Annotated in this window: 49 protein-coding genes and 2 pseudogenes (2 of these 51 only partly in view); 28 read left to right on the forward strand and 23 right to left on the reverse strand. The window is 72.2% G+C overall.

Features of this window, described 5'->3' with window-relative positions; genetic code table 11:
* The 6 genes from AB0C26_RS09300 to AB0C26_RS09325 all read left to right on the forward strand — a co-directional run.
* Window positions 1-1508, forward strand: partial view of a galactose oxidase early set domain-containing protein gene (locus tag AB0C26_RS09300; RefSeq protein WP_360244242.1) — the 3' portion only. The gene continues 445 nt to the left of window position 1, outside the view; only the last 1508 of its 1953 coding nucleotides appear in the window; its start codon lies off the left edge, out of view; the stop codon is at window positions 1506-1508.
* Entirely contained in the window at window positions 1490-2518 is a 1029-nt protein-coding gene (locus AB0C26_RS09305) for a glycoside hydrolase family 6 protein (protein WP_360244245.1), read from the forward strand. The genes AB0C26_RS09300 and AB0C26_RS09305 overlap by 19 nt, the downstream gene beginning before the upstream one ends.
* A gap of 4 nt (window positions 2519-2522) precedes the next feature.
* Window positions 2523-3161: a 4'-phosphopantetheinyl transferase superfamily protein gene (locus AB0C26_RS09310; RefSeq protein ID WP_360244248.1), complete on the forward strand. Its 639-nt coding sequence runs from the start codon at window positions 2523-2525 to the stop codon at window positions 3159-3161.
* Window positions 3158-4120 carry a zinc-binding dehydrogenase gene (locus tag AB0C26_RS09315; protein ID WP_360244251.1) on the forward strand — a complete coding sequence of 321 codons (963 nt, stop codon included), beginning with the start codon at window positions 3158-3160 and terminating at the stop codon, window positions 4118-4120. The genes AB0C26_RS09310 and AB0C26_RS09315 overlap by 4 nt, the downstream gene beginning before the upstream one ends.
* Before the next feature lie 90 nt (window positions 4121-4210).
* Complete coding sequence (locus tag AB0C26_RS09320; protein WP_360244254.1) at window positions 4211-4525, forward strand: hypothetical protein; 315 nt, start codon at window positions 4211-4213, stop codon at window positions 4523-4525.
* Window positions 4526-4621: 96 nt separating this feature from the next.
* Window positions 4622-5260 (forward strand): SDR family oxidoreductase, encoded by a 639-nt coding sequence (locus AB0C26_RS09325; RefSeq protein WP_360244257.1) that lies wholly within the window; start codon window positions 4622-4624, stop codon window positions 5258-5260.
* A gap of 1 nt (window position 5261) precedes the next feature.
* Here AB0C26_RS09325 and AB0C26_RS09330 read toward each other — a convergent pair whose 3' ends face one another.
* From AB0C26_RS09330 to AB0C26_RS09345, 4 genes are all read right to left on the reverse strand, one after another.
* Entirely contained in the window at window positions 5262-7268 is a 2007-nt protein-coding gene (locus tag AB0C26_RS09330) for a hypothetical protein (RefSeq protein WP_360244260.1), read from the reverse strand.
* A gap of 117 nt (window positions 7269-7385) precedes the next feature.
* Window positions 7386-8069 carry a zf-HC2 domain-containing protein gene (locus AB0C26_RS09335; protein WP_360244263.1) on the reverse strand — a complete coding sequence of 228 codons (684 nt, stop codon included), beginning with the start codon at window positions 8067-8069 and terminating at the stop codon, window positions 7386-7388.
* On the reverse strand, window positions 8066-8491 hold the full coding sequence (locus tag AB0C26_RS09340; protein WP_360244266.1) for a sigma factor-like helix-turn-helix DNA-binding protein: 426 nt from the start codon (window positions 8489-8491) through the stop codon (window positions 8066-8068). Before AB0C26_RS09340 ends, AB0C26_RS09335 begins: the two co-directional genes overlap by 4 nt.
* Window positions 8488-10206: a YncE family protein gene (locus AB0C26_RS09345; RefSeq protein ID WP_360244269.1), complete on the reverse strand. Its 1719-nt coding sequence runs from the start codon at window positions 10204-10206 to the stop codon at window positions 8488-8490. The genes AB0C26_RS09340 and AB0C26_RS09345 overlap by 4 nt, the downstream gene beginning before the upstream one ends.
* 103 nt (window positions 10207-10309) lie before the next feature.
* Here AB0C26_RS09345 and AB0C26_RS09350 point away from each other — a divergent pair, with 103 nt between their 5' ends.
* Complete coding sequence (locus tag AB0C26_RS09350) at window positions 10310-10594, forward strand: hypothetical protein (protein ID WP_360244272.1); 285 nt, start codon at window positions 10310-10312, stop codon at window positions 10592-10594.
* Here the strand turns inward: AB0C26_RS09350 and AB0C26_RS09355 are convergent.
* Complete coding sequence (locus AB0C26_RS09355; RefSeq protein ID WP_360244275.1) at window positions 10591-11076, reverse strand: TspO/MBR family protein; 486 nt, start codon at window positions 11074-11076, stop codon at window positions 10591-10593. The two genes, AB0C26_RS09350 and AB0C26_RS09355, sit on opposite strands and share 4 nt — an antisense overlap.
* A 227-nt stretch (window positions 11077-11303) precedes the next feature.
* Between AB0C26_RS09355 and AB0C26_RS09360 the strand changes: the two genes are divergently transcribed.
* The 6 genes from AB0C26_RS09360 to AB0C26_RS09385 are packed head-to-tail and all read left to right on the forward strand — an operon-like array spanning window position 11304 to window position 18227.
* Entirely contained in the window at window positions 11304-12008 is a 705-nt protein-coding gene (locus tag AB0C26_RS09360; protein WP_360244278.1) for a trypsin-like peptidase domain-containing protein, read from the forward strand.
* Between the two features lie 15 nt (window positions 12009-12023).
* Window positions 12024-13025 (forward strand): MoxR family ATPase, encoded by a 1002-nt coding sequence (locus AB0C26_RS09365; protein WP_360244281.1) that lies wholly within the window; start codon window positions 12024-12026, stop codon window positions 13023-13025.
* Window positions 13026-13028: 3 nt separating this feature from the next.
* Entirely contained in the window at window positions 13029-13910 is an 882-nt protein-coding gene (locus AB0C26_RS09370; RefSeq protein ID WP_360244284.1) for a DUF58 domain-containing protein, read from the forward strand.
* Entirely contained in the window at window positions 13907-14875 is a 969-nt protein-coding gene (locus AB0C26_RS09375; RefSeq protein WP_360244287.1) for a VWA domain-containing protein, read from the forward strand. Before AB0C26_RS09370 ends, AB0C26_RS09375 begins: the two co-directional genes overlap by 4 nt.
* Entirely contained in the window at window positions 14875-15930 is a 1056-nt protein-coding gene (locus AB0C26_RS09380; protein WP_360244290.1) for a VWA domain-containing protein, read from the forward strand. Before AB0C26_RS09375 ends, AB0C26_RS09380 begins: the two co-directional genes overlap by 1 nt.
* 50 nt (window positions 15931-15980) lie before the next feature.
* Window positions 15981-18227, forward strand: coding sequence for an EAL domain-containing protein (locus tag AB0C26_RS09385; RefSeq protein WP_360244293.1), 2247 nt, complete (start codon window positions 15981-15983; stop codon window positions 18225-18227).
* Window positions 18228-18379: 152 nt separating this feature from the next.
* Here the strand turns inward: AB0C26_RS09385 and AB0C26_RS09390 are convergent, their stop codons facing one another.
* Both AB0C26_RS09390 and AB0C26_RS09395 read right to left on the reverse strand, forming a co-directional pair.
* Window positions 18380-19171, reverse strand: a complete 792-nt coding sequence (locus AB0C26_RS09390) for a metalloregulator ArsR/SmtB family transcription factor (protein WP_360244296.1) — start codon at window positions 19169-19171, stop codon at window positions 18380-18382.
* Window positions 19172-19204: 33 nt separating this feature from the next.
* Window positions 19205-20062: an NAD(P)H-binding protein gene (locus AB0C26_RS09395; RefSeq protein WP_360244299.1), complete on the reverse strand. Its 858-nt coding sequence runs from the start codon at window positions 20060-20062 to the stop codon at window positions 19205-19207.
* Window positions 20063-20132: 70 nt separating this feature from the next.
* Here AB0C26_RS09395 and AB0C26_RS09400 point away from each other — a divergent pair, with 70 nt between their 5' ends.
* Window positions 20133-20984: a LysR family transcriptional regulator gene (locus AB0C26_RS09400; RefSeq protein WP_360244302.1), complete on the forward strand. Its 852-nt coding sequence runs from the start codon at window positions 20133-20135 to the stop codon at window positions 20982-20984.
* Here the strand turns inward: AB0C26_RS09400 and AB0C26_RS09405 are convergent.
* From AB0C26_RS09405 to AB0C26_RS09420, 4 genes are read right to left on the reverse strand one after another with little or no spacing between them, the layout of a single operon-like run.
* Window positions 20970-22274, reverse strand: a complete 1305-nt coding sequence (locus tag AB0C26_RS09405) for an FtsX-like permease family protein (RefSeq protein WP_360244305.1) — start codon at window positions 22272-22274, stop codon at window positions 20970-20972. The genes AB0C26_RS09400 and AB0C26_RS09405 overlap by 15 nt on opposite strands.
* A complete protein-coding gene (locus AB0C26_RS09410; protein ID WP_360244308.1) occupies window positions 22275-22979 on the reverse strand; it encodes an ABC transporter ATP-binding protein in 705 nt (234 codons plus the stop codon). It abuts the gene before it with no gap.
* Window positions 22976-25756: a LuxR C-terminal-related transcriptional regulator gene (locus AB0C26_RS09415; RefSeq protein WP_360244311.1), complete on the reverse strand. Its 2781-nt coding sequence runs from the start codon at window positions 25754-25756 to the stop codon at window positions 22976-22978. Before AB0C26_RS09415 ends, AB0C26_RS09410 begins: the two co-directional genes overlap by 4 nt.
* A 10-nt stretch (window positions 25757-25766) precedes the next feature.
* Window positions 25767-28367, reverse strand: a complete 2601-nt coding sequence (locus AB0C26_RS09420; RefSeq protein ID WP_360244314.1) for a LuxR C-terminal-related transcriptional regulator — start codon at window positions 28365-28367, stop codon at window positions 25767-25769.
* Between the two features lie 133 nt (window positions 28368-28500).
* Here AB0C26_RS09420 and AB0C26_RS09425 point away from each other — a divergent pair, with 133 nt between their 5' ends.
* Entirely contained in the window at window positions 28501-29640 is a 1140-nt protein-coding gene (locus AB0C26_RS09425; protein WP_360244317.1) for a helix-turn-helix domain-containing protein, read from the forward strand.
* Here AB0C26_RS09425 and AB0C26_RS09430 read toward each other — a convergent pair.
* Window positions 29612-30322, reverse strand: a complete 711-nt coding sequence (locus tag AB0C26_RS09430) for a hypothetical protein (RefSeq protein ID WP_360244320.1) — start codon at window positions 30320-30322, stop codon at window positions 29612-29614. The genes AB0C26_RS09425 and AB0C26_RS09430 overlap by 29 nt on opposite strands.
* 25 nt (window positions 30323-30347) lie before the next feature.
* Window positions 30348-31391: an L-dopachrome tautomerase-related protein gene (locus AB0C26_RS09435; RefSeq protein ID WP_360244323.1), complete on the reverse strand. Its 1044-nt coding sequence runs from the start codon at window positions 31389-31391 to the stop codon at window positions 30348-30350.
* Window positions 31392-31527: 136 nt separating this feature from the next.
* Here AB0C26_RS09435 and AB0C26_RS09440 point away from each other — a divergent pair, with 136 nt between their 5' ends.
* The 5 genes and pseudogenes from AB0C26_RS09440 to AB0C26_RS09460 form a co-directional block, all read left to right on the forward strand.
* Window positions 31528-32487 carry a zinc-binding alcohol dehydrogenase family protein gene (locus tag AB0C26_RS09440; RefSeq protein WP_360244326.1) on the forward strand — a complete coding sequence of 320 codons (960 nt, stop codon included), beginning with the start codon at window positions 31528-31530 and terminating at the stop codon, window positions 32485-32487.
* Between the two features lie 165 nt (window positions 32488-32652).
* Complete coding sequence (locus AB0C26_RS09445) at window positions 32653-33075, forward strand: hypothetical protein (RefSeq protein WP_360244329.1); 423 nt, start codon at window positions 32653-32655, stop codon at window positions 33073-33075.
* Window positions 33076-33086: 11 nt separating this feature from the next.
* Complete coding sequence (locus tag AB0C26_RS09450; protein ID WP_360244332.1) at window positions 33087-33590, forward strand: hypothetical protein; 504 nt, start codon at window positions 33087-33089, stop codon at window positions 33588-33590.
* Window positions 33591-33712: 122 nt separating this feature from the next.
* Window positions 33713-33949, forward strand: a pseudogene (locus tag AB0C26_RS09455) (transposase); the annotation flags it as partial.
* Window positions 33935-34624: pseudogene (locus AB0C26_RS09460) on the forward strand (IS5 family transposase); the annotation flags it as partial. The pseudogenes AB0C26_RS09455 and AB0C26_RS09460, both read left to right, overlap by 15 nt.
* Window positions 34625-34814: 190 nt before the next feature.
* On the opposite strand, the gene AB0C26_RS09465 reads toward AB0C26_RS09460, so the two are convergent.
* From AB0C26_RS09465 to AB0C26_RS09480, 4 genes are all read right to left on the reverse strand, one after another.
* Window positions 34815-35339, reverse strand: coding sequence for a YbhB/YbcL family Raf kinase inhibitor-like protein (locus tag AB0C26_RS09465; RefSeq protein ID WP_360244335.1), 525 nt, complete (start codon window positions 35337-35339; stop codon window positions 34815-34817).
* Between the two features lie 9 nt (window positions 35340-35348).
* On the reverse strand, window positions 35349-36482 hold the full coding sequence (locus tag AB0C26_RS09470) for a glycosyltransferase 87 family protein (protein WP_360244338.1): 1134 nt from the start codon (window positions 36480-36482) through the stop codon (window positions 35349-35351).
* On the reverse strand, window positions 36479-37855 hold the full coding sequence (mptB, locus tag AB0C26_RS09475) for a polyprenol phosphomannose-dependent alpha 1,6 mannosyltransferase MptB (RefSeq protein WP_360244341.1): 1377 nt from the start codon (window positions 37853-37855) through the stop codon (window positions 36479-36481). Before mptB ends, AB0C26_RS09470 begins: the two co-directional genes overlap by 4 nt.
* A gap of 140 nt (window positions 37856-37995) precedes the next feature.
* Window positions 37996-39132 carry a type III PLP-dependent enzyme gene (locus AB0C26_RS09480; protein WP_360244344.1) on the reverse strand — a complete coding sequence of 379 codons (1137 nt, stop codon included), beginning with the start codon at window positions 39130-39132 and terminating at the stop codon, window positions 37996-37998.
* Window positions 39133-39206: 74 nt separating this feature from the next.
* Between AB0C26_RS09480 and AB0C26_RS09485 the strand changes: the two genes are divergently transcribed.
* Window positions 39207-40154, forward strand: a complete 948-nt coding sequence (locus AB0C26_RS09485; RefSeq protein ID WP_360244347.1) for a helix-turn-helix domain-containing protein — start codon at window positions 39207-39209, stop codon at window positions 40152-40154.
* A gap of 52 nt (window positions 40155-40206) precedes the next feature.
* Here AB0C26_RS09485 and AB0C26_RS09490 read toward each other — a convergent pair whose 3' ends face one another.
* From AB0C26_RS09490 to AB0C26_RS09500, 3 genes are all read right to left on the reverse strand, one after another.
* Window positions 40207-43704 carry a S8 family serine peptidase gene (locus tag AB0C26_RS09490; RefSeq protein ID WP_360244350.1) on the reverse strand — a complete coding sequence of 1166 codons (3498 nt, stop codon included), beginning with the start codon at window positions 43702-43704 and terminating at the stop codon, window positions 40207-40209.
* A gap of 114 nt (window positions 43705-43818) precedes the next feature.
* Entirely contained in the window at window positions 43819-44517 is a 699-nt protein-coding gene (locus tag AB0C26_RS09495) for a hypothetical protein (RefSeq protein WP_360244353.1), read from the reverse strand.
* On the reverse strand, window positions 44510-45079 hold the full coding sequence (locus tag AB0C26_RS09500) for an RNA polymerase sigma factor (RefSeq protein WP_360244356.1): 570 nt from the start codon (window positions 45077-45079) through the stop codon (window positions 44510-44512). The genes AB0C26_RS09495 and AB0C26_RS09500 overlap by 8 nt, the downstream gene beginning before the upstream one ends.
* 93 nt (window positions 45080-45172) lie before the next feature.
* Here AB0C26_RS09500 and AB0C26_RS09505 point away from each other — a divergent pair, with 93 nt between their 5' ends.
* The 5 genes from AB0C26_RS09505 (at window position 45173) to AB0C26_RS09525 (ending at window position 53439) form a co-directional block, all read left to right on the forward strand.
* Complete coding sequence (locus AB0C26_RS09505) at window positions 45173-46375, forward strand: hypothetical protein (protein WP_360244359.1); 1203 nt, start codon at window positions 45173-45175, stop codon at window positions 46373-46375.
* Between the two features lie 240 nt (window positions 46376-46615).
* A complete protein-coding gene (locus AB0C26_RS09510; RefSeq protein ID WP_360244362.1) occupies window positions 46616-47629 on the forward strand; it encodes a polysaccharide deacetylase family protein in 1014 nt (337 codons plus the stop codon).
* Window positions 47630-47715: 86 nt separating this feature from the next.
* Window positions 47716-48015 (forward strand): hypothetical protein, encoded by a 300-nt coding sequence (locus AB0C26_RS09515; protein ID WP_360244365.1) that lies wholly within the window; start codon window positions 47716-47718, stop codon window positions 48013-48015.
* A 98-nt stretch (window positions 48016-48113) separates the two neighbouring features.
* Complete coding sequence (locus tag AB0C26_RS09520; RefSeq protein ID WP_360244367.1) at window positions 48114-48887, forward strand: hypothetical protein; 774 nt, start codon at window positions 48114-48116, stop codon at window positions 48885-48887.
* A gap of 139 nt (window positions 48888-49026) precedes the next feature.
* Entirely contained in the window at window positions 49027-53439 is a 4413-nt protein-coding gene (locus AB0C26_RS09525) for a fibronectin type III domain-containing protein (protein ID WP_360244370.1), read from the forward strand.
* A 58-nt stretch (window positions 53440-53497) separates the two neighbouring features.
* On the opposite strand, the gene AB0C26_RS09530 is transcribed toward AB0C26_RS09525, so the two are convergent.
* Window positions 53498-54379, reverse strand: a complete 882-nt coding sequence (locus tag AB0C26_RS09530) for a carbon-nitrogen hydrolase family protein (protein WP_360244373.1) — start codon at window positions 54377-54379, stop codon at window positions 53498-53500.
* Window positions 54380-54731: 352 nt separating this feature from the next.
* Here AB0C26_RS09530 and AB0C26_RS09535 point away from each other — a divergent pair, with 352 nt between their 5' ends.
* Both AB0C26_RS09535 and AB0C26_RS09540 read left to right on the forward strand, forming a co-directional pair.
* On the forward strand, window positions 54732-55460 hold the full coding sequence (locus tag AB0C26_RS09535) for a hypothetical protein (RefSeq protein ID WP_360244376.1): 729 nt from the start codon (window positions 54732-54734) through the stop codon (window positions 55458-55460).
* Window positions 55461-55470: 10 nt separating this feature from the next.
* Entirely contained in the window at window positions 55471-55827 is a 357-nt protein-coding gene (locus tag AB0C26_RS09540; protein WP_360244379.1) for a VOC family protein, read from the forward strand.
* A 4-nt stretch (window positions 55828-55831) separates the two neighbouring features.
* Here the strand turns inward: AB0C26_RS09540 and AB0C26_RS09545 are convergent, their stop codons facing one another.
* Entirely contained in the window at window positions 55832-56659 is an 828-nt protein-coding gene (locus AB0C26_RS09545; RefSeq protein WP_360244382.1) for a serine protease, read from the reverse strand.
* A gap of 75 nt (window positions 56660-56734) precedes the next feature.
* Window positions 56735-57671: the 3' portion of an L-lactate permease gene (locus AB0C26_RS09550; protein WP_360244385.1), read on the reverse strand. The gene runs 719 nt beyond the window's last position; 937 of the gene's 1656 nt are visible here — the last part of the coding sequence; its start codon lies beyond the right edge, outside the window; it ends in the stop codon at window positions 56735-56737.

Consider the following 57671-nt stretch of genomic DNA (forward strand, 5'->3'; position numbering starts at 1 on the left):
ACATCACGCACGCCGCCGGCGTGATGAAGTTGAAGAACGAGTCGCCGAACGGCGGGCCGCGCACCTTCCGCAAGGGAACGACGCTGCTCAGCGCCGACAACACGAGATATCGGACACGCGCCGACGTGGTGCTGAATCCGGCGACGGCCATGAAGCACGGCGATCAAACCATGATCCACGCTTCCGAGGTCGAGGTCTGGGTCGACGCGGAGAAGCCCGGGGACGGGCCGATCGTCCGCAAGCCGGCTCAATACCGGGTGGAGGGGCTGACCGGCGACGACCAGCGCAACATCTACGGCCTGGCCGACAAGATCACCCGGGAGAAGCAGGAGTACGGCGGTGACAAGACCGCGTACGAATTCGACCCCACCACCGAGCGGTACGTGCGCGTCGGCGACATGGTCAAGCACCGCTGGTACCCGACCCTGACCGAGATGCCGGACGGCAACGTCCTCGCCGTCTCCGGCCTCGATGAGTTCGGCCGGCTGCTGCCCGGCGACAACGAGCGCTACCTGGTCGACCGCCGGCAGTGGGAGGCCACCCCCGGGCTCAAGCGCCAGTTCCCCACCTACCCGGCCTTCCACATCATGGACGACGGACGGCTCTTCTACTCCGGGTCCAACTCGGGCTACGGCTCCGACAAGATCGGCCGTACGCCGGGAATCTGGGATTTGACCGATAATTCCTTCACCCCGACGCCCGGCCTGCGGAATCCCCGGATGACCGAGACCAGCTCGTCCGTGCTGTTGCCGCCGGCGCAGGAGCAGAAGGTGATGATCTTCGGCGGGGGCGCGGTCGGCGAGTCGCCGGTCTCCACCGCGCGCACCGACATCATCGACCTGAACGCGCCCCGTCCGGCCTACCGGCCCGGGCCCGACCTGCCCAAACCGGTGCGCTACCTGAACGCCGTGATCCTGCCCGACGACGGCGTCTTCACCACCGGCGGCTCGTCGGGCTACCGCGGCGGGCCGTACCGGGGCGAGGCGCGCTCCGACCTGTTCAACTCGCAGATCTACCGGCCGCGGGCGAACCGGTTCGAGAAGGCGGCCGACTCCACGGTCGGCCGCAACTACCACTCCGAGGCCATCCTGCTCCCGGACGGCCGGGTGATCACCCTGGGCAGCGACCCGCTGTACGACGAGACCGGGCGCAACCCCGGCTCGTTCGAGAAGCGCATCGAGGTCTACAGCCCGCCGTACCTGTTCAAGAAGGGCGACCGCCCGACCATCACGAGCGGTCCGCGGGAGGTCTCGCACGGCTCGGTCATCCACTTCCCCACCCCCGACGCGGGGCGTGCCGTCTCGGCCCGGCTGATCCGGCCGAGCGCGGTCACCCACGTGCTCGACGTCGACCAGCGCTCGGTGGCGCTGCCGCTGCTCCGCCGGCCGCACGGGGTCACCTTGACCTTCCCCAAGCGCGACGGCGTGATGCCGTCCGGCTGGTACATGCTGTTCCTCGTCGACGACCGGGGTGTGCCGTCGGTGGGCCGGTGGGTGAGGGTCCGGTGAAGCGCCGCTACCTCCTGCTGACGGCCGCCGCGCTGGTCGCCGCCGGCATCGCCGCTCCGGTCGCCATAAGCGCCAGCGAGAAGAAGGAGACGCCGGCGCCCCCCGAAGAGGCCTGGGACGGCCGTCTCACCGGCCAAGGACTCTACGTCGATCCCAACGGCGCCGCCGCCGATCAGGTCCGCGCGTGGGAGGCGGCCGGCCGCACGAGGGACGCCGCGATCATGCGGCGCATCGCCGACCGGCCGACGGCGACCTGGTTCGCCGACGAGTCGACCGGAAATGCGGCGCGGGCCCGGCAGCTCGTCACCGACGCCGGCCGGGCCGGCAAGCTGCCGATCCTCACGCTGTACCACATCCCGAACCGGGACTGCTCCGGTCATTCGGCGGGCGGCGCGGCCACCGCGGTCGCCTATCGCCGGTGGGTCGACGCGCTGGCCGCGGCGATCCGCGGGCATCGCTCGGTGGTGGTGCTGGAGCCCGACGCGGTCGCGCAGACCGTGCGCGGCTGCCTCGACGCCAAGGCCGCGACCGAACGGTTCGCGCTGCTCACGCACGCCGTGACGGTGCTGCGGGCCAACCCGGGCACGCTGGTCTATGTGGACGCGGGCAACCCGACGTGGATCCGCAAGCCGGCCCAGATGGCCGCCGCCCTGCGCCGGGCCGGCATCCAGCGGGCCAGCGGCTTCGCCCTCAACGTGGCCAACTTCGAACGGACCGCCGACAACGTCCGGTACGGCACGGCACTGTCCCGCCAGCTCGGCGGCACCCACTTCGTCGTCGACACCAGCCGCAACGGCAACGGCCCGGCCACGGTGGGCGCGGGCGACCGCCACTGGTGCAACCCGCCCGGCCGCAAGCTGGGCGAGGCGCCGACGACCCGCACCGGGCTCACGCTCGTCGACGCGTACCTGTGGGTGAAGAGACCGGGCGAGTCCGACGGCGCCTGCTCCCCCGGCGCCCCGCCGGCCGGACAGTGGTGGCCCGAATACGCGCTGACGCTGGCATCATGACGGCGTGACGCTGATCGACCTCGTGCCGCCGGAAGTGGTGATCGTCGAGGCCTTCGGCGACCTCCCCGGCGAAGAACCGTTCCCCGGTGAGGAACAACTGATCGCGCGGGCCACCGAGGGGCGGCGCCGCGAGTTCATCACCGGCCGTCGCAGCGCCCGCGAGGCGCTGCGACGGCTCGGCTTCCCGCCGGCGCCCATCCTGACCGGCCCGCGACGGCAGCCGCTGTGGCCGGCCGGGGTGGTCGGCAGCATCACGCACTGCGCCGGCTACCGGGCGGCGGCGGTGGCCCGGGCCGGTGACATCGCGTCGGTGGGCATCGACGGCGAGCCGCACGCGGCGCTGCCACCCGAAGTCGTTCCGGGCGTCACGCTGCCCGCCGAACGCGAGATGCTGGCCGGGCTCGGCGGCGACCTCCACTGGGACCGGCTGCTGTTCAGCGCCAAGGAGTCCATCTACAAGGCGTGGTTCCCGCTGACCGAGCGCTGGCTCGGCTTCGACGAGTGCGTCCTGACCATCGACCCGGCCGCGCGGACGTTCACCGGCCGGCCGCTCGTCGACTCCCCGCTCCCCGAGTTCCACGGCCGCTTCACGGTCGAGCACGACCTGGTCCTGACCGCGGTGACGGTAGGGTCGCGGCCGTGATCGCGGTGCAGTGCTCGCGTTTCGGCGGGCCCGAAGTCCTGGAACTGGCCGACGTGGCCGAGCCGGTGGCCGGCGCGGGGCAGCTGCTGGTCGAGGTCAGCGCGGCCGGGCTGAACTTCGCCGACACCGGCCGGATCGCCGGGAGCTACCAGCCCACGCCCGCGCTGCCGTTCGTGCCGGGAACCGAGGTGATCGGGCGCACCGGCGACGGCCGGCGGGTCATGGCGACCACATTCGACGGTGGCGGCTTCGCCGAGCGCGCGGTCGTGGCCGCGGCCGACGCCGTCGACGTGCCCGACGGGGTCGGTGACGCCGAGGCACTGGCGCTGCTGGTGCAGGGCCTGACCGCCTGGCACGTGCTGCGCAACAGCGCCCGCCTCGCGCCCGGCGAGACCGTCGTCGTCAACGCCGCGGCCGGCGGGGTCGGTTCGCTCGCCGTCCAGCTCGCCCGGCACTTCGGCGCCGGCCGCGTCATCGGCACGGCCTCCACCCAGGCCAAACGCGATCTGGTGGTCGCGCTGGCAGCGGACGTCGCGGTTCCTTCAGACGCTTGCGGGTACGCCGAGAGGGTCGTCGAAGCCAACGGCGGCCGCCCCGTGGACGTCGTGCTCGACTCGGTCGGCGGCCGGGTGTTCAGCGCCGGGCTCGACGCGCTCGGGAACTTCGGCCGGCTCGTGACCTTCGGCAACGCGTCACGGGAGGGCCGCCCGCCGGTCGACCCGGGCGTGCTGGCCGACCGGAACCTGGCGGTCGCCGGCTTCTGGCTGCGGCCGGCGCTGACCGTGCCCGGCGCCTACCGCGAGCCGCTGGCCGAGATGCTCGGCCTCGTGGCGGCCGGCCGGCTCCGGCCGCTCGTCGAGGCCACCTATCCGATGACCGACGTGCGCCGGGCCGTCGACGACCTGCTCGCCCGCCGCACCACCGGCAAGATCACGGTGAGGCCGCCCGGCGGGCGTTGACGAGCCGGGCCGGCCGCCCTCGGGACGGGCTGATCCGGCGCTCCACCCGCCGTCGCGTTTTGCGCTGGTCTGTCGGGGAATTCCGACGTCATGCAGCCGAACAGTCCGACCGAACCCCTTCCCATCGCCCGGGTGAACGTGGGCATGACCGTCGTCGACGCGACCGGCGACGAGGTCGGCTCCGTGACCGCCGTCCAGATGCCGGGCACCGACGTACGGCCCGACACGGTGGCCGGAGTAGCCGAGAGCCTGGTCGCCACGGGCTACCTGCGTATCGACGGCACCGGCCTGCTCTCCAACGACGTGTACGCGGGCGGCGACCAGATCGCCGACAGCGTCGAGGGCGAGCCGGCCGTGGTCAACCTGCGCGTGCCGCGCGACGAACTCCACCGCGCGGCGAGCTGAGCCGCCTCGGCGGCGCCTACGCGCTCCAGGGCGGCGCGCTCCCCCTGGATCGTTCGACGACGTCGCCGAGGCCCTACCGCGGGTACCGTGTCAGGAATGCGCGTTCTTGTGGTGGGTGGGCACGGAAAGGTGGCGCGGCTTCTGCTGCCGCTGCTCGACGAGGCGACTGCGGTCTTCCGGAACGCCGAACACACGGCCGAGGTGGCCGCGACCGGCGCGGAACCGGTGGTCTTCGACATGGAACAGGCGAGCGTCGAGGAGATGGCGGCCCTGTTCGAGGGCCACGACGCGATCGTCTGGTCGGCCGGGGCCGGCGGCGGAAACCCGGAGCGGACGTACGCGGTGGACCGCGACGCGGCGATCCGGTCGATGGACGCGGCGACCCGCGGCGGGGTGAACCGCTATGTGATGGTGTCGTACTTCGGGGCGGGCCCCGAGCACGGGGTGCCGCCGGAGAACGGCTTCTACGCCTACGCCGAGGCGAAGGCGGCGGCCGACGCCCACCTGCGCGAGTCGAAGCTGAACTGGACGATCCTGGGGCCGAGCGCGTTGACCGACGCCCCCGGAACGGGCCGCATCGAGACGGCCGAGCAGGGCTCCACGTCGGGTTCGGTGTCCCGCGCCGACGTGGCGGCGGTGGTGGCCGAGGTGCTGGGCGAGCCGTCCACCTACGGGCGCACCATCAACTTCAACAACGGCGCGACCCCGATTCCCGAGGCCGTACGCCTTCTGTAACTCACCACTCCCCATCAACCGCCGGATCACTCCACCACCGCGGATCGGTCCGCGGCGCCGGCCCAGTCCGATCCTCATCCAGCTTCGCAACGGTCGTGGCCGGCTGCGCGCCGGGCCGGCCGTGGGCCGGCGGCTCGGTGGCCCGGCTGTGGGACAGCGGCTCGACGGGCCGGCTGTGGGCCGGCGGCGCGGCGGGCGTGGCCTGGTACGGCGGCATGGTGGGCCGGCTCTGGTAGGGCGGCACCATCGCCTCGGCGCGGACTGCCGGCGCGGGCTGGCCCTGATACGGCGGGACGAGGGGCCGGGCCTGGTAGGGCGGCACCATCGCCTCGCCACGAACCGTCGGCGCGGGCCCGCCCTGGTAGGGCGCCACGATCATCTCGGCATGGGCGGTCGGCGCGGGCCCACCCTGGTACGGCGGCACCACCGTCTCATCATGGGCGGTCGGCGCGGGCTCTTCTTGATACGGCGACACGGCAGGCCCTGCCTGATACGGCGGAACCATCGCCTCGGCCCGAACCGACCGAGCGGGGCCACCCTGATACGGCGGCACCATCGCCTCAGCCTGGGCCGGCCGCGCGGAACCACCCTGATACGGCGGCACCATCGCCTCAGCCTGGGCCGGCCGCGCGGAGCCGCCCTGATACGGCGGCTCCGACGCCTGGGCGTGAGCCGTTGCCGTGGGGAGAGCGGAGAAGTGCGGGTAGCCGGACTCCGGATGGCCGGACTGCATATAGGCGGGCTTCGGATAGTCGGACTGCGCATGCTGGGCCTGGCCGTACTGGGGCTGGCCATGCTGGGGCTGGGCGTACTGAGGCTGGCCGTGCTGGGGCTGGGCGTACTGAGGCTGGCCGTGCTGGGGCTGCCAGTACTGAGGCTGGCCGTGCTGGGGCTGGCCGTACTGGGACTGGGCGTATTGGGGCTGCGAGTGCTGCGGGTACTGCGGCCGCTGGTAGCTGGACTGGGGGTAAGCGGGGACGGCCGCGGCGGAGGGGACGGCGGCGGCTCGGTAGGCCGGTTCGATGGGGTGAGCGCGGTTGGGCGGGCGCCAGATCGGCGGGGCGCCCCACCAGATGACCTTTTCGCCCAGGGGGCGTACCCAGGCCGGGATCTCGGGGGCGGGCAGCGCCGCCCGGACCCGCTGGGCCAGGGCCGGCTGGGCGCTCTCCTCCGGCTTGGCCGTGACGTGGGTGGCCGGGGCCGTTGCCAGCACCACGGCCGCCGTGACCGTGGCGACGCCCGCGATGACGGCGGGGAGCAGCCACCCCTCGCGGACGGTGTCGCCCAGGAACGCCATCGCCACCACCGAGGGGGCGCAGACCTCGGCCGTCCAGTGGATGGCCGTGACCGGGCCCACGTCGCCGTGCTGGAGGGCGTGCGCGTAGAGCATCATGCCGGTGGCCGCGAACGTCAGCAGGGCCAGTGTGAGCGGTTCGGTGACGATCGCCAGGGCCGTCTGGCCGGTGCTCAGGCCCTCGGGGACCGGCAGGGAGCGGCCGATCAGGGCGGCGCCGCCCAGTGACAGGCCGGCGAAGGCGGCGATCAGGCCGCCGGGGGCCTGCACCTTGGCCGCGCCCCAGCCGACCAGCACCATCACCATCGCGGCGGCGCAGAGCGCGAAGCGCAGTTCGTCGCTGGTGTGCACGTCGTCCTGCGGGCCGGCCGACAGGGCCAGGAAGCTCAGCGAGGCGATCGTGACGACGACCGCCGCCGCGTCGCGTTTGCGCAGGCGGCAGTCGAGGGCGAAGCGGGCCACGAGGACGGTGATGGCGAGCGAGCCGGCCAGGATGGATTCGACGACGTACACGGCCAGCTCGCGCAGGGCGATCATGGCGCCGATCCAGGCCAGGATGTCGAAGAGAAGGCCCAGCATGTAGAGCGGGTGGGCCATGGTGCGGACCGTGCCGACGCTGCGGCGGGCGCCGACGGCCTGGAGGATGGAGGCGGTCGCGTAGCAGAGGGATCCGAACACGGTGATGCCGAGAGCGAACCACCCTGCTGTGGTCATCCGAACCACCCCCGCCAGAAGGTGACGCTATCGAGAAAGTGACGCTACGCGACCGTCCAATTACGCTCTGATGATATGCGTCCAACTAGACAAGCGCGATAGCTGGGCCAAGACCAACTACAGGTCAACCTCGACCAAGGGCCGGCCCGCGTACGTCTCGACCTCCACCGACGCCACGTCGGCCGGAGCGATCAGGGCGCTGCCCTCGACGCTGGTCTCCGGCTCCGACACGAGCCAGCTGCCGGCGAGTTGCCGGGCCCCGTCCTGGCCGACGACATAGAGACGGCACTGCTCACCAGCGGGGACGCCGCCGACGGAGGCGCTGAGCCGCACCCAGCCGGCCGCGGGCCGGACGGTGACGTTCATGCTGACCCCGGTCGCGGCGTTGGTCGCGGCGCCGGAGACCGGCGGGGCGGCGGAGGCGGGCGCCGGCGACTGGGTGGCCGCCACGGCCGCGGGCGCGGTGCTGCGGCCGGCCCAGGCCCCGCCGCCGAGCGCGGCCACCGCGACCAGCGCGGCGGCGAGGGTCCACACGAGACGGCGGCCTTTGTCGCGGCGGTCGCCCTCCGCCCGTACCTCCGCAAGCGTCCGTTGCAGCAGCGCATCGCCGCCCTGGGGTGGCCCGTCGAGGAAGGCCTCGGGCGGCACCTCGCCCAGCAGTTCCTCCGTGGCCCGCAGCTCGGCCACCTCGCGCCGGCAGTCCGCGCAGCTCTCGACGTGCGCGTGGACCGCCGCCCACTCGTCGTCGTCGAGGACGCCGAGGGCGTACGCGCCGAGCTGATCGGTCTCGTGCCCGGTCACGCGGTCACCCCGCGCAGCCGGCGCAGCGCCTGGTAGCCGCGCACCTTGACCGTCTCGGCGGGCACACCGAGCGTGGCCGCCGCCTCCTTGAGGTCGCGGCCCTGGAAGTAGAGCGCGTTCAGCACCTCGCGCTCCTCGGCGGGAAGGGCCTCGACGGCCCGCAGCATCGCGATCGACCCGGTGGCGGGCACGACGGCCTGGGTGCGCGTGCGGAGACGGGCCACGGCCAGATCTCGTACGGCCTCGAAAAGCTCCGCCCTGGTGTCGGTGAAAGCGGCACGCACCAGCGTCTCCTGAACGACTTCGGCCCCCTGGGTGTGGTCGCCGAGCAGCCTGGACGCGTACGCCAGGAGGGCGGCGCCGTGCTCGGTGAAGAGCCGCCGCACTAGCACTTCGCCGGCGGCACGGTCGCGCCGGCTCACTCCCCCACCCGCAGCACCGTGATGGTGTGGTCCTTGCCGTTGGAGACGTACGCGAAGCGGCCGTCGGGGGCGACCGTGATGCTGCGCGGGCTGCCGCCGACCTTGACCGTGGCGGTCGCCACGCCGGTGGTCGTGTTCAGCACGGAGACCGTGTTGTCACCCTCGTTCACCACGTACGCGTGCCGGCCGTCGGCCGAGACGCCGACACTCTGCGGCTCGCGGCCCACCTGGTACGGCCCGCTGCGCCGCAGCGTGTTGGCGTCGATGAGGTCGGCGGTGTTCGCCTCGTAGCCGGCCACCAGCACCACCCGGCCGTCCGGGGAGACGGCGATGCTGTGCGGTGCGCGGCTGACCGGAATGGTGGTGACCAGCTTGTTCGCCCGCATGTCGATGACCGAGACCAGGTTGGACTCGTGGTTGGCCGAGAACGCGCGGCCCAGGTCGGCCGAGAAGCCGACCGCGTGCGGGTTGGGCGGCAGAGTGATGTTGCCGGTGCGCTCCAGGCTGCCGGCCTTGAAGATCTCGACCCGGCCCTCGCTGTGGATCGGCACCCACAGGTTGCCGTCGGGGCCGACCGACAGGGTGTACGGCTGCAGGCCTGTCTGGAGGTAACGCACGACCTTCTTGGTACGCGCGTCGACCACCGCCACGCCGCTGCCGGTGCGCTTGTCGTTCTCGTACATCGAGACGAAGACGAGGCGGCCGTCGCGGGAGGTGGTGGCGAACCGGGGGTTGTTCCGCAGGGTCACCGAGGTCACCTTGCGGCTCGGCACGTCCATGATCGAGAGAACGTGCGAGTTCTGGTTGGCCACGTAGACCGTGCGGCTGTCGGGCGAGATGGCCAGGCCCTCGGGTTCGGTACCGACCCGGACGGTGCCGGCGACAGTGGGCGCGGCCAGGCTCTTCACCCGCGCGCCGAGCGGCACCCGGGTGACCTGCGGCGCGAGCGAACCGGCGGGGCCGATCTCCTCGTTGGCCTCCGGCGCGGTCGGCTCGGCGGCCACGTTCCGGCCCGGTGAGGTGTCGTTGAGCAGGGCCATGGCGACACCGGCGCCGCCGAGGACGACCAGCGTGGTGAGGATCGCGACGAGCACCGTCGTGCCGATCTGGCGGCGCGGGGGCGGTGGCGGCGGGGGCAGCACTGTCACCCGGGCCGGGCCGTAGCCGCCGTAGCCGGACACCCCGTCGTACGTCCGCAGGCCGTCGGCCTCGGCCGGCACCCGTTCGAGGGGAACCGTGGCCGCGACCTGACCGGTGACGCGGACCTCGGCCCAGCCGGCCGGGCCGCGCACGGTCACCGAGCCGTCGAGCCAGTCGGACCGGGGCAGCCACATGATCCGCAGCTGGCGGTCGGTGAGCATCGCCCGCAGGCCGGGACCGGAGACGGTCACGGTGGCGCCGGCGACCGCGAGCGGCGGCCCCTCGACCCGGACGTCGGCCACCAGGCGCGGCGTCTCGGCCGCGACCACACCGAAGTCGACCCGCTCGGGGTCGAGACGCACGGCCGTCTGCTCCAGGGCGGTGGCCGCGGCGGCGGAGACGCTGCGGCTGTCGTCGTCCATCATCCGCTGCAGGGCCAGCCGGGCGGCGGAGGCGGTCTCGAGGTCGGCGCCCCAGGCGAGCCGGGCCAGAGTCTCCACGCCGGACAGCCTGGTCTCCCGGATCGGGCTCCCGATCTCGGCCAGTGCACTCGGTGGCAACTGATCTTCACTCATAGTGTCCCCGCGATCATCATGCTGTGACGATGGCGCCTTTTGGAAGACACGGAGCGAAGTTGGCACCTGTTTCGATATCCGTCGCGGCCGCTGAGATCCGCCGGTGGCTCTCACCGTCGCTTCTCTGACCGGCCACATCGAGCGCGATCTCGACGCCGATCTGGCCCGCTTCCTCCCCTCCCCGGACGGCATCGTCGAGCTCGAGGAGGAGGTCATCGAGGCCGGCACCCGGTTCGCCGGCCTCGGCGTCTTCGTCTGGCACATGGTCCGCTACCGGGCCGTCCGCAACGGCACCCTGTCCCGGGACGAGGTCAAGGCCGACTTCCGCGCCCTGGCCCAGGACGGCGCGGTAGCCGAGGGCGTGGGGCTGCTCGCCTCGATGCGCTAGTTGAGTTGCCAGATGGCCAGGTTGAGGGCGCTGGCGTACGTCACCCAGGCCCAATACGGGAGCAGGAGCAGGGCGGCGCCCCGGTGGACCTTCCAGAAGGTGACTACCGTGGCGCCGATCAGGAGCCACAGGACGGCGATGTCGGCGAAGGCCAGGCCGTACTGGCCGGCGCCGAAGAACAGCGGGGTCCAGATCGCATTGAGCACCAGCTGGGCGGTGTAGAGCCAGAGCGGCCGGGTGAAGCCCGCCCGCTGCCAGACCAGCCAGCCGGCCAGGGCGATCATCACGTAGAGCACCGTCCAGACCGGGCCGAACAGCCACGACGGCGGGGCCCAGGCGGGCTGCTGCAAGCTGTTGTACTCGGTGGACGTGCCGGCGACGCCCAGGCCGCCGATGGCGGCGGCGACGAAGACGGCGAACCCGAAGACGAGCAGGGCGATCCAGCGGTGGGTGGCGCGCGGGCTTCGGGCGGCGTACGTCATAAGACCGGAATGCCCGCGTCCCGGCAGGTGAAACGCCTTAGGAAAAGCGGCGCAAGCTCTTAGCGGATTTTGAGAATCCGCTCTTAGAGTCGAGGGATGCTCACTGTTGCGGGTGCGACGTGATGGAAGTCCTGCCGCCCGGCACTGATCAGACGCCGCGGGAAACGCCGAAGCCGCGACGTTCGACGGGGCGCAGAGTTCTGGTCGGCGCGGTCGCGGTCTGGGCCGTGGCGATCACCGCGGTCGTGCTCTTCCGGTCCTCTCCGGAGCCCGCCGCGACGCCCCGGCCGTCCGCGTCGCCGTCGGCCTCTCCGGGGCCGTTGACAGTCACCGAGGTCTATCAGGCGCTGCGTCCCTCGGTCGTGCTGATCAAGGCCAGCGGCGGCGGCGAGGGCGCCGACAGCGGCACCGGATTCATCATCAACGCGGACGGCACGATCCTCACCGCTCACCACGTGATCGAGGGCGCCAAGAACATCCAGATCTCGTACGCCGACGGCAGCGAGACGACCGCACAGGTCGCGAGCTCGAGCCCCGCGCAGGACATCGCCACCCTCACCCCGGCCAAGCTGCCCGAGACGGTGGTGCCGGCGGTGCTCGGCGGCGGCTCGGCGGTCGGCGACGACGTGGTGGCCATCGGCAACCCGCTCGGCCTGACCGCGACCACCACCAGCGGCGTCGTCTCCGGCCTCGAGCGCACGCTCGCCCGCGACCGGGGCGGCGACATCGCCGGGCTCATCCAGTTCGATGCCGCGGTCAACCCGGGCAGCTCGGGCGGCCCGCTGATCAACACGCAGGGCCAGGTCGTCGGCGTCGTGGTGGCGCTGGCCAACCCGACGGACGCCGGCACCTTCATCGGCATCGGCTTCGCCGTGCCCATCGGGGCCGCTCTCGGCGGCGGCGAGGGCGACGGACAGGCACCGCCCCTCTGAGAAAAAGGACGGACTATGAGCCCCTACAACTGGACCGACGCTCCGGCGGCCTCGGCCGGGCCGATCGAGAAGGTGCTCTACGAGGTCAAGAAGACCATCGTGGGGCAGGACGTCCTGCTCGAACGGCTCATCGTGGCCCTGCTCGCACGCGGGCACATTCTGGTCGAGGGCGTGCCCGGTCTGGCCAAGACGCTGGCCGTGAAATCGCTCGCGGAGGCGATCGGCGGCGAGTTCCACCGGGTGCAGTTCACGCCCGACCTGGTGCCGGCCGACATCGTCGGCACCCGCGTCTACCACCAGCCGACCGGCGAGTTCCAGGTGCAGCTCGGCCCGGTCTTCACCAACCTGCTGCTGGCCGACGAGATCAACCGGGCGCCGGCCAAGGTGCAGTCGGCGCTGCTCGAGGTCATGCAGGAACGCCAGGTCACGATCGGCCGCGAGACCCACAAGGTGCCCCACCCGTTCCTGGTCATGGCCACCCAGAACCCGATCGAGACCGAGGGCACCTATCCGCTGCCCGAGGCCCAGGTCGACCGCTTCATGATGAAGGTGCTGGTCGGCTACCCGAGCCCGACCGAGGAGTTCGTGGTGGTCGAGCGGGCGCTGACCAAGGCCGCGGTCATCCAGAAGATCATCGACCCCGACACGCTGGTCGAGCTTCAAGAGCAGACCGACCGGGTGTACGTCGACCCGTCCCTCATCGAGTTCGCGGTGAACCTGGCCCACGCGAGCCGGGACCCGGCCCGGATCGGCCTGACCGACCTGGCCCGGTACGTGACCTTCGGGGCCAGCCCTCGGTCGTCGATCAGCCTGGTCCTCGCGGCGCGGGCGCTGGCCTTCGTCCGGGGGCGCGAGTACGTCGTACCGGAAGATCTGACCGACCTTGCCCTCGATGTCATGCGACACCGCATGGTGCTGTCTTACGAGGCGCTGTCGGATGAGGTCACGCCCGATCTGATCCTGTCGAAGATCCTGGCCAACGTGGCGATCCCGGAGCCCGCCGGGCGAGGCCGCTGACGCATGACCACCCCTTCGGACAGGTTGCTGCGGCGCCTGGAGTGGCGGCTCGGCCGCCGCCTCGACGGGCGGCTGCAGGGCGCGTACCGCACGGTGTGGCACGGCACCGGCATCGACTTCACCGACCTGCGCGCCTACACCGCCGAGGACGACGTCCGGCACATCGACTGGAACGTCACGGCGCGGCTCGACGAGCCGTACATCAGGCAGTACACCGAGGACCGCGAGCTGACCGCCTGGCTGGTGGTGGACCGGTCGGCCTCGATGCGCTTCGGCCGCGGCGAGGGCAAGGAGTCCGTCGCCGCCGAACTGGCGGTCGCGCTGGCCCGGCTCGTTTCCCAGGGTGGGAACCGGGTCGGTGCGATCCTGTTCGACAACGACTCGCACCAGGTGATCCCACCGCGGCCCGGCCGTGATCAGATCTTGCGGATCACGAGAGCCCTGCTGGCTCCTGCACCGAAATCCTCGGCTATTACGGATTTGTCTGAAATGTTTCGGATGGCGGCGGCCACCACCTCCCGGCGCCGGAGCCTGGTGTTCGTGATGTCGGACTTCATCGGCGAACCCGGCTGGGACCGGTCGCTGGCGATGCTGACCCACCGGCACGAGGTGGTCGTGATCAGGGTGGTCGACCCGTCGGAACTGGATCTGCCGGACGTGGGCGTGATCCTGGTCGAGGACGCCGAGACCGGCGAGCAACTGCTCGTCGACACGAGCGATCCGCTGCTGCGCGGGCGCCTGGCCGAGCAGGTCGGTGCTCGCGAGGACGCGGTGGCCGAGGGCATGCGCAAGGCGGGGGTGGCGGCGCACCGGGTCACCACCGACCAGGACATGCTGGCCGCGCTCGTCGAGATGGTCCGCACGTCCGGACGGGGGCGCCGGTGAGCTTCCTCCATCCCCTGCTGTTGATCGTCGCCCTGGTCGTCACGGCGGCGGCGGTCCACGGCTACCTCTGGCTTCAACGGCGCCGCAGCTCGGCGCTGGCCGCGGCGGGCTTCGCGTCGCTGGTGTCCCGCGGGTCCGCGGTGCGCCGCCATCTCCCGTACGGCCTGATCCTCCTGGCCCTGCCGGTCCTGCTGGTGGGACTGGCCCGGCCGCAGGCCGAGCTGACTGTGCCGCGCGTGTCCGGGACCGTCCTGCTCGCCTTCGACGTCTCGAACAGCATGCGGGCGACCGACGTCAGCCCGTCGCGGCTGGCGGCGGCGCAGCAGGCGGCCACGGAGTTCGTCGAGGACCAGCCGGACACGGTCGACGTGGGTGTGCTCGTCTTCGGTGAGCAGGCCCTGCTCACCCAGGCGCCGACCGACGACCACGGCGCGGCGGTGTCCGCCATCGGGCGGCTCTCGGCCAGTGGCGGCACGTCGCTCGGGCAGGCGATCCTGGTCGGGCTCGGCACGATCACCGGCAAGCCGGTCGCCCTGCCCGAGGACGGCGCGCCGGCGCCCGAGCTCGGCTACTGGCCGTCGGCGACGATCGTGGTCTTCTCGGACGGGCAGGAGACGGGCGGCCCCGACGTCGAGGCGGCGGCCGAGTTGGCGGCCGCGGCCGGGGTACGCGTCCAGACCGTCGGCGTGGGCACGGCCCGGGGCGCGACCGTCGAAGTCGACGGCTATCAGTTGGGCACCCAGCTCGACGAGCGGACCCTCACCACGATCTCGCAGGTCACCGGCGGCGCCTACCACCCGGCGGGCGACGCCGCGGCGGTGTCCGACACGACGAAATCGATCGACCTGCGGCTGACCGCCAAGAAGGAGCCGGTCGAGCTGACCGCGCCGTTCGCCGGCGCCGCCCTGCTGCTGCTCATGCTCGGCGCGCTGCTGGGCACCCGCTGGCACGGAAGGATCGTCTGATGTCGTTCAGCTGGCCGTGGGCGCTGCTCGCGCTGCTGACCGTGCCGCTGCTGCTGGCGGCCCGCTGGTGGCTGAACCGGCGCCGCAAGCGCACCGCCGTCACCGTCTCCAGCGTCGCGGTGATCCGGGCCGCGCTTCCCGGGCGGACGTCCTGGAAGCGCCGCATCCCGGTCTGGCTCTTCCTGGCCGGTTTCCTGCCGCTGGCCGTCAGCCTGGCCCGCCCGCAGGCGACCGTGTCGGTGCCGTCCAACAGCACCTCGATCCTGCTGGCCATCGACGTCTCCGGCTCGATGTGCTCGACCGACGTGGAACCCAACCGGTTCACCGTGGCGACCGACGCGGCGCGCGAGTTCATCAAGGCCCAGCAGGACGGCACCCGGATCGGGCTGGTCGCCTTCTCGGGCATCGCGGGCCTGCTGGTCGCGCCGACCACCGACAAGGACTCCCTGCTCGACGCGATCGGCACCCTGCGCACGGCCCGTGGCACGGCGATCGGCCAGGCCATTCTGACCTCGATCGACGCCATCGCCGAGACGAACCCGAACGTGGCCAAGACGGGCGCCGACCTGCCACCGTCGGAGAACACCGGCGACTACGAGCCGGACACCATCGTGGTGCTGACGGACGGCTCGAACACGACCGGCGTCGACCCGGTGACGGCAGCCGAGCAGGCGGCGGCGCGCAAAGTACGCGTCTACACGATCGGCTTCGGTACGACCACGCCCGCCCCGATGGTCTGCACGGCCGACCAGATCGGCGGCGACTCCCCCTTCGGCGGCGGCCGGTTCGGCGGCGGCGGCCGGGGTACCGGCCGCAATCAGGAGATCGACGAGGACGCCCTGACCCAGGTCGCGGACGTGACCGGCGCCAAGTACTTCCGGGCCGAGGACGCGGATCAACTGGTGGACGTGCTGACCGACCTGCCGCGCGAATTCAACCTGCGCGAGCAGAAGGTCGAGGCGACGGTCTGGTTCGTGCTGGCCGGCGCCGTGCTGGTCTTCGCCGGGGTGGGGCTTTCGCTCTGGTGGAACCGGGCACCCCGGCCGAAGGAATAGAGACTCCAGCCGAGTGCTCACCTCGGCCCCGGGCCTGTCGATGAACAGGCGTGCCCGACCGTCCGCCCCTCTTCGCCGATCGCGCGTTCCAGGCCGTCACGGCATTGCTGATCGTCAATGTCGCCGCGTTTCTGGTCCAGGAGGGCACCGGACCGCTGTGGCCGGCGCCGGTGAACTGGCTCCTGGTGATCGCGGTCATCGTTCCGGCCCTCGTGCTGTGCCGGCGGGTGCAGACCGATCCGGGCTCCGCCCCGGTGGTGCGCCGCTACTGGCGCACGGTCGAGGTCGGCATCTCCCTCTTCGTCGGCGTCACCGGGTTGCGCGTTCTCGCCGAAGCCGGCGTGGCCGGCTGGCTGCTGCCGGCTTCGGTGGTCCTGCACATTCTGGGCGGCGTCGTGCTGACCTGGCCGCTGATCGGCCTGCCGTTCAGCGCCCGCGACCGCACCCGCATGGTCGGCGTCTGGCTCGATCTGGGCACGCTGTCGGCCGCCGCCGGGCTGCTGGTCTGGCACTTCGCCGCGTCCGCCCTGTTCGCCGACGGCCGGGTCACCGTGCCCCGGGTCCTCGCCGCGGCCACCATCATGGGCGCCGGCCTGAACGGCGTCTACCTGGCGGCCAAGGTGGTGCTGGCCGGTGTCGACTCGTTCGCCCGGCGCGGGCTGTACTGGATCGGCGCGTCGGCCTTGATCGGTGGGCTCGGCTCGGCGATCAGCTTCCTCCATCCGCACCAGCCCGACGGCAACCTGCTGCTCCTGGTGCTGCCGTTCGCGGCGTTCGCCGCCGCCACCGGCGCCCGGACGCAGGTGGTGGACACCGCGGCCGGCGCCCGGTCCCGGCGGGCCCCGCGCGGCTACAGCCTGATGCCGTACCTGGCCGTCGCGGCGGTCGACGCCCTGGTCCTGCTGCACAACGTCCGCGGCACCGGGGACGGGTTGCTGATCGACGGCGTCGCGGTCACACTGACCGCGCTGGTGGTCGTCCGCCAGCTGATCGCCTTCCGGCAGAACGACGCCCTGCTGGCCCGGATCGGTTACGAGGCCTCGCACGACATGCTGACCGGCCTGGCCAACCGGGCGCTGTTCGGCGAACGGGTCACCGCCGCGGTGACCCGTTCCGGCCCGGACGAGCCGTTCAGCGTCGTGCTGATCGACCTCGACGACTTCAAGACCGTCAACGACACCCTCGGGCACGCCACCGGCGACGCGCTGCTGGTGCACGTGGCCGAGCGGATGCGGGCCAACGTCCGGCCGGTCGACACGGTCGCCCGGCTCGGCGGCGACGAGTTCGCCATCCTCTTCGAGGGCGCCGCGGGCAAGGACGTGGAGCGGATGCTCGTGCGGATCGCGGCCGCCCTGCTCGAGCCGGCCCTCGTCGACGGCCGGCCGCTGACCGCGCGTGCCAGCTTCGGCGTGGCCGACGGCCACCGCGGCGACGACGCCGGTGACCTGCTGCGCCGGGCCGACATCGCGATGTACGAGGCGAAGGGCCGGGGCGAGGGCGGATACGAGCGGTACCGGCCGGAGATGGAGACGCGCGGCGCCGAACGCAGCCGCCAGGCCGCCGCGCTGCGCACGGCCATCACCGAGGACCAGCTGGCCGTGTACTTCCAGCCGGTGGTGACGCTGCCGGACGGCCGGATCACCGGCGCCGAGGCGCTGGTCCGCTGGCAGCACCCGGTCGAGGGCCTGCTCGGGCCGGGCGCCTTCATCGACACCGCCGAGGAGACCGGCCTGATCGTCCCGCTCGGCGTCTGGGTGCTGCGTGCCGCCACGCGCGAGGCGGCGACCTGGCCCGGCGAGCCGACGGTGTCGGTGAACGTGTCGGCCCGGCAGCTCCGCGAGGACGGATTCCCGGCCGTGGTGGCGGCGGCGCTGCGCGACAGCGGTCTCCCGGCCCACCGGCTGACCGTGGAGATCACCGAGTCGGTGGCGGTCGGCGGCGGCGCGACCACCGAGAACCTTCAGGGCCTGCGGGACCTGGGCGTACGGCTGTCGCTGGACGACTTCGGCACCGGCGCGTCCACGCTCAGCCTGCTCGCCAGCTGCCCGGTCGACCAGATCAAGCTGGACCGCTCCTTCGTGCCGGACGGCGGCTCGGACGCGATCGCCGACGCCGTGGCCCAGATGGCCCGGGCGTTCGGGTTGCAGACGGTGGCCGAGGGCGTAGAGACCGCGGAGCAGGCGGCCCTGATGACCCGGCTCGGCTACGAACGCGCCCAGGGCTTCCACTTCGCCCGCCCGATGAGCGCGGCCGACCTGCGCGGCCGCCTCGGCGCGGCGACCGCCCTCAGCTCATGAACGTGGCGAGGCCGTCGGTGCCGGCTGCCCGAGGAGTCCGGCCAGGTGGGCGCCGCGCGCCAGTGCGGATCACCCGCACCACCACGGTCACGGTCCGCCACCGGGTGGGCCTGAAGTCGGTGCACCGCTTCGTCTTCCGCGACTGGCAGCGCTCAGGCCGCCGGCTCGGGTAGCGGACGGCCGGTCTCCAGCAGCGTCTTGAGGCTGGAGAGCAGTGCCGGCCAGCCCTGGCTGATCATCGTGCGCAGGGTGCTGTCCGGGTCGAAGCGATCGTGGGTCACGGTCAGCTTGACCGTGTCGCCGGCGGGCTCGAGGTCGAAGGTGACGCGGGAGCGCTGCTCGTCGCGCAGCTTGGCCAAAAGGTCATCGGCGACACCGGCGGCGGCCGCCCACTCGGGGGTGAAGGTGTGCCAGGTGTACGAGAGCCGGCGGCCGGGATCGGACTCCAGCACCACCTGCTCGGCGTCGAGGATGGTGTTGCCGTTCTCGGTCCAGGTCATGGTGGCGCCGGGCTTCCACCCGGACTCGAAGGTCACCCCCCAGTAGCGGGCGGTGAACGCCGGATCGGTCAGGGCCCGCCACAGGCGATCGGGCGTGGTCTTGACGTAGGTGGTGTAGACGAACGGCTCCACCGTGGTGTCCTCCTCGAGCGCGGTCTTGAGAGTGGCCAGGGCGAGGACGCGATCCCGGTCGTAGCGGCTGATCCAGCGCTCGGTGATCGCGTGGATCGGCTCGGCGTTCAGGAAGTGCAGCTTTTCGCGCCCTCGCCGCATCGTGGTGACGAGGTTGGCCGCCTCGAGCACGGCGAGGTGTTTGCTGACCGACTGCCGGGCCATGGCGAGGCCGGCACACAGCTCGCGCAGGGTCTGACCGTCGTGCTCCTCGAGGCTGTCGAGCAGGCGGCGCCGGCTGGCGTCGGCGAGCGCCTTGAACACGTCATCCACGAGCCCCACAATAGGCAGCCTATTGGCTGCATATCAAGCGAGGTTGTCGAGGCACCACTGGCGGAACGTGGTGGGGGTGCGCGGGGTCGCCGGGGCGACCGCGTCGAGGCCGTTGTTCTTGGCCAGGGCCATGTCGAGGTAGGCCTGGGCGACGGCTTCGGAACTGCCGAAGCGCCGCATGTTCGCCTTGAAGACGTCGGGTGGGGTCTGCTCGTAGCGGACCGGGCGGCCGAGCACGTCCGAGATGACGGCGGCGATCTCGGTCCAGGTCAGGTCCTCGGGGCCGATCACCGGGACCTCCTCGAAGCCTGTCCAGGTGTTGTCGAGCAGCAGGCCGGTGGCCACGGCGGCGATGTCGCGGGTGGCTACGGCCGGCAGGGGCAGGCCGGGGACGTACGGGCCGTGCAGGATGCCCTGGTCTTTGATGGTGGCGGCCTGCCGGCGGACGTTGTCCATGAAGGACGGCATGGTCAGGGCCCGGTAGGGCACGCCGGTGGCGGCGATCAGGTCGTCCAGGGCCAGCGTGCCGGTGACGTGGCCGGCCCGGGCGGCGGCCGGGGTGCCGCGGCCCAGGGCGGAGACGCCGACGACGCGGCCGGCTTTGGCCAGCGACGGGAGCACGGGGCGGGTGAAGCCGGAGTAGGCGTCGTCGATGGTGGCGGCGTGCGGGTCGGCCGCCACGAGCCAGAACACCGCGTCGGCGCCTTCCAGGGCGGCGGCGGCCACGGCCGGGTCGCCGTGGGAGCCCTGGACGACGTCGGCACGCTCGGCGACGCCGGGGGCGAGGCGGGCCGGGTCGCGGGCGACGACGCGTACGGGAACATCGGTCTTGAGCAGGTTCTCGACGACCTGGGCACCGATCTGGCCGGTGGGTGCGGTAACAACGATCATGACTATGAGTGAACGCCGGGCGGGCGGAAAGGGGAAAGACCGATCGCGTCCATATTGATACCGTGGCGGTATGAGTGACCTGGAGACGCGGCAGCTGCGGTACTTCGTCGCGGTGGCCGAGGAGCGGCACTTCGGGCGGGCCGCCGAGCGGCTCGGCATGGCGCAGCCGCCGCTGTCGCGGGCCATCCGGGAGCTGGAACGGCAGCTCGGGGTGCAACTGCTGGTCCGTACGACACGGCAGGTGGCGCTGACCGAGGCCGGCGAGACACTGCTCGCGGACGCCCGGGTGGCGCTGGACGCGGTGGCGGCGGCCCAGCGCCGGGCGCGGCGGGCCGGGCAGCCGGCGCGGACCCTGCGGCTGGCCATGAAGGCCGACTACGACGCGGGGCTGCTGCCGCGGATCCTCGACGCGTACGACGTCATGCCGGTGGAGCTGGAGCTGGGCGGGCGCGGTGAACAGGTGCCGGCGCTGCACGACGGGCGGGCCGACGTGGCGCTGCTGCCGGCGCCGTTCGACGAGCGCGGGCTGGACACCGAGACGCTGCTGACCGGTCCGAGCGTGGTGGCCGTGGCCGCGGCCGACCCCCTCGCCGCCCGCACCTCGGTGCGTCTCGCCGACCTGCGGGGCAAGAGGCTGCCGGACGGGACGGACGCGGCCGAGGGCCGGATGGCGGCCGGTGTACGGAAGTTCGACCTGTCCCAGATCTTCAACCTGGTCGAGGTGAGCGGCGTGGTCTGGTTCCTGCCGGAGTGGGTGGCCCGCCGCTTCCCCCGGCCGAACACGGCCTTCCGCCCGGTCGAGGACCTCGACCCGGTGGACCTGAAAGTGGCCTGGCCGGCCGGGTCACGCTCGCTGGAGGTGGCGGCGTTCGTCCGGGTCGCCCGCGAGGTCGCGCAGACGCCCGCCCTACTCGGGGGCTAGAACACTCGGGACCTCGTGGCGCAGGGCGACGGCGGTCGGCAGGACGGTGGCCAGCAGGACGAGGATGAGACTGCCCAGGGCCACGGTCAGGGCCGGCACCGCGCCGAAGGACGGGGCGCCGCCGACCGCCCAGGCGCCGGCCAGGGCCGTGGCCAGCACCGAGACGCCGCCCAGGATCAGGGCCGTGCCGACGTAGATGACCGCCTCCCAGGCGGCCGCGGTCAGGACCGTGCCGGGGGTGCCGCCGGCCGCGACGATCAGGGCGAACTCACGCTCGCGGCGGCGGCTCGACATGAAGACCGTGGCCACCGCGCCCAGGACCGCCAGCAGCAGCGGGCCGCCCAGCAGCAGGACCACCGCCCCGGTGCCCAGGTCGGACTGGCCGCCACTGGCCGTGTCGTTGGCCGAGTAGAGGCCGCCGGCCAGGGCGATGGCCACGGTGAGCGGGCTGATCGTGGCCGTGCTGCGGCCGACGTTGAACGCCGTGCTGTTGCGGGCCAGGTACCAGGGGCCCGCGAACGGCAGCAGCGACGTCCAGGCGCGGACCAGCCGGGCCAGGAAGAGCGGGCCGAACGCGGCCAGCGCGCCGGCCACCAGCGGGGCGATCAGCATGAGGGGCTCGGCGATGGTGTCGCGGCCGGTGCCGGGCAGCGAGGCCAGGATGGCCAGGATGATGCCGGCCGTGGCCACGCCGCCGATCCAGCGGCCCACCGTCATCCGGCGGTCCGGCGGCTCGGTCTCGCGCAGCGACCGGATCGGCGGGGTGCGCGAGGCGCGGCCGGCGCTGCGGGAACCGCCGATGGTCAGGACCACCACCACGAAGAACACGACGGGGACGGCCGCGGCGACGCTGAACCGCGGGTGCAGCGCCGCCAGCTCCGGTGAGCTCGTGAAGACGTACCCGTAAAGCGGTTTCAAGAAGGGGATCGCGACCAGGCAGCCGAGCACCGCGCCGAGCAGGGAGACGATCAGCAGTTGGCTCGTCACGACCGTGCGGACGAGCGCCGGCCGGATGCCGACCAGTTGCCACAGCGCGTACCCCCGCTGTTGCAGCGTGACCGTCAGTCCCGCGACCGAGCCGACCACGATCAGCGCGGTGACGATGGTGAAGGCGGCCACGGTGCCGCTGATGCCGTACAGCGCCAGGGCGTCGTTGCCGCCCACCGAGAGCGCCGTGTCGATCTCGCTGGCGACGACCGAGCCGACCACTGCCGCCGCCGCGGCGATGACGAAGGTGCCCAGCCAGACCCGGACGTTGGCGACCAGGTCGCTGAGGATCAGCTTGAGCACTCAGGACTCCCCGAGGGCGGCGAAGATCTCGGCCGTGGACGGGCGGAGAAGCGACCGGTGGACGAGGCCGTCGCGCAGTACGACGACCCGGTCGGCCCGGGCCGCGGCGGAGAGGTCGTGCGTCACCATCACCACCGAGCGGCCGTCGGTCGGCACCTTCGCCAGCAGGTCGAGCACCTGGGTGCCGGACGAGGTGTCGAGGGCCCCGGTGGGCTCGTCGGCGAAGACCACGTCCGGGCGTACGGCAAGCACCCGGGCGATCGCCACCCGCTGCTGCTGACCTCCGGAGAGGGCGGACGGCCGGTAGGCCGCCCTCTCGGCCAGGCCCACGTCGGCCAGCGCCTGGTCGACGTCGGTGGCGGAGATCTTCCGGCCGGCCAGGCGGGCCGGCAGCGCCACGTTCTCCCGCGCGGTGAGGGAGGGGATCAGGTTGTACGACTGGAAGACGAACCCGACGTGGTCGCGGCGCAGGGCGGCCAGGGCGCCGCGCCGCATCCCGCCCAGCTCGTGCCCGAGGATGCGCACCGAGCCGGAGGTGGCCGGCTCGAGCCCGGACATGCAGTAGAGCAGCGTCGACTTGCCGGACCCGCTCGGCCCGACCACGGCCAGGAACTCCCCGGGCTCCACGCCGAGGCTGACGCCGCGCAGCACCGGGGTGCCGTCGAACTCTTTCGTGAGGCCGTCGACCTCTACTGATGCCATCATCCCGCCAGAAGGGTGCCGAGTTCCCGGCGTCCGCTAACGCCGAGTTTGGGGTACGCGTTGTACAGGTGCGTGCCGACCGTACGTGGGGATACCCGCAGTTGGGCCGCGATCTCCCTGTTACGAAGGCCACGTGCGGCCAACTGGACGATCTGCCGCTGCTGCGGGCTGAGCCGGCTCAGTGGATCGCCGGCCGCCGGCTCGGAGTCGGCGCCCTCGCCGGCCGCCGCCAGCTCGGTCCGCACGATCTCGGCGTGCGGGCCCGAACCCATCGCCTCCAGCACCCCCAGCGCGGCCGTGAGCTGGACCCGGGCCTCGAGCGGGCGGCGCTTGCGGCGCAGCCAGGCGCCGAAGTGCAGCCGGGCCAGGGCCCGCTCGAACGCCCAGATCTCCCCCGCCGGGTCGTCGACCGCGCGCCGGAAGTGCTCCTCGGTGCGCTCGTCGTCGGTGAGCGCGGCCCGGGCGTGGTCGGCCAGCAGCCGCATCCGGGCCCGGCCAGGCAGCGGATGACCGGCCAGCAGCGCCAGAGCCTCCTCCTGGCGTCCCGCGTGCGGGGCCATCACGGACAGCCCGAGCAGCGCGTAGGCGCCACCGTCGGGGTGGAAGCGCCCCGCGTCGAAGAGCACCTGGAAGTGCCGGTAGGCCAGGGCGAAATCGCCTTCGGCCATGGCCGCGTTGCCCGCCGCCACCTCCAGGAAGTAGCGCAGGCGGCGGTTCTGCTGCAGGTCGATGCCGTTCCAGGCGGACTCGGCGAGTTCCCGCGACCGGGTGGCGTCACCGAACAGGGCCGCCATCACCGACTCCTGGAGGGAGATCTCCCACTCCAGCAGGGGCAGGTCGGCGGTCGCACACAGACGCCGCCCCTCGGCCAGCACCTCGGACACCTCCCGCCAGCGTCCCTGATCGCCCAGGTTGGTGGCGTAGGGCTGCCGGGCCTCGACCACGCCGGCCGGATCGCCGTGGCCCAGCACGGTTCGCAGGGCGCCGGCGCGGAGGCTGGTGGCGGTGGCGAGGTCACCGGCGGCGTCGGCCAGATAGGCCAGGAGGGTGGCCTCGGTGGGATCCTCGGGCGCGGTCAGATCTTCAGAGCCGATTGACATGTACGGGTCGGCCGCCGCGTCAACCGCAAGGCGCAGCAACCGCTCCTCCCCGTCGTCGCTGGGCAGGGCATCGGCAAGCCCGGCCAGGCTGGTGACGACGGCCCGGTGCTCGGGAAGCCCCGACAGGCGGCTGATGTGCGCGGCCGAGACGGCCATCAGCATCGCGTCCCGCCGGGTGCGGGGCGGATGCCGGCGGCAGCTGTCGGCGAGCAGGTCCATGGCCGGGCGCTGGCGGCCCCGCCGGGACAGGGCCAGGGCCACCGACCGCGCGGTGCCCGCCGCGAGGGCGGCGCCGTCGTCGACGGCGGCCATGGCGGCGTGCAGGTCGAGCACCCAGGTGGTCTGGCCGATGGCGCTCGCCGCCTCGATGGCCGCCGCATAACGGCGACAGGCGTCGGCCGGCTCCGGCGAAAGCTCGGCCGCGCGCTGCCACGCCGCCGGATTCCTCGTGACGCCACCCTCACCGCTTTCTCCCGCGCCGTCTTCCCCTGCGCCGCCTTCCCTTGCGCCGCCCTCACCTGCGTCGCTTTCCCTCGCGGCGGCCTTTCCCGTAGCGGCCTCTCCAGTGGCGGCTTTTTCCAGGGCGGCTTTTTCCAGGGCGGCGGCTATGGCCTCGTCGGGGCCGGTGGCTTCGGCGGCGCGGTGCAGGGCGTGGGCGAGTGAGCCCGGCGGAAGGACCGCTGTGAAGCGGCGGTGGAGTTCGGCGCGCTCGGCGGCCGGGCAGGCGCAGTAGGCGGCGATGCCGGCCAGCGGGTCGGCCAGGCGCAGCGTGGCGCCGTACCGTTCGAGCAGGCCCAGGTCGAGGGCCAGGCGAACGTCCGCATCGGACACCTGAGCGGCGGCCAGCACCTGGGTCAGGCTCTCGTCGGCGACGCGGGCGCTGACCTGGCGGACCAGCCGCAGCGCGCCCGGTGACAGCTGGGTCAGGTCGGCCGCGTAGCGCTCGCGGATCGGCAGGACACGGCCCAGCTGCGGATGCAGCACCTCGTCGCTCGTCGCGCCGGCGAAGGCCGCGGCCAGGTCGAGGATCGCCCGCGGATTGCCCCGGGCCCAGCGCAGGATCTCCAGGCGGCCCCGGCCGCGCGGGACGTCCGGTTGACGGTTGAGCAGTTCGGCCGCGGCGACCGGGGACAGCGGTTCCAGGGGCAGCACGGCGACGCCGGCCGACCGGATGCCGGCCGCGTGCCGAGCCCGTACCCCGAGAAGGAAGACCACCGGATGCCCGGACACCGCCGCGATCAGGTCGCGCAGCACGCCGGCCGAGAGCCGGTCGAGCAGGTGCAGATCGTCCACGACGACGAGCACCGGCTGTTGCTGCGCGGCCGCGGTGAGCAGGGCCCGGGATCCGGCCCCGAGAACCGCGGCGGCGGTGGACCGCAACGTGACGGTGGCCCGGGCGGCCGCCTGCTCCTGATCGGACAGTGTGGTCACCAAAGTCCGCAACGGCTGCATGAGCTGGTGCAGTCCGAGCCCGTCGAGGTCCTGCTCGTCGCGGTGCCCGGTGGCCCGCAGCACCCGGAAACCGCGACGGGCGGCCCGGCCCGCGGCCTCGGCCAGCAGGCTCGTGGTGCCCCGGCCCCGGCTCGCGGTGACCGCGATCGCCGCACTGTCGCGCCGCCCCGGGTCGAGCAGCGCGCCGAGCGTCCGTAACTCGTTCTCTCTCCCGGCCAGCTCCGTCACGTCCGCCCCCTCAGCACGCCGGGATCACGTCGCGAAGCTGGTCGCGGCGCGCGATCCCGAGCTTCGGGTAGATCTGATAAAGGTGGAACCCGATGGTCCGTGGTGACAACCCGAACTGCTCCGCGATGGCCCGGTTGGACAGTCCGCGGACGGCCAGCCGGGCAATCTGCTGCTGCTGGGCGGTGAGCTGGTCGAACGCGGACTCCTCGCCGGCCTGGGCCCGCACCACGCCGGTGGCCCGGAGCCGGGCCCGCACCGCCTCGGCGTCGTGGACCGCGCCCTGCCGCAGGAACGTGTCGAGCGCCGAGACGAGCAGCGGCCGGGCCTCGACGGGCCGGCGCCGCGTCCGCAGCGCCTCGGCCACCAGCGCCTGGGCGACGGCGTGCTCGTACGGCCAGCGCACCCCGGCGTCGGGCTCGGCCAGCAGCCGGATCGGGCGGTCCGGGTCGGCGTCGAACCCGAGGAGCGCGAAGGCCAGCTCCCACGACCAGCGGCGGCGGGCGCTCGGCGGTTCGGACCGCTCCCGCGCCGTCCGCAGCCGGGCCAGCACCTCGGCGCGGCGACCGGTCTCCTGGGCCGCGCCGGCCAGTTGCAGGGCCACGCGATGCGACATCAGGAAGTGGGCCGGGGTGCCGTCGTCGGCGAAGACCGCCGAATAATGCCGGACGGCGGCCTCGTGGTCGCCGTCCGCGGTGGCCAGCTCACCGGCGGCCCGGTGGATCAGATAGGCCACGAACGGGCTTTCCGCGTCCGACGGGTCACCGGCCTGGCCGAGCAGCCGCCGTGCCTCGTCGAGCCGGCCCCGGCGTACGGCGAGGACGGCCAGCTGGGTGACCACGGCCCGGCGCATGGGGCTGGCCGAGTTGGCGCCGACCAGGTCGGCCGCGTCGGCCAGCACCCGGCCGGCCTCGTCGAGGCGGCCCAGGTCGAACAGCGACTCGGCCAGGGCCACGGTGGCCACCGCCAGAACGCCGATGGAACCGTCGGCGTGCACCCGGTCGACCGCGCGGCGGTAGAGGTCGGCGGCGACGTCGACCTCGTCGGTGATCCAGGCGACGCCGCCGACGGCGAGCAGCCGCACCCGCTCGGCCGGCCCGTCGAGCGGCCTGAGCAGCGACGACTCGCTCAGCGGGCCGGTGCGGGCGACCCAGCCGGCCGGGTCGGCCACGCACTCGGCCAGCGCGCGCAGCGCCGGCATCGGCCCGCCGGCCGGCAGGTTCGTCATCAGCCGGCGGAGGGTCGCGACGCCCTCGGCCGCGCCGTCGGTGAGAACCGACCGCGCCGCGATGGCCAGCACCCCGGTGGTCAGCGCCGGATCGGCCAGGCCGGTGGGATCGGTGGTCAGGAGGCGTTCGGCGGCGGTGAGGGTTTCGGTAGCGGGGCGGTACATGCGGACGTTGCCTGTGACGGCAAGGGCCGAGGCGAGCAGCCGCGGGTCGTCGGTCAGCTCGACCACCCGGTCGCAGAGGCGGCGGCTCCAGTCGATGTCGCCGCAGCGGTCGGCCTCGGCCGCGGCCCGCCCGTACCGGCGGGCCGCCTCGTGCCGGTCGGTGCTGTTCTCGGCGGCCCGCTCCAGCAGGGCGGCCACCTCCAGGCCCCGGCCCTGCGCGGCGGCGACGTCGGCCGCCCGCTCCAGCGCCACCGCCATGAAGTCGCCGGCGGTGCCGCCGACATGGGCCACGTGCCAGTCCCGGGTCGCCGACTCGGCCGAGACCGCGGCCAGCCGGGCGTGCGCCTCCTGACGGTCGCCGAAGGGCGCGGTGAAGTAGCAGACCGCCCGCACCATCGGGCGGGCGAAGCTGAGCCGGCCGCCCAGCACGGCGATCAGCCGCGCCTGCTCGGCCGGGGCGCAGTCGGCGAGGCTCGCACCGGCCGCGGCGAGGACGTCGCCCAGGTCGTCGTGTTCGGCCGCCGCCGCGTACAGCAGCACCCGTCTCGTCGCCGGCGGGAGACCGTCGAGCTCGGGGGCGAAGGTGCGGGCGAGCAATCCGGTGACGCTGATCCGGTAGTCGCGCCGCAGCGCGGCCAGCGTGCCGCCGGCGACCGCGCGGGCCAGCTCGGTCAGCGCGAACGGGTTGCCGGCCGCGTAGTGCAGGATCTCGGCCCGGACCGCGCCGCGCGGCGGCACCGGACGGCTGTCGAGGACACCGGCGGCGGCGTTCGGGCGCAGCGGCCCCACCGGCAGCAGCGTCACCTCGGCGCTCACCCGGCCGAAGGCGAGCAGGCTGCGGGCGGCGAAGAGCAGCACCAGGCGCTCCCGGCGCAGCCGGCGGGCCACGAACATGAGCAGGCCGACTGTCTCGGCGTCGACCTCGTCGGCGGTGATCATCACCGGGCCCAGGCGGCAGAGCTGGAGAACCGACGAGAGTACGGTCAGCCGCCGCTCCAGCGGGCTGTCGACGGGCTCGCCCGGCAGCAGCCCGGCCGCCTCGACGACCCGGAAGCCGCGGGCGGTGGCCTCGGCGGCGCACGACAGCAGCAGCGCGGTCTTGCCGATGCCGGCCTCACCGTGCAGGACGATCACCTGCCGGCCGTTCTCGGCGTCACGCAGCGCGCGGCTCAGACGTTCCCGTTCCGCCGCGCGGCCCGGTAACTCAGCGATCAAGCTCATCGTGCCTCCTCTCCGCTTCGGATTTAAGCTTCGAGTCGGGGCGGCGACCATGCAGAACGCAGGCAGAACCTCTCTGCCGGCCGGTTCCGCTCCCGGCGAAGCAGCGGAAATCGGGCAGGGTGTGGGGAGGGTCATGTCGGCGGTTCCGCTGGGCGGGCTGGTACGCGGGTTTCGGCTGGTGGCGGGGCTCACGCTGGAGGCGCTGGCCGCGCGGTCCGGCGTCAGCGTCCGGGCCATCAGCGACATCGAGCGGGGGAAGAGCCTCGAGCCTCAATCCCGGACCGTACGGGCACTGGCCGATGCCCTCGAGGTCAGTGACGCCGACCGCACGGCACTGTACGAGGCGGCGCGTCCCTCGGCCGCCGAGGCGCCCCCGTTGTGCCTGCTGCCGGCGGACCTGCCGGACTTCACCGGCCGGGCGGCCGAGCTGGCCACGCTCGACGAGCTGATGCGGCCGGGCGCCACGGTGGTGGTGTGCGGGCCGAGCGGCATGGGCAAGACGGCGCTGGCCGTGCACGCGGCTCACGGCGCCTGCGACCGGTTCCCGGGCGGGCGGCTCTTCGCCGACCTGGAGGGCCTGGACACCGCGCTCGCGCTGTCCCGCCTGCTGCGGGCCTGCGGCGTCCAGCCGGCCGCCATCCCGTCGGCCCTGGAGGACCGGGCCGACCTGCTGCGCCAGACCCTCGCCGAGCGGCCGCGCCTGCTGGTGCTCGACAACGCGGAGGACGAGGCGCGGATCCGCCCCCTGCTCCCCGGCGACGGCGTCACCACCGTGGTGATCACCTCCTGGTGGCCCCTGGCCGGCCTGACCTCCGCCACCCGCGTCCGCCTGCGCCCGTTCGGCGACGCCGACGCGGTGGCGATGCTGCGCGCCGTCACCCACGCGACGTCCCTGGTGGGTGACGACGCGGCGCTGCGTGAGGTGGCTCGGCTGTGCGGCAACTATCCGCTCGCGCTGCGGATCGCCGGAAGCCGGCTGACCAGCCGGCCGGGCTGGACGGCGGCCACGCTGGCCGAGCGGCTGGCCGATCCCGCCCGGCGGCTCGACCGGCTGGTCGCCGGGGATCTGCGGGTGCGCGACGCCTTCGACGCCACCTGTGCCCGGCTCTCCCCGGCCAGCCACGCGGCGCTGGAGGCGCTGGCTCGTGACGAGCCCGTCGACGCCGTGGACGCGCTCGACGAGCTAGCCGAGGCCGGCCTCGTCATCGGCCGCCATCTGCACGACCTGCTCCGGCTCTACCTGCTCACGCCACCGTCACCTCGTCCAGCCTGATCGACACGACGACCGGGTCCGGGACCTTGTCGTTGTTCTCGTCGCGGCTGTAGATGGTGCGTTCGGTCGCGATCAGCAGCCCGTCGACGGTGGTGAACTCCGTGGCGTACTGGGCGGCGGGTGTGCCGCCGGCGATGTCGACCGTGTAGTCACGCCGCCGGATGATCCCGTCGTCGTCGACGTAGAGGATCTGGTGCGCCGTGTGGGTGGCGATGTTCGCCGGGTACGTGACGGCCAGCCGCCGGTACTTCTTCCCGTCCTCGGTCCACGGGCCGATCTCCTCGGTCCGTACGCCCTCGAAGGTCAGTGAGACCGGCTCGCTGGTGTACGTCCACATGGCGTACCCGGAGAAGTAGGCCAGTTGCAGGCGGGTCCACGGGGTGGTCAGTTCGTGCCCGGCGAACGAGGCCCGCGGGTCGAGCAGCTCCTCGACCACCTCGCCGTCGCCGGTCTCGACGGCGATGCGCTCCGGGGTGAAGTTCGTGTAGTGCCCGTCGGCGAAGAACGGTTCCTGCCGGGTGTGTTCGCGGTGCAGGTCGACGGTGACCTGGACGTCGTCGAGCGCTCCCGGGTGGCCCTTCATGGCCCACAGCGCGCCGCCGAAGAACTGGCGGGCGCTGATCTCCCGCGCCTCTTCCCAGGCCTTACGGCCGCCGTAGGTGTCGAAAATCTCGTCGAGCACGACTCTCTCCTTGACGCTGGGGGAATTAACGGGCCAGCCGGACCGGCTGGGCGCCGACCGGCACCCGCACGATCTGGTACGGCGGGATCCGGTCGTCCACGCCGCCGTTGAACAGGGGCGACCGGGGCAGCTGGTTGACGCTGACGTAGAGGTAGCCGTCGGCGGCCAGGGCCAGCGTGTCCGGCCAGAGCGCGCCGGGCGCGTGCAGCACCGTCGACCAGGTGCCGTCCGCGTCGCGCTTGAGAACGGCGCTGTGTTCGTACGCCGTGGCGTAAAGAGCCCCCGCGGTGTCCGACTCGAGCCCGTCGGACGCGCCCTTGTCACCGTGATCGGTGACCAGCGCCGCGACCTCGTCGTCGCTGAGCGCCCGGTCGGCCAGCGCCGAGGTGGGCACGCTGTAGAGCCGCCGGCTGGACAGCGGGCAGAACCAGAGCCGCTCCCCGGTGGCGTCGATCGCGATACCGTCCGCCCCGACCACATAGTTGTCCCGCACGACACCCTGCACGACGGCGCGGAAACCGTCGACCGCGCGCGTGCTGGCGTAGCCGCGCAGCCGCGACCAGCTCTCGCCGCTCGCCAGGTCGACGACGATGAGCGCGCCCTCCGGCTGCGAGTCGGTGATGTACGCGTACCCGGCCTCGCCCCGCGAGAGATCGAAACGAACGTCGTTGAGGTACGTCGTGGGCGTGATCGCCTCGGCCGACGGCCGGATGATCCGCACAAGGTCGCCGGTGGCCGGGTCGATCTCGACCAGTTTCGGCCCGTTCTCGACCCAGGGGGCGAAGGCCAGGCTGCCGGTGTCGAGCAGCCACAGATGCCCGCGCGGATCGACCACGACGCTCTGCACCGAGACCAGGTGCTCGTCGTTGAACTCCCGGCTCGGGTACGGGACCGGCTTGCCGTCCACGATCTCGGCCACCGTGAACGGCACCTCGTCACCCCAGCGGGGAACGGAGATGAAGACCCGCCCGTCGTCGGTGACTGTCACACCGGTCGGCATCAGATCGTGCAGTTCCGCCACTACCTCGAAGTTCGGCGCGACCCAGGCGCCCAATGCCTCAGATGTCATGTCGTCGAGCCTGCCCGCGGATCACCCGCCCGCTACCAGTACGTCGACTGGTCCGGCCGGAAACCCAGTCGACGTACGCATGGTTCCTCACTCGCGGACGGGCACCGTCGCAGCAAGTCGAACAAAGGAGAACACCATGCGCGCGGTAGCCGTCACCTCCGCTCACCACCTCAGCGACGTCGAGGCGCCCACCCCCGTACCGGCCCCGCACGACCTGCTGGTCCGGGTGCACGCGGTCTCGGTCAACCCGGTCGACGTGCAGAGCGCCGGCCGCGGCCACGGCATCCTCGGCTACGACGCGTCCGGCGTCGTCGAGGCGGTCGGTTCCAAGGTCACCCGCTTCGCCCCGGGCGACGAGGTCTACTACGCGGGAAGCATCCGCCGCCAGGGCAGCAACGCCGAACTCCAGGTGGTGGACGAGCACATCGTCGGCCACAAGCCGACCACCCTGGACTTCGCCGAGGCGGCCGCCCTGCCGCTGACCACGATCACGGCCTGGGAAGCCTTGTTCGACCACCTGCGCCTGAACGCCGACAGCACCGGCACGATCGTCGCCCTGGCCGCGGCCGGCGGCGTGGGCTCGATGATCACCCAGCTGGCCCGGCAGCTCACCAAGCTGACCGTCATCGGCACGGCGTCCCGCCCGGACTCCCGCAAGTGGGCCCTGGAGATGGGCGCCCACCACGTGATCGACCATCACGCGGGCCTGGCCAACGAGGTCCTGAAACTCGCACCGGCGGGCGTCGAGTACGTCTTCTCCCCGCACTCCAAGGGCAACGTCGGCGAATTCGACCGGATCCTGAAGCCGTTCGGCCACGTGGTCGCCATCGACTCGGTCGACAGCATCCAGGACCTGAAGTCGAAGAGCATCACCTGGCACTGGGAGCTGATGTTCACCAAGCCGATGTACGCCCCGACCGACGACAGCCAGGGCCGCCTGCTCGACGAGGTGGCCCGCCTGGTCGACGCCGGCACCCTCCGCACCACACTGACCACCCGCCTGGGCCCGATCAACGCCGCGAACCTGACCGAGGCCCACCGCCTGGTCGGCACCGGCAAGGGCTCCCACTACGGCAAGGTCGTGGTGGCCGCCTGACCCGCGTCTCGTCAGGCCAGGTCGAGGTCGAGGCGGGACTCCAGCGCCTGTTTCGTCCGGGTGTTCGGGGGCGTTCCGGACAGTGCGGGCACGTTCCGAACGGTGGCCGGACGGCTTGCGGGGCTGATGCACTCGGCCTCTCACCACCGGATGAGAGGACGTGAGATGGTCAGAAAACTGGTTGCGAGGATCATGGTCGTCGTCGCGGCGGCGACGGCGTCGGTGGTCGCGTTCGGCGCGCCCGCGATGGCGTTCACGAAACGGACCGAGTGCATCTACGACGGCGTGGACTACATCATCGGGCAGAAGATCTACTTCGTGGCCGACAACGGCCGGTACAAGGGCGAGGTCAACTGGTACTTCGGGTCGCCCAACAGTTTCGGCATCTTCGACCTGGACACCAGCGACACCGCGCGGACCGAGCTGCGGGTGGACGTCGGCTCGACAGTCAGGTCGTACGACCAGTCCGCCGACGACAACACCGGCATCCTCGACATCCCCGGAACCGTCCGCAAGTACCGGGTGGTCTGGGACGGGCACCCGACGATCTGGCTCCCGCCGCAGACCTGCAACCTGGTCGGTCTCTGAGAGGAAGATCCATGCGCAAATTGAGTACGTTCCTGGCCGCGCTGACGATCCTCCTCGGCGCCTTCCTCGTGTCCGCCCAGCCGGCCGCGGCCGCCGGGCACCGCTGCGCGGTGATCGGCACGTCCGGCGTCTATCAGGGTGTGCACTGCATCGACGTCTACCGGGACGGCCCCTTCGCGGCCTCCGACAACTCCGTCTACTGCCAGAAGGTCCAGAACGGGGTGACCACGATCGTGGCCTGCAAGTCCCTGCGGGAGCAGCCGGGGACCTGCTCGAACGCCTACGCCCAGTGCGCCTACAGCGGACGCGGCGAATGCGGCAGCGCCGGCCACTCGCCGTGCCGGGCCGCCAAAATCGTCAACTCGTCGCCGGTCATCGCGCTGAAGTGCGGCTACGACTACTGGGGCATCACCGCGAACACCTACATCGTGCTGCCGAACGGGGTGCCGACCAGCACCGCCAGCATCGCCACCCCACATTTCGCGGTAGGCAACACCAACTGCACAACCGACTAACTTGAGTTTTAACGTGCAGCTGTGCGGCATCGACCCCGGCTGATCATGAGGACAGCCCTTGATCGATCATCTCTTCTTGTCTAGGGAAGAAAAACCGAATCAAGGGCTGTCTGACGATCAGTGTGCCTGACGTCGATCCAGGGGATGCTTTCGGGCGTCTGGCCGGGTTCAGGGCCGAGTTTCACCGTTGTCTCACCGCACGTGGCGACGCGTTGTTTGAGCTGGCAGACGCGATGTTGTGCGGAGACACACCGGTGCGTTCGCTGGCCGAGTTGTCGTTGGCGGGACAGCATCGGCGTGGTCACGGAGCGATGTATGCGGGCCTGAATCGGGGCCGGATCGATGTCGACCGGATCCGGTGGCGGATCCGGATCGGTGCCCCGGGGTGTGACGTGCCGGCCGAGTACGCGCCCTGCCCGACGATCCATGGGCTGTTCCGCCGCTGGCAGCGGGACGGGATCGGGGAGAAGATCCTGGCAGCGTTGCAGGCCCACGGCGATGCCCCGGGCCGGATCGACTGGGCGGTCAGCGTGGACTCGATGACCAGCCTGGGCTCCTCAGCACGCCGCGGGGGGCCGCATCGACGGGCACCTGCATCTGGCCTGCGAGCAGGGTCAGAAAGTGTTGTCGATGATCGTCACCGCCGGGCACCGCGGCGACAGCCCTCAGTTCATCCCGGTCCTGCGCCGCATCCGGGTAAGCCGGCTCGGTGTCGGCCAGGCCCGCACGCGTCCGGTGCTGGTCCTGGCGGACAAGGCCTACACCAGCCGCGGCAATCGTTGTTACCTGCGCTCCCGCGGGATCAGGGCCTGCATTTCCAGCACGAGCGACCAAGACGCCCACCGCAAAGCCAAAGGCTCCCGCGGTGGACGTCCGCCGACGTTCGACCCGCAGCTTTACCGGCTGCGCCACGCCGTCGAGAACGGCATCGCGCGGCTCAAAAACGCCACCACGGTGTTGCCACCCGCTACGACAAGGTAGCCGTTCGCTTCCAAGCCGTCCTGACCATCACCGTCATCAGCGAGTGGCTCTGACCTAGCTATGAAACACGCCTTAGCGACGAACGCTCGTGCTGGCCAGCCGGCTCAGCAGTCCGGCCGGCTCGCCGGCGGTGCTGAACTCGACCGGCGTCTCACCAAGACCGCTCGTCATGACGGCGGACTGTGCTCAGCGGGTACGACGAAGGCGCGACGGAAAGGGGGCCGCGTGGCCCCCTTTCCGGGTTCAGGCTGAGAAGTACGGGGTGATGACGGCGCGGGCCAGGGTGTGGCCGGTCAGGTTGAAGCCGAGGAAGGCGGGGGTAGAGTCCTGGTCGATGCCGATGGACTCGACGTCGACGGCGTGGACGGCGATGTAGTAGTCGTGGCGGCCGCTGCCGGCCGGCGGGGCGGCGCCGATGTAGCGGCGCAGCCGGGCGTCGTTGGCCAGCTGCCAGGCGCCCTCGGGAATCGCCGTGCTGTTCTCCGCGCCGGCGTCGGTGGGCAGGGACGTCACCGAGGCCGGGAGGTCGGCGATCGCCCAGTGCCAGAATCCGGAACCCGTGGGGGCCGTCGGGTCGTACACGGTCACCACGAAGCTCTTCGTCTCGGCCGGGAAGCCCGACCAGGAGAGCTGCGGCGAGACGTCCTCGCCGCCGGCGCCGAAGACGCCGCTCGCCTGCGGGAGCTTCATCTCCGCGCCGTCGCTGACGTCGGTGCTGGTCAGGGTGAAGGACGGGACCTTCGCGATCGCGTCGTACGGGGTGGTCACGTTTTGCTCCTAGGTCGTTGGGACCCTTCGAACGTAAGGAGCGCGGCGCCATCGCCCATAAGTCGCTCGACCGGGTGGTTCCAGGGCCAGGAGCAGGCCGATCGAGATCCAGACGTACGTGTTGCTGCCGATCAGGGCGAGGAACCCGTGGGCGCCGGCCCACCAGAGCCAGACGACGCTGCTGCTGAGCACCACGTAGACGGCCGCCAGCACGATCAGCCCGCGCCGGGAGGCGCGGCCGGCCAGCAGGAACAGGGCCGGCAGCAGCCACACCAGGTGGTGCACCCAGGTCACCGGACTGATCAGGCAGGCCACGATGCCGGTCAGGGCGAAGCCGGTCGTGTCGTCCCGGGCCGCGCGCACGCCCAGCCACCAGATGAGCAGGATCACGGCGACGGCGAGCAGCCACCAGAGCGGCGAGACGCCCAGGCGGGCGACGACTCCGCGCAGGGATTGATTCGAGACGTACGCGAGGTTGCCCACCCGGTCGGTGTCCCACAGCGCCCCGGTCCAGAAGCGGCGTGACGTGTCGGGGGCGACCAGGTAGGCCAGGACGGTCGCGGCGGCGGCCGTGCCCGTGGCGACGGCGGCGGCCCGGTATTGGCGGGTCAGGATCAGGTAGCCGATGAAGACGGCCGGTGTCAGTTTGACGGCCGCGGCCAGGCCGATGCCGACGCCGCGCCACTGGGTGCGGCGCAGGTCGGAGCAGACCAGCACGAGCAGGGCCAGGTTGACCTGGCCGAAGCTGAACGTGTCGCGGGCCGGTTCGAAGACGAGGACCGCCAGGAAGGCCAGCGCGGCCGGCATCCACACACTTCGGCGCCGCATCGGGAGCAGATACCAGCGCAGCAGCAGGGCCACGCAGGCCGCGTTGAGCGCGACACTGAACGCGATCGCCACCGGCCAGCTGGTCAGCGCGAGCGGGCTGAGGACGAGGGCGGCGAACGGCGGATAGGTGAAGCCGTACTCGGTGTCCTGGTAGAGGTAGTCGTACAGTTCGCCGCCGTCGACCAGCCAGTAGCGGACGGCGCCACGGTAGACGCCGAGGTCGAAGAACTCGCGGAAGGTCGGCACGGTCACCAGGAAGACGCCGACGGCGAGCGTGGCGACGGCGACGAGGGCGAAGGCGCGGGGCCGGGTCATCGGGTGGTCGCCTCCAGGGCGGGGGCCGTGGCCAGGCGTACGCCGAGAAAGCCCGACAAACCGAGAAGCACGCCCGCGGTGGCGAGGAGGAACTCCTCGGTGTCGACGGCGAAGCCGTCCGGCAGGACGGCCAGCACCAGGACCGCGCAGGCGACCGCGAGGGTGTGCCGCACCCAGCGGTGACCGGCCGCGGCGGCCAGCGGGACCAGGCCCCAGATCAGGTACCAGGGCCGCAGCGCCGGGCCGAAGGCCACGACCGCGACCAGCACGATGCCGAGGCCGTAGAGCACGCCGAGCTCCCTGATCTGCGACCAGACCAGGCCCGCGACGACGAGGGTGGCCAGCACGCCGGCCCACCGCCAGAGGTTGAGGACGAAGACCTCGCCGACCCCGTCGCCCGAGAGCAGTCCGGCGGTCCAGCGGCCGAGGACGTTGACGAGCGAGAGGTTGCCGGGCGAGATCGGGGTGTCGAGGGTGCCGAGCCAGCCGTATCCGGTGCCGGCGACCGCGGTGAGGATCCCGGTCGTGGCGGCGGCGGTGGCGGTGACCGCGCCGCCGGCCCGGGCGAGCGGCCACCGGCCTCGCAGCTGAGCGGCCCAGATCATCGCGACCGCGGCCAGGCCCAGGATGGCGGGCACCTTGACCAGCGCGGCCGCCGTGACCAGGACGGCGCCGAGCACGGGATGCCGCTGGACGGCGGCGGCCAGGCCGGCGGCGAGCAGGCCGACCATGAGGGCGTCGTTGTGGGCGCCGCCCACGAAGTGGATGAGCACGAGCGGATTGAGCACGGCCAGCCAGAGGGCGGCCGGCGGCCGGATCCCCGTGCTGCGGGCCAGGATCGGCAGGACGTACGCGAGAAGCGCCAGCCCCGCCACCGCGACCAACCGCATCGCGACCACCCCGCCGAGCAGATGCTCGCCGCCGAGGAGACGGGCGAGGCCCAGGAAGACCGGGCCGTACGGGCTGGGGGTGTGCTGCCAGATCTCGGGAACCTGCGCGGCGATGAAGCCGCCGAGGCCGGCCGGGCCCTGCCGGTAGACGTCGAGCCCTTCGCCGGCCATGAGGCCCTGCGCGAGGTAGCTGTAGACGTCCCGGCTGAACAGGGGCGGCGCGGCCAGCAGGGGCGCCGACCACAGGGCCAGGGTCCGCCACATCGCGCCGACGTCGTCCGGGAGCACCTGGCCGTACCACCACCAGGCGAGCAGCAGCAGGGCGAGCCCGCCGTAGACGGCGACCAGCCCGAGGCGCACGTGGGTGAGCCCGGCGAAGAAGCTCACCCCGACCGGCAGCGCCCCGGCGCCCAGGCCGCCCACGGCGATGAGCACCGCCCCGAAAAATCCGACGGCGCGCGACCAGCCGTGATCCCCGAACACCGCAGCACCCTTTCAGCGAAGGGTGTCGAAGTGGGTACGGCCGATGAACGGCCTACTTAACCGTGAGCGAGCGGCCGACGGCCACGGCGGCGGCGGGGAGAAAGCGCACGAGGACGACAATCGGCCCCGCCGCCCGGTACTTAAGTGATCTGGGTCCGCAGCGGGGGAAAGCCGTTGAACCCCACGGAGGCGTACGTGGCGGTGTACGCGCCGGTCCCGAGGATCCGCACCACGTCGCCGGCCTCGAGCGCGAGCGGCAGCTCGTAGTGGGCGTGCTGGTACATGATGTCGACGCTGTCGCAGGTCGGCCCGGCCAGGATCACCGGGCCCATCGGGCCGTCGTCGCGGGTGGTGGCCAGGGCGTACTGGATGGCCTCGTCCTCGGTCTCGGCCAGCCCGCCGAAACGGCCCACGTCCAGATAGACCCACCGCTGTTCGTCCTCATAGGACTTCTGGGCGACGAGGACGACCTCGGCGTGCAGCACGCCGGCCGGCGCCGCGATGTACCGCCCGGGCTCGATCATCAGCGCCGGGCGGCGTTGCCCGAAGTTTCGCGATATGGCGGCCTCGATGGCCGCCGCGTAGGCGGTGATCGGAAGGGCGGAGACGCGGTAGTCGACCGGGAAGCCGCCGCCGGCGTTCAGAATGCGGAGCGAGTGTCCACGTTGTTGCAAGAAGCGGAATATGTCGGCCGCGACGGCGATGCTCGGCTCCCACCGCTCGGGGTCGAGCTGCTGCGAGCCGACATGGAAGGCCAGCCCGGCCGGATCCAGCCCGCGGGCGGCCGCCGATGTCATCAGGTCGGCCGCCATGTCCGGCGTACATCCGAATTTGCGGCTCAAGGGCCATCGCGCGCCCTTCGACGAGGCCAGGAGCCGGCAGATCACCCCGGATCCGGGCGCGTGGGCGACGATCTTGTCGAGCTCCCCGGCGCTGTCGAAGGCGAAGAGACGGACCCCGCGGGCGTACGCGTAGGCGATGTCCACCGCCTTCTTGATCGGGTGCCCGTAGCTGAGCGCCGCCGGGGACGCCCCGGCCGCCAGGCAGAGGTCGATCTCGGTCCGGCTGGCCACGTCGAACCGGCATCCGGCCTCGACGAGCGCGCGCAGCAGGGCCGGCTCCGGGTTGGCCTTCACGGCGTAATGGATCTGCGCGCCGGCGAAGGCGGCGGCGATCCGGCGGTACTGCTCGCCGGCCACCTCCACGTCGATCACCAGACAGGGGGTCCGGCCGAGGGCGCCGGACGCCGTCACTTCCTCATCCGCAGTCACGGTCATAACACAGAGTATTGCCATGAACGCATAGAGTTGTCGATCCGGTGACACGAATAGACAGGTTTACAGTTGTCGCCGTGTCAGAACGGCTGGACCTGCTCTCCGCCCCGGAGCAGCACGCGTACCGCCTGCTCGTGCGCATGTCCGGCGCCACCGCCGACGACCTCGCCGAGCAGGACGGCCTCTCCGCGGCCGAGGCCGCCGACGTGCTGGAATCCCTGCACCGCAAGGGCCTGGCCACCGGCGGCCCGGCCTTCCACGCCCTGCCGGCCGACGTAGCGCTGGGCGACGCGCTCCTGCGCGAGCAGCAGGCCCTCGAGTCGGCCCGGCGAATGGTGGCCTCGCTCAGCGAGGAGTACCGCAGCAACACCCGCCGGCGCAGCGCCGACCATCTCGTCGAGATCGTCGTCGGCGCCCCGGCGCTGCGCGACCGGCTGCGCGAGATGCAGGACTCGGCCGAAAAGGAGATCCTGTGGTTCTGCCGGGCCAACCCGATAGCCATGCAGGGCCCGGAGAACACCGAGGAGAACTCGGCGCTGGAGCGCGGCGTCCGGTACCGGGCGATCTACGAGCGGGAGCTGCTCGAGAAGCCGGGCGAGCTGGACAGCATCGTCGAGGCGATGAGCCTGGGCGAGCAGTCCCGGACGCTGCCCGCCCTGCCCGTGCGCCTGGCCGTCGCCGACCACCGCCTGGCCATCTGTCCCCTGGTGCCGGACGCCGCGCGGGGCGTCGGGCCGCCCACCGCGGCGTTGATCCGCCCCAGCGAGCTGCTCGACGCCCTGGTCGCGCTCTTCGAGAGCTACTGGGACCGGGCGACCCCACTGGTGCCGGACGGTGGCACCGAGGAGCCCGATCGGCTGTTGCTCTCGCTCTTCGTGTCCGGCCTGCCGGACAAGTCGATCGCGACCCAGCTCGGGGTGAGCCGCAGGACCGTCCAGCGGCGGTTGGACCGCCTCATGGACATCGCCGGCGTGGACACCCGCCCCGGGCTGGCGTTCCAGGCCGCCCGGCGCGGCTGGTTGTGACGCAGGTGGTACACCGGCACGCCGACCGGACCGGCGTTCTCGTCGAAGGGCCTCATCGGCCGTAGGCCCTGATCACGGTCTGCCGGACGGCGTTGCCGGCCCGGTCGCTCGCGGTGACCCGCAGCGAGACGATCCCCGCGCCGGCCTTTGTGCGCCAGGTCCGGCCATCGTCCATCGAATACTCGACCTTCACCCGGTTGGCGCCCGGCACGCTGATCCTGGCTTGGTGGCCGGCAACCCCTTGAAGATCAACCGGCACGTCGTACGACGGCTGAAGCAGCGGCAGCTTCCCGTTCGCCGCGGACTTGAAGGTCCACTCGGTCGACGTGGACGTGCCGTACAACCACTCCTCGCCACCGCGCTTCGTCGTGACCGACAACGTGAAGTCGCCGGCCGGCACCGCCACATCGCGCCACGCGTTGGGGTATTCGCCGACGACCACGCCGTTGCGGGACAGCGTCGCCGCCTGGCCGGCCGGGTCGAGCTGATAGTGGCCGTCCGCGTCGACGAAGTCGGCCACCCGCAGCTTCAGCAGGTTGCCCTCCCGGGTGCCTTCACCGGCCGGCCGCAGGACCGGAGCGGTCCACGTTTCGGCGGAACGGCCGGGTTTCCCGTACGCGATCGGGTCGTCCTGGAAACCACCGTCGAGTGCGGCGCCGATCGAGTTGAACGGGTACTCGTGGTGGACCTGGTGTTGCCACAGCGTGTCGCCGATGCTGACCCACTCCTCGCGGACCGACGGCGTCCGCACCGCCCGCTGGGCGTCGTTCCAGGAGTACTCCTGAGCCGGCCGCCAGCCGAACCGCTGCTCGCGTACCCAGTCGAAGCCGCCGTTGTGCTGGTAGCGCGAGGTGATCCGCTGCGAGTTGGCCGCCGTCACCCGGTAGACGATCTGGCTGGGCACGCGGTCCCTGGTGACCTGGAAGACGTCGTACAGGTAAGGGCTGCTCGGCGTGAGGGTCAGCGAGATCGAGGCGCCACGCTTGCGGGCCTGGGCGAGCAGCTTCTGCCCGTCGTCGTTGGGAACGACCGCGTTGATGATCGGCATCCGCTCGCCGTCCGGCTGCCAGGAGCCCCAGGCCGACATGGTGTCGGGGAAGACGACCAGCGCGACCGCCGCGCCCGCCTCGGCCGCTTGCAGCGCGGCGTCGTAGTAGTTGTCCGTCTCGAGCACCACGGCCTTGCCCTTGACGTCGCCGTTCAGCCCGGCCACCAGGTCGTACCGCCGGGTCCCGGTGTAGGCCGGGGAGGAGGCCGTCAGGTTGATGTCGACGCCGGGGAGGGACGAGCGGACCAGCGGGGCCACCAGCTGCCAGCGCGAGGAGAACTCGAAGCTGCCCCGGCGGAGCTTGGCGGTCGGGGTGACGTTCAGCGCCTGGACCGAGCTGAAGTTCATGAAGCCGTTGATGATGCCGCGGCCCGACCCGGTCACCCGGTGCACGTAGTAGCTGAACACGGTCCGCTGCTCGGCCGGCTTGGGCGTCTCGATCTTGACAGGCCTGGCGGTACGGGCGTCGAGCGTGATCGTGAGATCGCGGTCGACCTTGAGCTCGGGGTTGGTGATCAGCGTGTCCTGCTCGTCGAGCGGGTAGCCGTCGGCGATCGTGGCGTTCATCAGGTAATCGCCCTCGGCCACCTCGTACGTCCGGGTCTGGCCCTCGAAGATCGCGTCGAGCACGTCGAAGCGCGGATCGTCGCCGAACATCAGGAAGGCGGGCGCCGCGGCCGGCTTCCCCGATCGGTCCACGGCCTTGACGGTCACGGTGTGGTGCGGGCGGTCGAGCGTGCCGGCGAGCGCGGTCGTGACGAGCACGCCGCCCGGCCCGGACGCGGTCAGCCAGCCGCTGATCTGGCCGGGGGTCTTGAGGTCGTGCGTGAGGACCACGTCCGTCCGGCCCCCGGCCGGCACGGTCACCGTCGTCCGCGACGGGGTGATCGCGGCCAGGTCGTCCGTCAAGGTCAGCGTGATCGGGGCGATGCCGCCGTTGGTGTAGGTGACGGTCCGCGTGACCGGCTTCTCGCCCAGCTGGTGGAGGCCGAAGTCGGCCACACCCGTTCCCGCGACCTTCTGGGTCGTGGCCCGGGCGAGGTCGACCCGGCCGGCGCCCTGCGCGAACACCGGGGTGTCCGGCGTGGTCTTCGCGGTGCTGACCAGCTCGTCCTTGATCTGCGAGCCGGTCCAGCCGGGATGCTGCTGGGCGACGATCGCGGCCGCGCCGGCCACGTGCGGCGTGGCCATCGAGGTGCCGGAGGCCGCGGTGTAGAGGTCGTCGACCGGGGTGCCCATCTCGGTGCCGGCGGCCCGGGCGGCGACGATGTCCACACCGGGCGCGGTGATCTCGGGCTTGAGCCCTTCGTCGCCGACCCGCGGGCCACGGCTGGAGAAGCCGGCGATCCGGTCGTCGCGGTCGACGGCGCCGACGGTCAGGGCGCCGGCGGCGGCGCCGGGGGTGCCGACCCGGTAGCTCGCGCCCTCGTTGCCGGCCGCCACCACGAAGAGCGCGCCGGTGGCCTCGCTGAGCTCGTCGACGGCGGCGCTCATCGGGTCGGTGCCGTCGGTCGCCTCACCGCCCAGGCTCATGTTGATCACGCGGGCGCCCTCGTGGGCCGCCCATTCCATGCCGGCGATGATCCCGGACTCGTAGCCGGAGCCGCTGTCGTCGAGCACCTTGCCGATCAGCAGGCGGGCGCCCGGGGCGACGCCCTTGCGGGTGCCGTTGGAGCCGGCGCCGGTGCCGGCGACGGTGGCCGCGACGTGGGTGCCGTGCCCGAAGTGGTCGCCGGTGTCGGCGCTGCCGCTGAAGTCCCGCGCCTCGTCGATCTTGCCGGCCAGGTCGGGGTGGCTCGCGTCGGCGCCGGTGTCGAGCACGGCCACCTTGACGCCCTGGCCGTCGAGCCCGGCCGCCCACGCCCGCGGGGCGCCGATCTGCGCGGTGCTCCGGTCGAGCACCGGCTTCACCTTGCCGTCGAGCCAGATGTGGGTCGCGGTGGTGGCGGTCCGGGCGCCGGTGCCGGCGGCCACCTGCGTACGCCAGAAGTCCTTGAGCCCCTGCTTGTCGGCTTTGACGGCCACCGCGCCGAGGCTGGGAAGCGCGGTGCCGCCCATCCTGGCCTTCGCCGCGGCCCCCTGGACGATCAACGGCAGCGTGCCCCGGGCGGCGTCGCCGTAGCCCTGCTCGATCAGGTGCTGCACGTCGAACAGTTCGGCGTCGAGCCGTCCCTCGCGCAGCAGGGGAAGAGCGTCGGACGGCAGAACGCGGACGCCCTCGCTCGTCTCGACGGTGGCGAAGCGGACGTGTTCGCGGCCGGACCCCGGCCGTACCGTGGCCGCGACCCGGCCGTCACCGGCGGGAGCCAGTTCGACGACATCGCCCGTGATGAGCGTGATCGCTTGCGCGGCCGCAGGGGGAATCCGATTAAGGGCGGTGGTGGGGCGGTCGGAACTGGGGGCCGGGGTGGCGGCGGCGGGACCCGGCGGCAACCAGGTCGCGCCGCCGGCTCCCACCAGGACGCCGACGAGGGCACCGGCAAGGCGCTTCGATGCGGGCAAGGTCGGGCTCCTTAGCGTGCGAGTTGACACGCATTCTGGAGTTCACCGGTTGCTTGCCGGGAGATCTATCGGCTGCCGCAGTGGCGACATGGCGCGATGTGGACAACCGTTGCCTCACTGCATGGAGAGCGCGACCCGCCGCGCCTCGGCCAGATCGGTGAAGCCCTCGAGGCGATAGGTGGTCCCGCCGGTGTCCCAGATCAGGGTGGGCGTGGCCAGCCGGGCGGTGGCGGTGCGCTCGGCGCCGGAACGGTCGTAGTACGTCAGCGTATGCGGCCCCGGAAGCCAGACGGCGAGGGCGCCGCCGACATCGGTCCACTCGGCCTGGCCGGCCTGCTTGAGGAAGGCCGCGGCGGACCCGTCGAACTGATCGAGCCGGATCGAACCGCCCCGGTAGAAGAGCGAGACGACCCGGCGCTGGTCATAGACCTCGGCCCGCTCGGGATCGCCCAGCGCGGCCGGGAACCTGGCGATCTTCCGGGCCTCGTCCAGCGACACGGCACCCGCGCCGGGCAGCGGGCTCGGGCGGGGCGCGGGCGCGGGCGCGGGCGGGGCGCTTTCCCGGCGCACCTCGATCCCGGCCACGCCGAGCACTTCGGCCACCGCGTCCACCACGGCCGCCCGAGCCGGCGCGACCGCGATCACGGTCGCGACGACGGCGGCCAGAACGCCCGCGACCCAAGCCCGCCAACGGTTCGGCGGCTCGGCCAGGCGCGTGCGGACCGCTGCGCGCTGGTCGGCCGGCTCGGGGGTCTCGAGCCAGGTGGACAGGTCGCGGAGCTCGGCGATCAGGTCGTCGTCGCGGTCAGGCATCGCGCACCTCCATGCCTTCGCGCAGCCGGGCCAGGGCGCGGTTGGTCCGGGACTTGACCGTTCCCTTGGGCACGCTCAGGGCGGCCGCGGTCTCCTGTTCGGAGAGGTCCAGCAGGAAGCGGCAGACAAGCACCTCACGGTCGCGGTCGCCGAGCCGCTTCAAGTGTTCGACCAGACGCCGGCGGCGTTCGTGGGCCATCGCCGACTCGGCCGGGTCGGGCGCGTCGGGCCGTGGCCCCTCGGCGACGGCGGCCCGCAACGCGAGCCCGTCCCGGCGACGGCGGGAGCGGTGCAGGTTACGGGTCTCGTTGGCGACGATGGCCAGCAGCCAGGGCCGGAACCCGGACTCACCGCGATAGCGCGACAATTGCCGGTACGCCTTCACGAACGCCTCCTGCACCACATCGTCGGCGTCGTCCCCGGCCCCGAGCAGCACGGCGGCCCGGTGCGCGGCCACGGTGTAGCGGGCGACCAGAAGCTCGTACGCCCCTCGATCGCCTCCACGGGCCCGCGTCACGGCCGCCGCGTCCTCCAGCTCGGTGGTCTCGCTCAGCTCGGACACCTCCACCTCATCCGCACCGACACTGCACTGACACCGCCCACCGCGAAAGGGTTCCGCCGGGAACCTGTTGGCCGCGGCCGGTGTCACCCGGGCATGACGACGCGACGCCGCTTTCTCGCCCTGGCCGGGGGCGCCATCGCCGCTTCCGGGATCGCCGCCTGCCGCGAGCCCCAGGCGGTCGCGACTCCGGTCGCCGTACCGGATCTCGTGTTGGCGGAGACCGAGGGGGGACTTGTCCGGCTGAGCGGCGCCGAGTCGCGGCTGCTCGGCCGGGCGGCCGCGGTGAGCCGGGACGGAACCATCGCGTACGTCGCCGACGACACCGGGCTGACCCGCACCTACACCATCACCGGGGCGTCCATCCAGAAGACGGAGATCGGGGGTGGATGGGTGCCCCGCGTGGTGGCCGAGGGCGGAAACGCCTGCGTGCTCACCACGACGCCGTACGCGGAACCGCCGGCGCCGCGGACGTCCAGCGGCCTGCTCGTGGTCGGTGACGGTCAGCGCCGGAAGTTCAACCTGTCCGGAGTGGTCGAACCGGATGCGTTCACCACCGACGGCGCCGGGCTCTTCGTGCTGGAGTGGCTTCCGCCCGACCTGCCGGACCGCTACCGGGTACGCCTGCTCGATCTGGCCACCGGGAAGCTGGAGCCGCTGTTCACCCGGACCAAGGTGCCGGTGCCGCCGGGCGCCGAGGAGGAGATGCGCGGCAGTGGGCGGCAGGCGGTGCTGTCGCCGGACCGGCAGGTGCTCTACACGCTGTACACGCATCAGCCCGACCACCAGCACACCCGCAACCTGCTCGCCGGGACCCGCAACGACGTGCACGCCTTCGTGCACGTGCTGCACCTCGGCGAGCGCTGGGCCTTCTGCCTCGACCTGCCCGAGCCGTTCGGGCACGGGCCGCCGGAGGGGCACGCGCTGGCCGCCGACGCCACGCACCTCGCCGTTCTGGACGCGTCGAGCGGCTCGGTCGCGTTCGCCTCGGCGAGCTCGCTGGCGATCGAGAAGACCGCCCGGATTCCGGCGGGCCAGGCCGCCGGTCATCTCGCTCTGGGTGGGGGCCGGGCTTACGCCGCTTGCGGTACGGAGGTGCACGCGCTCGCCCGGGACACGGGCCGGGTCGCCGCGCAGTGGTCGCTGGCCGATCCGGTGTGCGGGTTGCGGCTGGGCCGCGACGGCCGGCTCCTGTACGCGGGTGGCCGTGACCGGATCGCCTGGCTGGACGTGTCGTCGGGCCGGGTGCTGGGCCGGGTGGCCGTCGACGGGTTGACGGGGTTGGCGCACGTGGGATGACACTTTCCGGCGTACGACCGGAACTTGCGGGTTTGAATTTTTCGATCTGTTGATCTCTGCTTGGTTGAGCTACTGGTCGAACCGTTCGAAAGTTACGGAGAATTGCCGGAAGTTAATGGTTGACGCACCTGTGTCGTGGCTCCCAAGATGGGATCCAACGACGATCGTCGATTCGCGTGGACGGGCCGCTTCCACCGGCGGCCCGCCCCACTCCCCCTTAGCGACGAGAGGTGACTCCCCATGCCCCGCTGGATCCGTCCTCGATCCCTGCTCCTCGCCGGCGCTCTGCTCGCCGCCGGCGCCGTCGCCGTGGCGCCCCCGCTCAGCGCCTCGGCCGACGCCTCCTGCCAGAACGGCTACGTCGGCCTGACGTACGACGACGGGCCGAACCCGAGCACCACCAACCAGCTGCTGTCGGCGCTGCGCTCGGCCGGCCTGCGGGCGACCATGTTCAACACCGGCCAGAACGCCGCCGCCAACCCGAGCCTCGTGGGTGCCCAGGTCGCGGCCGGCATGTGGGTCGGCAACCACAGCTACACCCACCCGCACATGCTCTCGCTGAACCAGAGCCAGATGTCCTCGGAGCTGTCGCGCACCCAGACCGCCATCCGCAACGGCGGCGGCGGCACACCGACGATCTTCCGGCCGCCGTACGGGGAGACCAACGGCACCCTGCAATCGGCCGCGTCGGCCCTCGGCCTGCGCACGGTGACCTGGGACGTCGACTCCCAGGACTGGAACGGGGCCAGCACCGCGCAGATCGTGCAGGCCGCCGGCCGGCTCACGAACGGCCAGCTGATCCTGATGCACGACAACTACCAGACCACGATCCAGGCCATCCCCCAGATCGCGGCCGGCCTGGCCCAGCGCGGCCTCTGCGCCGGCATGATCTCCTCGTCGACCGGTCGCGCGGTGGCACCCTCGGACGGCCCGACCACGCCGCCCACCACGCCGCCCACCACGACCCCGCCGCCGACGGGTGGGGGCAGCTGCACCGCCACGTACGCCGAGGGTCAGAAGTGGTCGGACCGCTTCAACGGCCAGGTGACCGTGAGCGGTTCGCCGAACTGGATCGTCACCGTGACCTTCCGCTCCCCGCAGCGGGTCATCGCCACCTGGAACACCGCGGCCAGCTGGGATTCGACCGGCCTGGTGATGACCGCGCGCCCCAACGGAAGCGGCAATGTCTTCGGCTTCACCGTCCAGCACGGCGGCAACTGGACCTGGCCGTCCCTGTCCTGCCGAACGGCCTGACGGTTCGCGCTCCGGCGCGGCGCTCTTGTCGCGTCGCGCCGGAGTGGCGTACGAACTTCCCGTGACCAAATCGGTACATTAGGGACATGGCAACGATCTCTCTACGCGGCGCTCTGCTGCGATCGTTGCCTGCCCTGCTCCTGCTGCTGACGCTGGGCCTCGTCGCCCCCGCAGCGGCCGCCGGGCCGATCGCCGCCGGGGTCACCCACAGCACCAACTCCCCCGCCGCACCGGCCGCAGGGTCCACAGCCGACACTCCGGAATCCCCGGACACGGCGCCCGCCCGTACGCCCGGCGCTCCAGCCGCCGACCGCACGCGCGTCCTCTCCGCTCAGCACACCGTCGGGGCCACCGGATCCCGCGGTCCGCCGTCCGCGCACGCCTGACCACCTTCTGACATCGCGCCGCGGCCCCGCCGCCGCGCCCAGGTGGTCGCTGCCCTTTTGCGGACTTTCTCCTTTGAGCGGACAGGACTCCCACACCCATGAACGTCGTCGCCGAAATGCTGCTGACCACCCCCGCCCCCGCCGCCATCTGGGCCACCCTGATGCTGCTCACCCTTCCGGCGGTGCTGGTGCTGGCCAGCCCGCAGGGCGTGCGCCACCCCCGGCAGGCCCTGCGCGACGTGGTCGCCCTGATCCGCGAACGGGGCGACCGCCGCCGCCGGCTCCCGCTGGAGGCCCTGGCCGCCGCCCAGTACGCCGACGAGGTGCGGGTGGCCGCCGACCGGGCCGAGCTGGCGGCGGCCCGCTGGCAGGAGCGCTGGGAGCAGACCACCGACGACGTCACCGAGGCCTGGCAGTCCTGGCTGGACGCCGACGCCCGGCTGCGGGCCCGCCGCTCGGCCGCCGCCTTCGGCACACCGTGGAGCGCACAGACCCCCACCGAATACGCGGCCCGCGAGCGTTTCCTGCACCGCGCCGTCCGCGAGGCCGCCGCCCACGGCTGGCTGCCCACCGCGGCCGTGGCCGACGCCCTGGCCGGCCGCGCCGGCTGGGACCCGCGCCTGCACCCGCTGGAGCAGGAACTGGTGGTTCACCGCGCGGCCGAGGGTCACCTGCGCGACCGCTACGAACGCGCCGTCCGCGCGGAGCAGGAGGCCCGCCACGACGCCGGCCTGGCCCGCTCGACCAGCGACAGCCTCCGCCAGGAATCGTGGTCCGCCACCGACCGCGCGAACCGCCTGCGCCACCTGCTCCCCACCACCGCGACCGGCCTGGCCCCGCACGCGATGGCCGCCCGCCCGGGCCTCCTCTGAACCGATTGACCGGATTCGCAGCCCGCGCCTAAACGACGGGGCGGGGTAGCGCGCGTGACCCCGCCACGGTCAATGTGATGCCCACCACAGCAGTCTGCCGACGGGGGAAGGCAGGACCATGGTGCGCAGAGGAACAGCCGTGCTCGCGCTCGCGGCGATCATCGCCGCCGGGCTGGCGTCGCCGGCCGCCGCGAAGGACACCCAGACGGCCGATCTGCCCTGGCATCTCGACCGGGACGATCAACGGCCGGTCAAGCGCGACCAGCGGTTCAACCACGGCGTCAGCGACGTGCCCATCTACATCGTCGACTCCGGCGTCTGGGCCGAGCACACCGAGTTCGGCGGCCGGGTGGTCAAGTTCGCCGACGTGACCGGGGCCGGACAGGACGGGAAACCCTGCCGTCCGCACGGCACCGCGGTGGCCTCGGCCGCCGCCGGCCGCACCCGGGGCGTGTCGAAGCAGTCCCCGATCATGTCGGTCAAGGTGTCCCACTGCGACGAGGCCACCTCGGTCCAGCTGCGGGCGGGCCTCGACGCCATCGCCCTCCACGGCCGTGCCCCGGCCGTGGTCAACATCAGCCTGGCCTACAAGGGAGTGCTGCCCGAGATCGAGTCGGGCATCGAAACCCTGGTGAAAAGGGGTTACACGGTGGTCACCGGCGCCAACAACACCATGGAGCCGGCCTGTGGCTGGTCCCCGGCGCAGCTCGCCCCGCGCCTGGCCGGCATGATCACGGTGGGCGGCAGCGACCAGAATGACAATCGGTGGGTCACGCCGGAAAAGGGCTCGGGCGACGGGTCGTGCGTGGAGATCTTCGCCCCGGCCGCCGACCTCGACCTCGCGTCCACCGAGGACGCCGCGGCGATGGCCTTCTTCGAGGGCAACTCCGGCGCCGCCCCACAGGTCGCCGGGGCGGCGGCGCTGATCATCGCGGCACATCCGAACTACACGCCGGGCCAGGTCGAGGCGGCCCTGATGGCCGACGCGACCAAGAAGGAGATCTACGGCACGAGCGCCGACTCGCCGAAACGGCTGCTGTTCGTGGCGCCGCCGGCCCAGCCCGGGAAAGCCATCCCCAGCCGGGACCTGAACGAGCTGTTCAACCGGTACGGGGACGCGGGCGGCCACTGGACCGGCGGCGACGAGACCATGTCGCTGAAGCTGCCGGACGGCCGGGTCGCGTGGTTCTTCGGCGACACGTTCCTCGGGCAGGTCGAGGCGGACCACAGCCGGTCCCGCGACACCAGGATGATCCACAACTCGGTGGTCGTGCAGGACGGCATGACGCTGACCGCGACGCTGCACGGCGGCACCGCGGCCAGCCCGTCGTCGCTGGTCGCCACCGGGCCCGACGACACGCCGGGTGACTTCGGCTGGTGGCCGTCCGAGGGGCTGGTGGCCGGCGACGAGGTGCAGGTGTTCTACACGCACGTCGTCGACGACGGGCAGGGCGGCCCGCTGCCGTTCAAGACCGACGAGATCGCGGTCGCCCGGTTCTCGGCGTCGACACTGGCGTTGCTGGGCCTGTCCCGGCTGCCCGGCCTGGGCGTCGACCGTCCCATCAGCTGGGGCTCGGCCCTGGTCGACGGCGAGGACGGGTACACCTACGTCTACGGCCGGGAGATCGTCGACAAACACCGCCGGCTGTACGTGGCCCGCGTGCCCCAGGGGCAGCTCACCGACCGGGCGCAGTGGCGGTTCTGGACCGGCGCCGCCACGCCGGCCGAGCAGTGGTCCGCGAGCCAGGCCGACGCGAGCAGCGTCATGACCGGTGTCGGGGCCAGCTTCAGCGTGAAGTACATCCCGGCCTACCAGTCGTTCGTCCTGGTGACCTTCGACGAGAGCGAAGGGCTGGACAACCGGATCTTCGCCTACCACGCGGGCGTGCCCACCGGGCCGTTCCGGCACGGCTCGCTGATCCACCGGGCGACGGAGGCGACGGCCAGCCGGTACACGTACAACGCCCGGCTGCACCTGGAGCAGGACGCGGGCGGCGCGACCGCGGTGATCTCGTACAACGTCAACAGCTTCGACCCGGACGAGGTCTACCGCGACGCGCGCGTCTACCGGCCCCGGTTCGTCAACGCCACCATCCCCGGGCCGCCGGAGAGCGGCACCTGGCTGCCCGACGCACCGCGGAACCTGCAAGCCGTCCTGGCCGGGAACGCCAAGGTACGACTCACCTGGGACCCGGTGCCGCAAGTGAACCTCGTCCAGTACTGGGTCTACGAACGGCGCAAGACGTTCACCCCGACCGGCCGGGACGTCGGAGCGACCCACTTCACCCGCCGGAGCACACCCGTCCCCAGCCCCGAGACGGAGTTCGATGTCGCCTACGCGGGCGTCTACGAGTACCGCGTCTCGGCCGAGACCCTGACCGGGGAGGGGCCGCCGTCCATACCGGCCTCACTCCCCGTGCCCCTGCCCGCGCCCTCGCAGGCGCCACCGAACCTGACCGGCACGGCCAACCCGGACGGCAGCGTCACGCTGATCTGGGACGAGGTCACGACCCCCGAGCCGTGGCTGGTCAACTATCGCGTGTACCAGCGCGACACCACGTCGGACGATCCGCAACTCCGCCCGGCCCGCAACGCCGTGGTCAACGGGACCACCGCACGGGTCAGTGGGCTCCGAAGCGGCACCCCGTACGAGTTCCAGGTCACCGCGTACAACAACTCGGGCGAGAGCCCGCGCTCGAACACCGTGCGCGTCACACCGACCGCGCCGCCACCGCCCGCGCCGACCGGCCTGACCGCCACACCGAACACCGACGGCTCGATCCGGCTGGCCTGGACGGCCACCGGGCCCGGCCACTGGTACTGGGTGTGGATGCGCAAGTCCGGCGAGACCCAGTTCACCAAGCTGGAGTACCCGGTCACCACCGGCACCACCTTCACCGCCTCCTACCTGACCAACAATCAGGCGTACGACTTCCGCGTATCGGCCATCAGCACGAACGGCGCCGAGGGGCCGCCCTCGGCCATCGCGTCGGCCACCTCGCGGTACGCCCCGCCGCCGGTGCCGGCGAACTTGACCGCGACCTCCAACAACGACGGCAGCATCGGGCTGTCGTGGTCGAGCTCCGGGCCGGGCATCTGGTACTGGGTGTGGACCCGCAACGTCAGCAACGGCGAGACCGAGTTCGGCAAGTCCGTCTACCCGGTGGTCTCGGGCACCACGCACACCGCCGGATGGCTCGAGATCGGCGACGTCTACGAGTTCCGGGTCAGCGCGCTCGGGCCGGGCGAGGCGGAGAGCGCCCAGTCGAACACCGCCCGCGCCACCTCGCGGATCCCCCCACCGGGCGCCCCGGCCAACCTGAGCGCCACCGCCGGCAACGGCCGGGCCACGCTCACCTGGTCGGCCCCGGAGGCCGGGCTCATGTACTGGGTCTACTACCGCCCGGTCGGGCAGGCGGCGTTCAACCGGTTCGACCTGCCGGCGAACAACGTCACCACCTTCACCGCCCTGCCGCTGACCAACGGGCAGACGTACGAGTTCTACGTGACAGCGGTCAAGGCCGGTGTGGAGAGCAGCCCGTCGAACGTCGTCCAGGCCCGGCCGCAGGTGCCGCCACCACCGGCGCCGGGAAACCTGACCGCCACCCCGGACGCGGACGGCAACGTCCGGCTGTCCTGGGTGTCGTCCGGGCCGTCGATGTTCTACTGGATCGAGATGCGCGACGTGAGCGCGGGCCAGGCCTTCCGCCGGCTGGACCTGCCGTTGCAGGACCGCACGACCTTCACCGCGACCGGCCTGGTGCTCAACCACACGTACGAGTTCCGCGTCGCCGCCGCGAACGCCGGCGGCGAGAGCCCGCTGTCCAACGTCGCCCGCGGCGTCACCTTCATGCCGGTGCCGACCCGGCTCACCGCCCACTGGGAGGACCACCGCTCGGCCCAGCTGGCCTGGGACGGCGATCCGGCCGGCATGTACTGGATCTATGTGCGGGACGTGGCCGCGGGCGGCGGCTTCCAGCGGCAGAGCCTGCCCACGAGCGGCCGGATCTCGCAGATCATCGCCCCGTTGCGGTCCAGCGCGTACGAGTTCTACGTGACCCGGGTCGGCTACGGCGGCGAGACGGCGCCGTCGAATGTCGCCTCCCTCGGCCCGCAGCACCCGACGCCGCCGGCCGGGAACCTGGTCACCGCCACCTCGGCCGGTCCATCGTCGTGCCACCCGGTGGACATCTTCTGGATCTGCCAGAGCACGATCACCACGACGGCGCGGCTGACCGACTGGTCGCAGGACTTCCGGGCCGGGCTGAACCTCAACGTCGAGTGGGGCTTCTCCGGCTCCGACTCGGAGGCCCCCGCGATCGCCGTCTGCGAGCCGCTCGACCCCGGCGTGCCCCGGGGCAGCTGCACGGTCTCGACCAGCCGGAAGGTCACCTGGAACCACGGCACGAGCCGCCCACCGGCAAGCCCGGTCGGCCCCACGGTGTGCGTGAACACATCGGCCTGGGCGCCATACTTCCTCGACCAGAACGGCAACTGGATCAAACGAACCCGCACGGACCGCGCCTGCGTCAACCCCGGCGGATCGGCCTAGCGGCCGCGCGAGTCCAGCCCGGGGGCTGGACTCGCGTGGCCGGGACGGGGTGGGTCGGTCAGCTGGTGGCCCGGTTCAGGCTTCTGGGGTCGGCGGGGGCCTGGTACTGGGTGTAGAGGCCGGAGCGGGCCGCTCGCCGCCAGGGGCGGGCCTGGTTTTCGGCGGTCAGGTCCAGGTCGGCGGTGACCAGGGACGGCTCGGAGGTTGCGGGGCAGCGGGTCAGCCAGTCGCCGGAGGGCGTCACTATGCCCGAGGGGGCGTTGGGGGCGTCCTGGGCCGTGCCGGCGTAGCTGACCCAGTAGCTGTTCGCGGCCGCCAACGCCTGGGCCTGCAGGGCGAACGGGCCGTTGTTCACTCCGGCGCCGGGGCCGTGGGTGGAGAACAGGACGCAGTCGACGTCCAGCCGTTCGTACTCGCTGAAGATCTCGGGATAGGTGGCCTCCATGCCCAGCGCGCAGCCGAACCGGGCGCCGTCGACGATGAAGGTGATCGGTTCCGAGCCGGGCGTGTACATGTGGCTGACCTTGGTGTTCGACAGCATCCGCTCGTCGTAGCGGGTGGCGATCGTGCCGTCGTCGGCGATGACGTACAGGCTCAGGTGGGGGCGGCGGGGTGGGGTCAGCGGGTGCACCGAGCCCAGGACCGTCCACAGCTTGAGCGAACCGGCCAGGGCCGCGATCTTCTGGAGTTCGGCGGCGAGCGTCGCCCAGTCGGCCCGCTGCCAGTCGGCCGGGCCGATCAGGTCGGGGCCGGTGGCGGACATGATCTTCTTGCTGGGGCTGGTCAGCGCGCCCTCGGGCAGGTGCAGCAGGCGGGCGCCGGCCGTGTGGGCCTCGCGCATGAGGCGGCGGATCCGCTCGCCGCTGTCGCGCAGGGCCGCGGTGTCGCCCGGGTCGGTTCCGACCGGAAGCTGGGCGACTGACAGTCGTACAGAAGGCATCGAATCTCCTCGCGGAGTCGTGCGGAAGTGCCGCAGAGCAGCGGTGTAGGACTCGCCGGTCTTGGCCGCGCGGGCACGGACCCGGCGTTTGAGATTCCGGTTGGCTGTCATCTGGACCTCCGCTGTCCCGCACGCCGATCCCCCGCGCGATCGATGCGTCCGAGACGAACGAGTCAGGACAGCGGCCCGAGACGACGAGTCCCTTTGCCTCCGTCGGGGACCGCGCGTCGGGGACGGTCGCTGGAGGTTGGGCGTGGGCTACGCCGATCCGGACGCTAGCACAGATCCCCGTCGGGTGGCGTCGCACAAAACCGCCGTGCCCGTCGGCCGGGATGACGCTGCACTGCTCAGCATGACGATTCTGACCAGCGCCGTTTGTGTCCTCGCCCTGGCCGCTCCGCCGCCCGGGCATCTGGAGCTTCGCTATGCCGGTGATCTCGCCGGTCCCACCCAGGTCGCCGACAGCAGCGGCAACGGGCTGAACGGGACCATCCTGACCGGCGGCGGGGGCACGGTCACGTCGGTGACCGAGGACGGCAACCGCTTCCTGCGTTTCCCGGGCGGGCACTGCACGACCGCGCCCTGCCCGCAGGGGATCGTCCGGCCGGCGAGCGCCGTCACCCTCACGCCCGGCGACGGGCGGTTCGTCTACGGGGCCGACATCCGGCTCACCGAGCCGCCGTCGCCCGAGGCCGGCATGAACGTGTTCCAGTTCGGCGCGGCCGCCGCCGGCATCAGCCAGTGGAAGCTCCAGGTCGACTACGGGGTGCCGTCGTGCCGGTGGTCGGACGGCACCGATTTCGTCCTGCTGCCGGCGGATCTCACCCTGGCCGTGGGGCGCTGGTACCGGGTGACCTGCATCCGCCTGTCGCCGGTGTTGTTCCAGATCAGGGTGCACGACGCCGTGACCGGACGGCAGGTCACGCCGCCCCGGCAGCAGACCGCCCCGCTGCGGGACATCCTGCCCAGCGGGAACGTGGTGATCGGCGGCAAGCGGATCAACGCGGCGCAGACGGACGTCGACACCGACCAGTTCCACGGGGATCTCGACGACATCGAGTTCGGGCGCCGGGAGCCGTAGATTCGGTGTCATGACGACGTTGTGGACGCTCGGCTGCGACGCGGTGGATCCGCATCGGCTGGCCGCTTTCTGGGCGCTGGCCCTCGGATACGTACCGGAGCCGGGTCATGACGAGCCGGACGGCGCGTCGATCGTGGATCCGGAGGGGCGGGCGCCCGCGCTGAGTTTCCTCCGGGTCCCCGAGTCCAAGACGGCCAAGAACCGGATGCACGTCGACGTCCGGGTCGGCTCCGAGCCGGCCATCCGGGCGAAGGTGGCCGAGCTCGAAGCCGCCGGGGCGACGTCCGTACGGGATCATCGGTATGGCCCTGACCTGAGTCATGTGGTCATGCTCGACCCGGAGGGCAACGAGTTCTGCGTGGCTTGACCCGTTACGGCTTGGTCAGCAGGCAGCCCGACTTGTTCAGGTCGATCGTGCGGGTCGACGTGAGGCAGGTCGTGAACCAGTACGTCTCCTGGCCGTAGCTCTGTCCCTGCACCGCCTTGGTCGTGCCGTCGGGGTTGACCTCGCACGGGTTGTTCAGCGTGCACATCTCGCCGTCGTCGTTGCCGGTGTTGTTGATGCCGACGACCTGTCCGCTGGAGGCGCTCACGATCGGCGAGCCGGACGTGCCGTGGATGGTGTCGCAGGCGGCGTCGTACCGGATGGAGTCCTTCCAGGTCCACTCGCCTTCGCGGAGCTGGCCCACGAAGCCGTCGACCTTGCAGTTCCAGATCCTCTTCCAGTAGCTGGAGGGGATCGCGATGCTCGCGCCGACCGCGGGCTTGGCGCCGGCGATGGTCAGCGCGGTCGCGCCGTAGCGGGACTGGAGCGTGGCGAAGGTGCTGGTGAGGCGGTAGAGCGTGACGTCGGTGCCGGTCATCGTGGCGTACAGCACGCGGTCGGCCCGGACCGTGCCGAGTGAGCCACCGGAGCTGTTGAGCAGCGTGCCGGAGCGGCTGGAGGTGCGGTTGACCAGCACCTGGCCGGCGCTGAGGAAGCCGCCCTCGTAGCAGTGGCCGTTGGTGAGCATCATGGCCCGGTCGCTGCTGACCGAGCTGGGATAGCGGACCAGCGAGGCCGAGCAGTTGCTCAGGGCGATGGTGTTGGCGAGCGTGGTGGCGGCGACCGCCTGGGCGGGCGATGCGGGCCCGGCCAGAACTCCGGTCGCGGCGGCGACCGCGGCGGCGGCGAGAGCGAGGGCACGGCGTACGCGCATGGGTGTTCCTTTCTGCTTTTGGCAGTCCCGACCCTCGCACCGCCAATTAATAGATGTCAATGCATAACGTCGGCGTCATACCGAGGGCACCATCCAATCCAGCACGGGCGTGGCCTGCAGGGTGACCAGCACACACATGGCCAGGAGCAGAATGATGCTCCAGCCGACGACGCGGCGGAAGATGTCACCCTCCTTGCCGGCCATGCCGACGGCGGCCGCGGCGATGGCCAGGTTCTGCGGGCTGATCATCTTGCCCAGGACGCCGCCGGAGGAATTGGCCGCGGCCAGCAGGAGCGGGTCGAGGCCGGCGTCGGCCGCGGTCTGCACCTGAAGGGCGCCGAAGAGCGCGTTGGCCGACGTGTCGGACCCCGTCACGGCCACGCCGATCCAGCCCAGAATCGACGAGAGGAAGACGAAGAACGCGCCCGCCCCGGCCAGGAATTCGCCGAGCGTATTGGTCTGCCCGGACTGATTCAGAACATAGGCGAGCGCCAGTACGGCCATCACCGTGACGATCGCGTGCCGCAGTTCGACATACGTGTCCGCGTACGCCTTGAGGGCCCGGCCCGGGCGCACACGCAGCACCACCGCGGTGATGACGCCGGCCAGGATCATCAGGGTGCCGGCGGCCGGGAGCCAGCCGAAGGAGAAGGTGGTCGAGGCCAGTGGCTGCCCGTTCTCGCCGAGCACGTGCAGGCCCGGCCACGCGAATTTCACCGTCCACGGTTCGGTGGCGAGGGCGTCCTTGATCGGCCCGAGATTCGCGATGGCGAAAATGACGATGATGATGAGGTACGGCGCGTAGGCGCGCACCACCTCGATTGTCGTGTCCCGCTTGACCGCTACCGATCCCCCACCACCGCCGCCGCCCGGCTCGGCATAGGAGGAGACGGGCTGCCACATCCGCAGCAGGAGGATCACGGCGGCGGCCGCGACCAGCGAGGCGATGATGTCGGTCAGCGGCACCGAGATGTAGTTGGACGCGACGAACTGGGCGACCGCGAAGACCACG

Origin of the sequence: Actinoplanes sp. NPDC048796 (assembly GCF_040650035.1) — a bacterium.
Classification (GTDB): Bacteria; Actinomycetota; Actinomycetes; order Mycobacteriales; family Micromonosporaceae; genus Actinoplanes.

Coding starts and splice junctions, on each gene's coding strand:
- AB0C26_RS09320 (WP_360244254.1), top strand. CDS start 4,211: ATGCAGCCGAACAGTCCGACCGAACCCCTTCCCATCGCCCGGGTGAAC.
- AB0C26_RS09325 (WP_360244257.1), top strand. CDS start 4,622: ATGCGCGTTCTTGTGGTGGGTGGGCACGGAAAGGTGGCGCGGCTTCTG.
- AB0C26_RS09330 (WP_360244260.1), bottom strand. CDS start 7,268: ATGACCACAGCAGGGTGGTTCGCTCTCGGCATCACCGTGTTCGGATCC.
- AB0C26_RS09345 (WP_360244269.1), bottom strand. CDS start 10,206: ATGAGTGAAGATCAGTTGCCACCGAGTGCACTGGCCGAGATCGGGAGC.
- AB0C26_RS09355 (WP_360244275.1), bottom strand. CDS start 11,076: ATGACGTACGCCGCCCGAAGCCCGCGCGCCACCCACCGCTGGATCGCC.
- AB0C26_RS09365 (WP_360244281.1), top strand. CDS start 12,024: ATGAGCCCCTACAACTGGACCGACGCTCCGGCGGCCTCGGCCGGGCCG.
- AB0C26_RS09370 (WP_360244284.1), top strand. CDS start 13,029: ATGACCACCCCTTCGGACAGGTTGCTGCGGCGCCTGGAGTGGCGGCTC.
- AB0C26_RS09380 (WP_360244290.1), top strand. CDS start 14,875: ATGTCGTTCAGCTGGCCGTGGGCGCTGCTCGCGCTGCTGACCGTGCCG.
- AB0C26_RS09395 (WP_360244299.1), bottom strand. CDS start 20,062: ATGATCGTTGTTACCGCACCCACCGGCCAGATCGGTGCCCAGGTCGTC.
- AB0C26_RS09400 (WP_360244302.1), top strand. CDS start 20,133: ATGAGTGACCTGGAGACGCGGCAGCTGCGGTACTTCGTCGCGGTGGCC.
- AB0C26_RS09410 (WP_360244308.1), bottom strand. CDS start 22,979: ATGATGGCATCAGTAGAGGTCGACGGCCTCACGAAAGAGTTCGACGGC.
- AB0C26_RS09420 (WP_360244314.1), bottom strand. CDS start 28,367: ATGAGCTTGATCGCTGAGTTACCGGGCCGCGCGGCGGAACGGGAACGT.
- AB0C26_RS09425 (WP_360244317.1), top strand. CDS start 28,501: ATGTCGGCGGTTCCGCTGGGCGGGCTGGTACGCGGGTTTCGGCTGGTG.
- AB0C26_RS09435 (WP_360244323.1), bottom strand. CDS start 31,391: ATGACATCTGAGGCATTGGGCGCCTGGGTCGCGCCGAACTTCGAGGTA.
- AB0C26_RS09440 (WP_360244326.1), top strand. CDS start 31,528: ATGCGCGCGGTAGCCGTCACCTCCGCTCACCACCTCAGCGACGTCGAG.
- AB0C26_RS09445 (WP_360244329.1), top strand. CDS start 32,653: ATGGTCAGAAAACTGGTTGCGAGGATCATGGTCGTCGTCGCGGCGGCG.
- AB0C26_RS09450 (WP_360244332.1), top strand. CDS start 33,087: ATGCGCAAATTGAGTACGTTCCTGGCCGCGCTGACGATCCTCCTCGGC.
- AB0C26_RS09470 (WP_360244338.1), bottom strand. CDS start 36,482: ATGACCCGGCCCCGCGCCTTCGCCCTCGTCGCCGTCGCCACGCTCGCC.
- AB0C26_RS09480 (WP_360244344.1), bottom strand. CDS start 39,132: ATGACCGTGACTGCGGATGAGGAAGTGACGGCGTCCGGCGCCCTCGGC.
- AB0C26_RS09495 (WP_360244353.1), bottom strand. CDS start 44,517: ATGCCTGACCGCGACGACGACCTGATCGCCGAGCTCCGCGACCTGTCC.
- AB0C26_RS09505 (WP_360244359.1), top strand. CDS start 45,173: ATGACGACGCGACGCCGCTTTCTCGCCCTGGCCGGGGGCGCCATCGCC.
- AB0C26_RS09510 (WP_360244362.1), top strand. CDS start 46,616: ATGCCCCGCTGGATCCGTCCTCGATCCCTGCTCCTCGCCGGCGCTCTG.
- AB0C26_RS09515 (WP_360244365.1), top strand. CDS start 47,716: ATGGCAACGATCTCTCTACGCGGCGCTCTGCTGCGATCGTTGCCTGCC.
- AB0C26_RS09520 (WP_360244367.1), top strand. CDS start 48,114: ATGAACGTCGTCGCCGAAATGCTGCTGACCACCCCCGCCCCCGCCGCC.
- AB0C26_RS09530 (WP_360244373.1), bottom strand. CDS start 54,379: ATGCCTTCTGTACGACTGTCAGTCGCCCAGCTTCCGGTCGGAACCGAC.
- AB0C26_RS09535 (WP_360244376.1), top strand. CDS start 54,732: ATGACGATTCTGACCAGCGCCGTTTGTGTCCTCGCCCTGGCCGCTCCG.
- AB0C26_RS09540 (WP_360244379.1), top strand. CDS start 55,471: ATGACGACGTTGTGGACGCTCGGCTGCGACGCGGTGGATCCGCATCGG.
- AB0C26_RS09545 (WP_360244382.1), bottom strand. CDS start 56,659: ATGCGCGTACGCCGTGCCCTCGCTCTCGCCGCCGCCGCGGTCGCCGCC.